The 57671-nt window shown below is 33.5% G+C and carries 53 protein-coding genes (2 of these 53 running past the window's edge); 27 read left to right on the top strand and 26 right to left on the bottom strand.

Going from position 1 to position 57671, the window contains the following annotated elements:
• Positions 1–111, top strand: the end of a protein-coding gene (locus GXM16_RS19080; protein ID WP_163396086.1) for a cell division ATP-binding protein FtsE. The gene continues 573 nt to the left of window position 1, outside the view; only the last 111 of its 684 coding nucleotides appear in the window; its start codon lies off the left edge, out of view; it ends in the stop codon at positions 109–111.
• A gap of 5 nt (positions 112–116) precedes the next feature.
• Here GXM16_RS19080 and GXM16_RS19075 read toward each other — a convergent pair whose 3' ends face one another.
• The gene (locus tag GXM16_RS19075; protein WP_163396085.1) at positions 117–953 is read right to left on the bottom strand and encodes a class I SAM-dependent methyltransferase; all 837 of its coding nucleotides are present in this window, start codon (positions 951–953) and stop codon (positions 117–119) included.
• 99 nt (positions 954–1052) lie between these two features.
• On the opposite strand from GXM16_RS19075, the gene GXM16_RS19070 reads away from it, so the two are divergent.
• Together GXM16_RS19070 and GXM16_RS19065 are read left to right on the top strand one after the other, a co-directional pair.
• Positions 1053–1940: a glycosyltransferase family 2 protein gene (locus tag GXM16_RS19070; RefSeq protein ID WP_163396084.1), complete on the top strand. Its 888-nt coding sequence runs from the start codon at positions 1053–1055 to the stop codon at positions 1938–1940.
• A complete protein-coding gene (locus GXM16_RS19065) occupies positions 1937–2875 on the top strand; it encodes a glycosyltransferase family 2 protein (RefSeq protein WP_163396083.1) in 939 nt (312 codons plus the stop codon). The genes GXM16_RS19070 and GXM16_RS19065 overlap by 4 nt, the downstream gene beginning before the upstream one ends.
• Here GXM16_RS19065 and GXM16_RS19060 read toward each other — a convergent pair.
• The 17 genes from GXM16_RS19060 to GXM16_RS18980 form a co-directional block, all read right to left on the bottom strand.
• Entirely contained in the window at positions 2872–3267 is a 396-nt protein-coding gene (locus GXM16_RS19060; protein WP_163396082.1) for a sugar 3,4-ketoisomerase, read from the bottom strand. The genes GXM16_RS19065 and GXM16_RS19060 overlap by 4 nt on opposite strands.
• The gene (locus GXM16_RS19055; RefSeq protein WP_163396081.1) at positions 3264–4088 is read right to left on the bottom strand and encodes a glycosyltransferase family 2 protein; all 825 of its coding nucleotides are present in this window, start codon (positions 4086–4088) and stop codon (positions 3264–3266) included. Before GXM16_RS19055 ends, GXM16_RS19060 begins: the two co-directional genes overlap by 4 nt.
• 127 nt (positions 4089–4215) lie before the next feature.
• Entirely contained in the window at positions 4216–5304 is a 1089-nt protein-coding gene (locus GXM16_RS19050) for a glycosyltransferase family protein (protein ID WP_163396080.1), read from the bottom strand.
• A 367-nt stretch (positions 5305–5671) separates the two neighbouring features.
• On the bottom strand, positions 5672–6085 hold the full coding sequence (locus GXM16_RS19045) for an integrase core domain-containing protein (protein WP_244307523.1): 414 nt from the start codon (positions 6083–6085) through the stop codon (positions 5672–5674).
• Positions 6085–6474 carry a transposase gene (locus GXM16_RS19040; protein ID WP_163396078.1) on the bottom strand — a complete coding sequence of 130 codons (390 nt, stop codon included), beginning with the start codon at positions 6472–6474 and terminating at the stop codon, positions 6085–6087. The genes GXM16_RS19045 and GXM16_RS19040 overlap by 1 nt, the downstream gene beginning before the upstream one ends.
• Positions 6475–6638: 164 nt before the next feature.
• The gene (locus GXM16_RS19035; protein WP_163396077.1) at positions 6639–7292 is read right to left on the bottom strand and encodes a hypothetical protein; all 654 of its coding nucleotides are present in this window, start codon (positions 7290–7292) and stop codon (positions 6639–6641) included.
• A gap of 9 nt (positions 7293–7301) precedes the next feature.
• Entirely contained in the window at positions 7302–13973 is a 6672-nt protein-coding gene (locus GXM16_RS19030) for an RHS repeat-associated core domain-containing protein (RefSeq protein WP_163396076.1), read from the bottom strand.
• An 8-nt stretch (positions 13974–13981) separates the two neighbouring features.
• Entirely contained in the window at positions 13982–14434 is a 453-nt protein-coding gene (locus GXM16_RS19025) for a T9SS type A sorting domain-containing protein (protein WP_163396075.1), read from the bottom strand.
• 28 nt (positions 14435–14462) lie between these two features.
• Positions 14463–15416 (bottom strand): SlyX family protein, encoded by a 954-nt coding sequence (locus GXM16_RS19020; RefSeq protein WP_163396074.1) that lies wholly within the window; start codon positions 15414–15416, stop codon positions 14463–14465.
• Positions 15417–15458: 42 nt separating this feature from the next.
• On the bottom strand, positions 15459–16493 hold the full coding sequence (locus GXM16_RS19015) for a hypothetical protein (RefSeq protein WP_163396073.1): 1035 nt from the start codon (positions 16491–16493) through the stop codon (positions 15459–15461).
• Positions 16494–16658: 165 nt separating this feature from the next.
• The gene (locus tag GXM16_RS19010; RefSeq protein ID WP_163396072.1) at positions 16659–18107 is read right to left on the bottom strand and encodes a lipopolysaccharide biosynthesis protein; all 1449 of its coding nucleotides are present in this window, start codon (positions 18105–18107) and stop codon (positions 16659–16661) included.
• 95 nt (positions 18108–18202) lie between these two features.
• Positions 18203–19516, bottom strand: coding sequence for a CDP-glycerol glycerophosphotransferase family protein (locus GXM16_RS19005; RefSeq protein WP_163396071.1), 1314 nt, complete (start codon positions 19514–19516; stop codon positions 18203–18205).
• Positions 19517–19537: 21 nt separating this feature from the next.
• Positions 19538–20635 (bottom strand): DegT/DnrJ/EryC1/StrS family aminotransferase, encoded by a 1098-nt coding sequence (locus GXM16_RS19000; RefSeq protein WP_163396070.1) that lies wholly within the window; start codon positions 20633–20635, stop codon positions 19538–19540.
• Complete coding sequence (locus tag GXM16_RS18995; RefSeq protein WP_163396069.1) at positions 20632–21609, bottom strand: GNAT family N-acetyltransferase; 978 nt, start codon at positions 21607–21609, stop codon at positions 20632–20634. Before GXM16_RS18995 ends, GXM16_RS19000 begins: the two co-directional genes overlap by 4 nt.
• A 9-nt stretch (positions 21610–21618) precedes the next feature.
• On the bottom strand, positions 21619–22221 hold the full coding sequence (locus tag GXM16_RS18990; RefSeq protein WP_163396068.1) for a trimeric intracellular cation channel family protein: 603 nt from the start codon (positions 22219–22221) through the stop codon (positions 21619–21621).
• 28 nt (positions 22222–22249) lie between these two features.
• Complete coding sequence (locus GXM16_RS18985) at positions 22250–22675, bottom strand: PH domain-containing protein (protein WP_163396067.1); 426 nt, start codon at positions 22673–22675, stop codon at positions 22250–22252.
• Between the two features lie 23 nt (positions 22676–22698).
• Positions 22699–23445 (bottom strand): RDD family protein, encoded by a 747-nt coding sequence (locus GXM16_RS18980; protein WP_163396066.1) that lies wholly within the window; start codon positions 23443–23445, stop codon positions 22699–22701.
• 20 nt (positions 23446–23465) lie between these two features.
• Here GXM16_RS18980 and GXM16_RS18975 point away from each other — a divergent pair, with 20 nt between their 5' ends.
• The 15 genes from GXM16_RS18975 to GXM16_RS18905 all read left to right on the top strand — a co-directional run bounded on the left by GXM16_RS18975 (position 23466) and on the right by GXM16_RS18905 (position 39041).
• On the top strand, positions 23466–24446 hold the full coding sequence (locus GXM16_RS18975; RefSeq protein WP_163396065.1) for a stage II sporulation protein M: 981 nt from the start codon (positions 23466–23468) through the stop codon (positions 24444–24446).
• Between the two features lie 12 nt (positions 24447–24458).
• A complete protein-coding gene (locus tag GXM16_RS18970) occupies positions 24459–25232 on the top strand; it encodes a DUF4129 domain-containing protein (protein WP_163396064.1) in 774 nt (257 codons plus the stop codon).
• Positions 25233–25236: 4 nt separating this feature from the next.
• A complete protein-coding gene (locus GXM16_RS18965) occupies positions 25237–26433 on the top strand; it encodes a DUF4350 domain-containing protein (protein ID WP_229684391.1) in 1197 nt (398 codons plus the stop codon).
• A 40-nt stretch (positions 26434–26473) separates the two neighbouring features.
• Positions 26474–27487: an AAA family ATPase gene (locus GXM16_RS18960; RefSeq protein ID WP_163396062.1), complete on the top strand. Its 1014-nt coding sequence runs from the start codon at positions 26474–26476 to the stop codon at positions 27485–27487.
• Between the two features lie 202 nt (positions 27488–27689).
• The gene (locus tag GXM16_RS18955; protein WP_163396061.1) at positions 27690–28466 is read left to right on the top strand and encodes an SPFH domain-containing protein; all 777 of its coding nucleotides are present in this window, start codon (positions 27690–27692) and stop codon (positions 28464–28466) included.
• 23 nt (positions 28467–28489) lie between these two features.
• A complete protein-coding gene (locus GXM16_RS18950) occupies positions 28490–29821 on the top strand; it encodes a DUF58 domain-containing protein (RefSeq protein WP_163396060.1) in 1332 nt (443 codons plus the stop codon).
• A 20-nt stretch (positions 29822–29841) separates the two neighbouring features.
• Complete coding sequence (locus GXM16_RS18945; protein WP_163396059.1) at positions 29842–30537, top strand: hypothetical protein; 696 nt, start codon at positions 29842–29844, stop codon at positions 30535–30537.
• 116 nt (positions 30538–30653) lie between these two features.
• Positions 30654–31442, top strand: a complete 789-nt coding sequence (locus tag GXM16_RS18940; RefSeq protein ID WP_163396058.1) for a TrmH family RNA methyltransferase — start codon at positions 30654–30656, stop codon at positions 31440–31442.
• Positions 31443–31707: 265 nt separating this feature from the next.
• The gene (locus tag GXM16_RS18935) at positions 31708–33927 is read left to right on the top strand and encodes a RelA/SpoT family protein (RefSeq protein WP_163396057.1); all 2220 of its coding nucleotides are present in this window, start codon (positions 31708–31710) and stop codon (positions 33925–33927) included.
• An 88-nt stretch (positions 33928–34015) separates the two neighbouring features.
• Positions 34016–34480 (top strand): Fur family transcriptional regulator, encoded by a 465-nt coding sequence (locus GXM16_RS18930; protein WP_091496313.1) that lies wholly within the window; start codon positions 34016–34018, stop codon positions 34478–34480.
• A gap of 89 nt (positions 34481–34569) precedes the next feature.
• Complete coding sequence (locus GXM16_RS18925; protein ID WP_163396056.1) at positions 34570–35841, top strand: adenylosuccinate synthase; 1272 nt, start codon at positions 34570–34572, stop codon at positions 35839–35841.
• A gap of 53 nt (positions 35842–35894) precedes the next feature.
• Entirely contained in the window at positions 35895–36479 is a 585-nt protein-coding gene (gene nudK, locus GXM16_RS18920; protein WP_163396055.1) for a GDP-mannose pyrophosphatase NudK, read from the top strand.
• A 55-nt stretch (positions 36480–36534) separates the two neighbouring features.
• Positions 36535–37482 (top strand): alpha/beta hydrolase, encoded by a 948-nt coding sequence (locus GXM16_RS18915; protein WP_163396054.1) that lies wholly within the window; start codon positions 36535–36537, stop codon positions 37480–37482.
• Positions 37483–37558: 76 nt separating this feature from the next.
• Complete coding sequence (locus GXM16_RS18910; RefSeq protein WP_163396053.1) at positions 37559–38446, top strand: L,D-transpeptidase; 888 nt, start codon at positions 37559–37561, stop codon at positions 38444–38446.
• Between the two features lie 94 nt (positions 38447–38540).
• Positions 38541–39041, top strand: a complete 501-nt coding sequence (locus GXM16_RS18905) for a hypothetical protein (protein WP_163396052.1) — start codon at positions 38541–38543, stop codon at positions 39039–39041.
• Positions 39042–39099: 58 nt separating this feature from the next.
• Here GXM16_RS18905 and guaB read toward each other — a convergent pair whose 3' ends face one another.
• From guaB to GXM16_RS18885, 4 genes are all read right to left on the bottom strand, one after another.
• Positions 39100–40572, bottom strand: a complete 1473-nt coding sequence (gene guaB / locus GXM16_RS18900; protein WP_163396051.1) for an IMP dehydrogenase — start codon at positions 40570–40572, stop codon at positions 39100–39102.
• A gap of 158 nt (positions 40573–40730) precedes the next feature.
• Complete coding sequence (locus tag GXM16_RS18895; protein WP_308422543.1) at positions 40731–42122, bottom strand: DUF5723 family protein; 1392 nt, start codon at positions 42120–42122, stop codon at positions 40731–40733.
• A gap of 7 nt (positions 42123–42129) precedes the next feature.
• Positions 42130–42690, bottom strand: coding sequence for an AccI family restriction endonuclease (locus GXM16_RS18890; RefSeq protein WP_163396049.1), 561 nt, complete (start codon positions 42688–42690; stop codon positions 42130–42132).
• An 83-nt stretch (positions 42691–42773) separates the two neighbouring features.
• Complete coding sequence (locus tag GXM16_RS18885; RefSeq protein WP_163396048.1) at positions 42774–43640, bottom strand: hydroxymethylglutaryl-CoA lyase; 867 nt, start codon at positions 43638–43640, stop codon at positions 42774–42776.
• Positions 43641–43931: 291 nt separating this feature from the next.
• On the opposite strand from GXM16_RS18885, the gene GXM16_RS18880 reads away from it, so the two are divergent.
• Both GXM16_RS18880 and GXM16_RS18875 read left to right on the top strand, forming a co-directional pair.
• A complete protein-coding gene (locus GXM16_RS18880; protein WP_163396047.1) occupies positions 43932–44546 on the top strand; it encodes a SatD family protein in 615 nt (204 codons plus the stop codon).
• A complete protein-coding gene (locus tag GXM16_RS18875) occupies positions 44543–45259 on the top strand; it encodes a DUF3307 domain-containing protein (protein WP_163396046.1) in 717 nt (238 codons plus the stop codon). The genes GXM16_RS18880 and GXM16_RS18875 overlap by 4 nt, the downstream gene beginning before the upstream one ends.
• Here GXM16_RS18875 and GXM16_RS18870 read toward each other — a convergent pair.
• Entirely contained in the window at positions 45245–46279 is a 1035-nt protein-coding gene (locus tag GXM16_RS18870; protein ID WP_163396045.1) for a quinone-dependent dihydroorotate dehydrogenase, read from the bottom strand. The two genes, GXM16_RS18875 and GXM16_RS18870, sit on opposite strands and share 15 nt — an antisense overlap.
• A 314-nt stretch (positions 46280–46593) precedes the next feature.
• Between GXM16_RS18870 and GXM16_RS18865 the strand changes: the two genes are divergently transcribed.
• Together GXM16_RS18865 and pepT are read left to right on the top strand one after the other, a co-directional pair.
• Positions 46594–47733: a formylglycine-generating enzyme family protein gene (locus GXM16_RS18865; protein WP_163396044.1), complete on the top strand. Its 1140-nt coding sequence runs from the start codon at positions 46594–46596 to the stop codon at positions 47731–47733.
• Between the two features lie 116 nt (positions 47734–47849).
• Positions 47850–49127, top strand: coding sequence for a peptidase T (gene pepT, locus GXM16_RS18860; protein ID WP_163396043.1), 1278 nt, complete (start codon positions 47850–47852; stop codon positions 49125–49127).
• A gap of 91 nt (positions 49128–49218) precedes the next feature.
• Here the strand turns inward: pepT and yajC are convergent, their stop codons facing one another.
• The 3 genes from yajC to GXM16_RS18845 all read right to left on the bottom strand — a co-directional run bounded on the left by yajC (position 49219) and on the right by GXM16_RS18845 (position 51814).
• Positions 49219–49497: a preprotein translocase subunit YajC gene (gene yajC, locus GXM16_RS18855; RefSeq protein WP_163396042.1), complete on the bottom strand. Its 279-nt coding sequence runs from the start codon at positions 49495–49497 to the stop codon at positions 49219–49221.
• A gap of 77 nt (positions 49498–49574) precedes the next feature.
• Complete coding sequence (gene nusB / locus GXM16_RS18850; RefSeq protein WP_163396096.1) at positions 49575–50486, bottom strand: transcription antitermination factor NusB; 912 nt, start codon at positions 50484–50486, stop codon at positions 49575–49577.
• A 221-nt stretch (positions 50487–50707) separates the two neighbouring features.
• Positions 50708–51814, bottom strand: a complete 1107-nt coding sequence (locus tag GXM16_RS18845; RefSeq protein ID WP_163396041.1) for a Glu/Leu/Phe/Val family dehydrogenase — start codon at positions 51812–51814, stop codon at positions 50708–50710.
• Positions 51815–52017: 203 nt separating this feature from the next.
• Here GXM16_RS18845 and GXM16_RS18840 point away from each other — a divergent pair, with 203 nt between their 5' ends.
• The 5 genes from GXM16_RS18840 to GXM16_RS18820 form a co-directional block, all read left to right on the top strand.
• A complete protein-coding gene (locus GXM16_RS18840; RefSeq protein ID WP_163396040.1) occupies positions 52018–53796 on the top strand; it encodes an ABC transporter ATP-binding protein in 1779 nt (592 codons plus the stop codon).
• A 67-nt stretch (positions 53797–53863) separates the two neighbouring features.
• On the top strand, positions 53864–54232 hold the full coding sequence (locus tag GXM16_RS18835; RefSeq protein WP_163396095.1) for a PUR family DNA/RNA-binding protein: 369 nt from the start codon (positions 53864–53866) through the stop codon (positions 54230–54232).
• A 214-nt stretch (positions 54233–54446) separates the two neighbouring features.
• Complete coding sequence (locus GXM16_RS18830; protein WP_208797400.1) at positions 54447–56588, top strand: glycoside hydrolase family 3 N-terminal domain-containing protein; 2142 nt, start codon at positions 54447–54449, stop codon at positions 56586–56588.
• 10 nt (positions 56589–56598) lie between these two features.
• On the top strand, positions 56599–57429 hold the full coding sequence (locus GXM16_RS18825; protein ID WP_163396038.1) for an alpha/beta hydrolase: 831 nt from the start codon (positions 56599–56601) through the stop codon (positions 57427–57429).
• Between the two features lie 21 nt (positions 57430–57450).
• Positions 57451–57671 carry the 5' portion of an RBBP9/YdeN family alpha/beta hydrolase gene (locus GXM16_RS18820; RefSeq protein WP_163396037.1) on the top strand. It continues 325 nt past the right edge of the window, so 221 of the gene's 546 nt are visible here — the first part of the coding sequence; the start codon lies at positions 57451–57453; the stop codon falls past the right edge of the window.

Here is a 57671-nt window from a genome sequence, read left to right as displayed (position 1 = left end):
AAAACCATTATCATGGCCACTCATGATTATGCATTGCTGATGAAATTCCCATCTAAAACATTAAAATGCGAAGATGAGAGAATTTTTGAGGTTGTACAAAGAAGTGTGTAACTTCACTAATCTTTTTTAAACACTAAAATATCCTGAAAATCAAACAGTCCTTCACAGGTTCTTTTTGACCAGTTTCCGTATATTTTATTTTCCAGTTTCAGATCCGCAATTTTCATCATTTTGTCAATATACTTTTCATCAAAAGCAATATTAGCAGAAGGCACTTTTTCATTCATTAACCTGAAATTTTCTCTTTCATAAGGAAAATTGATTTTGTTTTGTTTCTTTGAAATCGTTTCTTCATTTTTGCCATCATATAAAAAGAAAGTCCCAAGGCATTTTCCGCCCGGCTTTAAAACCCTTTGAATTTCATTAAAATAATTTTGCACCTCTAAAGGCTGCATATGTGTAAAAACTGAAAATAAGAAAATGGCGTCAAAAGAATGATTCTCATATGGAAACACAAAATCCTCAGCCCTCTTCTCTGTAAAATGGTAGAGGTCATTATTCAGCGGAATGTATTGAAAATTAAAATTAGAAAAGTCTGCAGAAATATGTTTTTTGCACCATAAGATTCCTTTTTCAACTACGTCAAATCCTTCATATTTTCCTTCCTCTGATAAATATTGAGTTAATGCAACAGCAGCACGCCCTATTCCGCAGCCTATATCCAGTACTGAATGATTTTCTTTTAGGTCTGCATATTTTTTTAAAATTTCAAGATGATGGTTTCCCTGAGCTAAAAAATCTCCTGAACCGATAAAGATGTCTCCTTTATTGGGAACATACTTATTTTTCTTTCCCTGAATACTATCCAGAATATCTATCGGATAATAGTATAATTTTCGAACAAGGAATCTTGATTTTGGTGAAAGAGAGTAATAGATATTTCTTAAATTCATTTTTCTTTTTCAGAATTTGAAATCAAATTTGACAATATTTTATGGCTGTTTTAAATAAAAACATTTCCTTTACAAATATATTTAAAAAATCGGTTTTAGATGCTTTCCATCCTTATTCCAACTTATAACTATAATGCTTTTCCACTGGTTTTGGAACTCCAAAAGCAGTGTCTGAATTGCAATATAAAGTTTGAAATCTTATGTCAGGATGATTGCTCCAATGATTTTTTAGCAGAAAATAAAAATATAAATGCTTTAAAATATTGTTCTTTTTTTTCTAATAAAAAAAATTTGGGAAGAGCAGAAAACAGAAATCATCTCGCATCCAAAGCTAAATTTTCCTGGTTGCTGTTTTTAGATTCTGACATGTTCCCTAAAGAATCAAATTTCATTGAGAATTATTTCTTAAATATTCAAAAAAACAACAAACCTATTATTTTTGGAGGAATACTTTACAAAACAAAAAAACCAGAAAAGGATCAGCTTTTACGATGGGTTTATGGCCATAACCGAGAATCAATTTCTTTAGAAAACAGAAAGAGAAAACCCAACATAAGGGCGTTAACGTCTAATTTATTACTAAAAAAAGAATTGCTCTTAAAACATCCTTTTGACTCCACTTTAAAAAAATATGGCTATGAGGACTTATCTTTTCTGATGAAATTAGAAGTCAATAACATTTTAGTAACGCATATCGAAAACCCGGCTTTTCATTTAAATTTAGAGAGTTCTTTATTATTTTTGAACAAAACCAAAATTGCTTTAGAAAATTTAGCTTTTATTAATTCAAAAGAAACAGTTTTTTCAGGAAACAAAATTCTATCAGTCTATTCAGCACTAAACAAACTAAAACTCACTCCGGTTATAGTATTATTTTTCAATACATTTGAAAACAAAATCATAAATAATTTGCTTTCACAAAACCCTTCATTGCTTTTGTTTGATTTATATAAATTGGGCTATTTTTGTAAATTACAATCAAGATGACACCCTATTTTTCTATAATTATACCTCTTTACAACAAAGAAAGTTATATTGAAAATACTTTAAAAAGTGTTTTCAGCCAAACTTTTACTGACTATGAAATTATAATCATTAACGATGAATCTACTGACGAAAGTGAAGCGATAGTACAAACCCTTAATGATGAAAGAATTCAGATTTACAGTCAAAAAAACCAGGGTGCTTCTGCAGCAAGAAACCTTGGTATTAAAAAATCCAAAGGAAATTTTATAGCTTTTCTTGATGCTGATGACTATTGGTTTCCCAATCATCTGGAAACACTGCAAAAATTGATTCAGGATTGCCCTAACGCAGGACTTTATGCTTCCAGATACATCTCTAAGGTTTCAGAAAAAAGGTTTGTTAAAAATTCTTTTTTGAATCTTTCTGAAAAATTTTCCGGAATTATACCTGATTTTTTTTATTCGAGTCTTGTAAGCCGGATTGCGTTAACCTCGGCCGTAGTAGTACCGAAAAGAGTTTTTGATAAAACAGGTTTTTTTAACACTTCTATTTCAAGTGGTCAGGATCTGGACTTATGGATTCGAATCGCTATTCTTTTTCCTGCTGCCATTACCGGAAATGTTACCGTTGAATATAATGCTATGGATAATCGCAGTCTTTCAAAGAAAAATATCAGTAAAAAGAAACTGATTGATTTTTCTGTATTTCAAAAAGAAGAAGCGACACATCCAACATTAAAAGCCTTTTTAGATGTTAATCGGATGGATTACGCGTTAAAATTTAAAATTAGTGGTAATACAAAAGCAGCATATGAATATTACAATGCTATTTCCAAAAAAAACATCACACTAAAAAACTGGATCATTTTCCATTTACCCAGATGGATCCAGGTTCCTCTGTTAAAAATTAAAAAAAGCTTGTACAGAAAAGGGATTGCGTTTAGTGTTTATCGCTAACTAATTTTAAAAGCCTTAAACTCTTCAAAATCCCTGATATAATCTTCTTCAATATAAACTTCTGAGGCTACTACTAAGCATACAGAACCAGAAGAAAAATTCTGAAGTTCTCTCCAGATCCCGGATTTAATCAATAAACCTTCATAAGGTTTGTTTAAGGTAATAATTTGTTCTTCTTTACCATCATTTAAAACTACATCAAAACAGCCGCTTAAAGCTACCAAAAACTGCTGCAGGTTTTTATGTGCATGACCTCCGCGTTCAGCTCCGCTTGGCACATCATATAGATAATAAACCCTTTTAATTTCAAAAGGTACTGTATCGCCTTCTATTACGGAAAGATTTCCGCGGCGTTCTTCGATTTTAGGAATAGCTATAATTTGAATATTCATTTATTTTTTATTCTTTGATAATCCTTGTGTCCGCGATTGGCGCTACTAATAACAGTTTTAATGTTCTTTAATCCAATTTTATTCTGTTTCAAATCAAAAAACAATTTAATGAGTAACCAGAAAATATAATTGTTCTTAAAAATTCTCGTAAATAATGCTCCACTAATATAATAACTTTCAACCCAGTTTTTTTTATTTGAAGAAGTCAATTCAGCATGCAAGACTATTACTGATGGTTCAAAAACAAGCTGCTTGTTTTTTTTTCTTAAGTCAGTCAAAAATGCAGCTTCTTCACCCATCTCAAAAACTCCTCCTAATCCAAAGTTTTCATCAAAACTAACATTTGAGGCTTCTAAAACTTTATTATTAAATGTCATTTCGACTGAAATCGTATTTAATATATTAAAAATACTCAAATTGCTTTTAGCTCTCAGAGGATATTTTTTCATTAGTTTTCCTCCTGCATTAACAGCGCAAAAATTTATTACAGCTGCATCCGGAAATTTATTATGAGCATTACATATTCGCATCAGAAATTCTTCTTGATACACTATATCATCATCAGCAATAACGCAGATTTTTCCAATAGCATTTTTTATTGCTAAATTCCGGCTTTTGGATAAACCTACGCCTTCACTATTGATAATTCTAACCGAAGGAAATTCTGACGCTAAAGTAGTAGTTTCAGATTGATTAATGATGAGAATATTATAGTTCGAAAAGTGCTTTGACGGAAATATTGGAAATAAAAAATCAAGACTTGTCTGATTCATTGTAGAAATCAAAATCTCAATATCATTTTCCGTAAAAATATTTCCCATCTATTAACGTATATGTACAAATATATATTTTTTGAAGATAAAAAAAACAAATACATTCAGATAAAAACAAATGAGTTATATAAAACGGTTGAGTAATCCAGTACTTAAATTATGCAGACTACTATTTTTATTTACTGTTCCAAAAATCAACGTATTGTTGTGCTACATGTATATAATTATGATGTTCTTCTACAAACCTTCTGCCATTAGCCGAAATTTCAGGAATACTTTTTTTGTTATGTACCAGGCTTTCTAATTTATTGTAAATATCTTCTTTCTCCGGAAATACATTAACAATGGGATGATTATTGCTTTCATTTAATAAATCATACATTTCGGGTTCGCCGCCTCCTACTAAAACCAATCCCTGAGACATCCCTATTAAGCCGTTCATTCCCGGGGTGTAAGAATAGAGCTGATCCAATAGGACATCAGATTCAGACATAATTTTAACGTACTTTGACCAGGGTATAGAGGTTACATTATTCACCTGTACCTTATTTGGATATGCCTGCTGAATTTTTAATAATTCTTCCAGCATTACATCTGTTCCTTTTAATTTCGTTTTAGGTTTTTGAATCCCAATAAAAAATTTGATTTTATCCTGTCCAGTTCCCTTTTGTTTATACTCCAGAACATCTGTATTTATTGGCAATGGAATATAGGCCAATTTATCTTTGTAGTAAGCTTCATAAGCTTCATAATATTCGTACAAACAGGATACAATACCATTACAGGTTTCTGCCATTTCAATATTTGCCTCTTTAAAAAAGGGAGTTTTTAACCATTCGCATTTGTATATATCCAAAGGTTTATCTCCTATAAACAAATCGGAATATCTCAGGACTTTGTTTTCTAAACATAATTTCTCCCAAAAATAATCCGTGCCAAATGCTCCTAAAAAAACTTTTGCATTGTTTTTTAACAAAAATCTGTAGAAATTCAGGTTTCTTTTGATTTTTAAATCTAAAAATGTAGGGCTATTAATTTGTACGACATCATAACCCTTAAATTTCCTGAAAGTATGGTGTATTTTGCCTAAGTATTTAACAGAGTTATAAAAATCATACCCAGGACGGGATAAATTAATATCCTTTTCATTTTCCATCCATTTACTCCCGTCAGAAGCTACTGTTACATCATGCCCTAATGCCCTTAGTCCTTGTGCTAATGTAGCATGAAGATTACTATACTCTCCTACTAAAAGAATTTTCATTTTTATTTATTCTTAAAAGATAAATTTAAGATAATACTTCATTCGGCAATACATTATTTGGTTAATAAATCATTTTAATTATTGGGATTTCAAAAATTTAAAAATTCTGACTATATATTCCCTTATTTTAAAACTTCAAAAACTAACTCCAATCATTATAATTTAAGAAAAAATGCAGTCAGGAGTTATTAAAAAAATTAAGTATTAAAAACAATGCCTTTTCATGCACTATCTATGCCTTATCTATGCCTTATCCATAGCTGTTTTAAACAACCGCGTTGCAAATGACCCGTCCTAAAATAACTATACAGATTATTAAATAAATCCTGTTATAGCTATACAAATATAATTTTTAATCCTAAACTTACTATACAGCTGTTTTTTCATGGCTAAATTTTTTATTATAATTCCATCGCTTCTTCAAGTTCCCTGATTGCAAATGAGCTTGATTTGGGATTAGGTAATCACAACTTGAATGTGGTCTGATTTCATTATAAACTTTAATACTTTTCTTTATCTGGTTGTAGGTTTGTTCAAAACCCAACTGGCTACTATGAAGATTGAACTCTGTTTTGATGATTCCGTTTACCCGTTCCGCCAATGCATTCTTATAAGGATCTCCATTTTTAGACATGCTGATTCTAATAGCATTTTGATGCAACAGATTTACATACTGGTGAGAGCAATACTGTGAACCTCTATCCGAATGGTGAATGATTGGTTCATGATACATCCTGTTTTTCAAAGCCATTTCTAATGCCTCAATACATCCTTCTGCCATTAGGTCATTACGGGTTCTGTTACAATACAAAGTTCGACTTTTTCCGCTTTGTATTGCACCAGCCAGTTCCTGATTATTTTTTCATTTTTTACACCATAAGCAGTTTGCGCCTCTTTTATACTCATCCTTCCTTGCTCTATGGCTGTTACAACAGTACGCTTTTGCAGGTTAGTATAGCTTTTTCGTTTAACGTTTTGCTGATAGTTCATAGAGCCATATTTACGCATCCAATTATAAAGGCAACTTTTGCCTAATCCGTAAATACGGTTAGCTTCCTTGCGGGAAAGACCCGCTTCAACTTCCTTTACCACTTTTAAAATCAACCTTGGGTCATAATGACTTTGCTTACCCTCACGGACAGCATAAACTTCCTGTTCTTTGTGTCCCATACACTATTGAATTGTGTATAGCTATTTCAGGACTAGACAGTAAATCTATAATAGGACTAAAACTCAACCGTAAATCTATTTTAGGATTAAGTATAAACATGTAAATTTATTTTAGGACGAGACACCAAATATCTGCGCGATCGGGCAAAAAGACCACCATAAGACTACTCCTTTTCTAATATTAAAGGCACTTTGTTAGAGTTTATTTCTTTGTCATATAGCTCATACCCCATTTGTTTTAAGCTATAAAGAGTTTTTAAATTTAAAAATTTAGTTGCCAGTTCTTTTTCTTTTTTTGGATAATTGATTCCAATATGTAGTCCTTTTTCATTTCTGTAATTCTCTAATTCCCAATTACAATATTTTGAAATTTTTATGTATAAATTCATTCGAACTTTAATTTTTATACTTTCACCTGATTTTAATAAAATCAAATCTTTAGAGGTAATAGCTACCTTCTTTTGTTTCCATAATTCATCAACTTTTTCCATTTCGGTATCAATAACGTGTTCAGCAAAACAATTTTTAGTATACCAATTAAATTCTTTAGTTGTATTATTAGTAAACACTTTATAAATGCAGAAAAAATTCTTTTCCTCAAATGGCAAAATAAACTCTAATTCTTTATTTTCAAATAAATTTATTATTGGTAAATAATAATTTGATGCGGTTTTATTACTTATTTTTAAGTTAATAAAAGAATTGTCTGCTATAGATTTATCTGTTATTATAAATTCAATATTTTTGTTCATTTCTTTTTTTGGAGCGCAAGAATTTAAAAGAAAAAACAAAAAAGAAGCTCGTAAAATAGTTTTCATAATAGTCTTTTATTTTATTAAACTCAAATAATTATTGTACTCCTGTCTATCAAAAGGAGCCCCCATACTTTCCTGCCAACGATAAGCCTTGACTTCTGAATGATAGGGTCCTTTTATTGGACCATATTTATTAAGAAAACCAGCATATGCTCCATTTACATGATCGACCATATGGTTCAATTCGTGACCGACTACACTACCTAATTGTCTTATAGAATTTAGAACATTACTTCTAATCAATATTTTCCCTAAAGATCTAACAGAATATTTTCCATTTGTACTTAATGTAACGTCTTTTAAAGCTCTTCCCGCGATATTTGTATCATTCCCAATCATAGTTTGTTTTTCAAAACTTGGACATCCTGCGGATTCATACAAATCTGGAAAAACTTTCGATGCAAATTCAGCTATTTCTTCATTACTCCAATTTAAATATGGATCATCATCCAATATTTTTCCATAACCACCGTCTCTAATTGCTTTTTCTAGCAATGTTTGCTCTTGAATATTTTGACTAATTTTATGCATTGCATGATTCAGCAAACCTACTGTAAGTCCAATAGCTGCACCTTCCCAAAAGTTCCCTCCTTGCAAATGGCTAGTTACTCCCCCAGCAACTGTACCAAATAATACTTGCCCAACACCGCTGCCTCCAAATGAACCTGTCGCCATGCCAAAGCTTCCTGAAGCTATACTGCTTATTGCTGCTGTTATAAATGACTGTCCAGCATTACCACCACTCACTCCTTGTATAATACCCTGTGCGATACCGTGCATCAAAGCCTGAGGTATAGTCAGCATAAGATCTATTTGTAATTGGGTCAGAGTGGGTGCTGCGGTACAAATTGCTGTACTTGCACTACCGATAATACTGCCTATACCCGCACTCACCATGCCACTTATAGCACCTACCAAAATACTTTTGGTCAAGCCACCCCAGGTTATTGCCGTACCATTGTAAAGCGATATCCCTACATAGCTCACCCCAGCAATTACTGCTCCAATAATAGCTGCTGTAACCAACGTGGCAGCCGTGATCGCTTCATTACCATCATAATCAACATACATTAAAGGGTTGTTTAATGCATATGCATAGCGATTATAGTTTTGTGGGTTGGCAGGGTCTGAGATAAGTGCATCAGCTGATAAGAACGTGTGTAATACAGGGTCATATAAGCGCGCATTCATGTGTATGATCCCTACAGAGAAAAAGTGTTCATGTCCCGTATACCCTCTGTCTGTCAATAATTCAAAATCAACATTATTGAAGGTAGCCGGGCTTACTTCAACCTCATTTTTATATTGCTTTTTGATGAGCCCCCAGGCATCAAATTGTCTTCTTTCTTTGATGACACCTCCATTACCGGAAATAGCCAAAATAGTACCCTGATAGTCTCTATGCAAATATAAATATTCCTGTGTAGCCGGTGCATAATTACCTGCTGTTTTCGTATAAGTCTTTTCAAGTGCTACTGAGGCATCATAGGGTGATCCTGCAATGTAAGTAATAAACTGCAGGCTTTGATTTGGTTTTTCTATAACCTCTACCGCAGATATCCCGGAATAATATTTCGTTTTGGCTACTGCACCTGCCTCCGTAGTTACAACTGATTTACTTCGTGTATTGTCAAGATTGTATTCAAAATCTACATTACCACGGTTAGTTTCGGTAATGTTCATAGGGTTTTTAAACATATCATAACTTACCGTTTGTGGGGAACGGTTGGTATAAAAAGCAATTCCCGTGCTGTTGAGTGTAGCTGATTTTTTTCGGTAACGATTACCCGATTCGTAGTCGTAGGTTCCCACCTGACCATTATTTTTTATACGGCCATCGGTTTCATAAGAGGTGTTTACCGTACCTGTAGGGTCTGTCCAGGATACGAGCCTGTCATAATTATCGTAAGTAAAACTTTCGTTCCAGCTTAAAACTCCTGTAATATTATTTTTTCGTGAATTAAGGATTCCCCGGGTGCTATTAAACTCATATACCAAATTAAGTGCTGTTGTGTTTGCACTTACGTGTTTAGCTGTTTCAAAATAGCCAAAATTATCATACTTGTTTGTTATCTGCATACCATTTCCAAATGAGACCGTGAGAGCCTGCATTTTTTCATTGGCCGTATTGAGTTTCCACAATACAGATTGCGTGCCGGCATCTTTGTATTGCTCTATGATACCATTGTATGCTTTATACCCATATTCAATGGTGTTGTTACCATTGTTTATCGTATTGTCAGCAGTAAGATAAGAGTACGTGTTTTCGGTTAATACTCTTCCGTATCCATCATAAGTAAACGTTTTTTTGTGTGTAAGATTATCAGACGTTGTCTCTGTATTACTAAGAATTTGATAATACGGGCTATAGGTAAAATTATAAGTGAAATTTTTGCTATTAATTGTACCTGTTTCACTAGTTACAAATCCTTTTGAATCATAGCTGTAATTGCTTTCCTGATTGGTATTCTGACCTGCAGTTGTTTTCTTAATTAACTTTCCGGTTGGTGAATATTCAAAAGTTATGGTTCCTGTCGGGGTAGTTTCGGTAAGTATTTCACTAAAATTATTATAAGTTTTGGTATAAGCAATAGTACTTACTGATGGATCACGCATATATATCTGCCTGCCCCAACCATCATATTTCATAGTTATGGTATGGTTGCCATAAATAGTCTCTTTCAGATTTCCGTTGGCAAAATAAGTATACTTCAATGTTTCGCCATTGTCTGTTTGCTCTATTTTGTTCCCGTTGGCATCATTAGTTGTTGTAACTGTTTTTGTACCGTCTGAAGTTGTTGCTGAAAGCCCATCGTAAGAAATACTAATTTGCTTGTTGGTGTACAATAACTGTGTCGTTGGTCTGCTCAAATAATCATAGGTAATGGTATTGACTTTTGAAAAATTGGCTGTTGCCAAAGTTGGGGAACTATCCAAATATGGCTCGGACTCTTTTACCTTTCTGCCCAGAAAATCGTATTCGACTGATTTAGATACAAAAGTATTTGCTGCAAATCCGAGTTTGGTTGTTTTAACTTCACGTCCATATACATCATAAAAGATGCGACTAAAATCTCCTGGTTTATTACTAGTGGTAGTAACACTATAACCACCTGTAAATCGAACATACGTAAATGACTGGATTTGTACTGTTGTTGAAGCCCCTGTAATCGTGTTTTTAATTAGCTTACCCCAGTTGTCAAATTCTGACACGGTTTCTACATTCAAATAGTTTTTGCTTTTTATTTGCTGCCCCAGCTTGTTGTAATCAAAAGTAGTTTCATACCCTTCGTTATCTGTTTTCTTGATTACAAAACGGCCGTTAGAATCATATACATCTGTAATTTTACGGCTCGTAACTCCCGTAGCAGAAATAGTTTTCTGGGTTACATTTCCAAATCCATCATATACATAATCTGTATTGACATAATCTGTATTATGTCCTTTCTTTTGTGACTGCTTTACCAGATTAGGAACTGCAGGATCATAGTTGTATTTTTCTTCAGAAGTAAAAACATCACCATATGCACTTACAGATTCATTTTTTTGAATCAGCTTTCCTATGCAGTAATTACTTCCCGCGACAGACGGATTATTAACATAGGTATTTGTTACTGATATGGCAGCAACACCATTATTTTCAATACTTTTGGTTATATTTTCAAACTCATCATACTCAAATGAAGTATCAGAATACGTTCCTGATATCAAATCTTTAGTTGAAGTTTTTGAAATACGTAATGCAGATACCTTATTTGCTTTATCCACTTTTGTGTAATTGTAATCCTTTCTACTTAAATAGTCCTCACTTGTAGCATTGTCTGTTTGTGGGATACTTTGTGTGAGTATTGTTTTAAAAACACCGTTAGTACCAGTTGCCTTGAAGCCCGGTTTAAGAGTAATCGAATTAACTGCTACAGCAGTCAGGGCATTGTTAAGAGCAGTATTTAAAGTTAGATAACCTGGGTTTGTATAATTTGTGCCCTCAATATTTTTGTTCGAAAGTGCAAAAGATTTTGATGTAAATTCTCTGATTACGGCACCATTAAGTTGTGGAGATGTAACAGCTATTGACCAAATTTTATCCGTATTTTGATCACTATACCAACTACTGCGTGCCACTTTTTTGAACCCAAGTACTCCTAATCCCTGCGAATGTGTAACTAAACCAAAATATTTGAACTGTTGTATTTTGCTTTGATTGTTGGCCGTTTCTGTTAATTTATCAACTACCTGCATAGTAGGCACTGTAATCAATTCTGCAAAAGGATAAAGTTCTGAATTAGAGGAATAATAAGTATCCTCTGCAGTGCCAAGACCTGAGCCAGGTACTAATTTTTGATACGATATGTCTTTAACTATAGCACCACCTGCTTCAGTAACTTTAACAAGAGTCGCTTCCTTTGATAAATCTTTATTAAAATTTCCTTTCCATACTTGTTTTCCCTGCATGAATACAAAATTGCTGTAAGCACTATGATTCCTGTAATTCCCAATTAGTAAATCTATAGGAGTTTCATAACCATAATTTGAGTTAACAGATATTGTAATTGCTGCTTCAAACATAGGTTTAGCGGTTAAACTGCCTACATTTTTTCTAATTGTAAAATGTCCTCTACCGTCTCTGCCACATCCGCTAATACCAGGATCAGTACAGTATGTTTCATATTCCTGAATAATAAAATCACTTTTACCATCTTTATCCAAATCTGCTGCGCGATAGCTTCTGTTTTTTGTTCTGTTTGCTGATGGCTTTCCTTTCCAGTAAGGTTCGTATAATTCAAAGTTAGAGTAATATGAATTTATAAAAGAACTCCCTGTCGATTGTGACAAATTCCAGTCTGACGATCCATTTGCAATCGGCATCATAATATCGGTTTTACCATCACCATTGAAGTCTCCGAAAACAATCTGATTATCCTTATTATAATATGCAAATGTTCCTTGTGCTAAAATTTCTATTTGTGTCCAGGGAGCAACAGCGAGTTGTTTAAATCCAATAACTTTATAAGTTTTATCTTCGTTTGTAATTAAAAGATCTGATTTACCGTCACCATTGAAATCAATAACATTTATTTTACTTTTATAGTGCGCTAAATAATTCCTTAATGGAATTTCCATATCCAAATTCACAAAACCTCTTGTTCCAGGTGCTGTAGATGCTTTTTCATTTAAATCAAATAAAAAATAGTTGGTTGTACCTATACAACTCATACTCTCAGTACAACCATTACCATTAACATTAGGAGTAAAATTAACAGAACAACCTAGTCCTTGGCTAAGGAGCACTTCTGAAACACCATCTCCATTAAAATCGCCTTCAGCAATAAATTTACCCGGAATAGGTGTGTAAGTACCTGGTAAAAAGCAAGGTTCTGTACCAAATCCACCATTTGGAACCTGACCGTTGAAGTATATGGGGGCTCTATAACTATTTTGAAAATCTTTAGTTTGTTTTAAACTAATTTTTTTAGTTAGAGGGTCATAATCATAAATATTAAAAGAAAAAGAAAAAGAACCTCTTCCGGAATAATAAGTTACTATTGACTGATATTGATTCAATTTATTATTGGACACTGTATTTGCTGTGAAATACTTGTTACCAAGACTAAAAGGAATACCAGTCCAGGTACTATTGTTATCAATAGGGTTCAAATATACTTTGCTATCAGTTACAAAATCCTGTTCACCATTGCCGTCAAAATCTCCACTTAATTTTACATTCGCTAAATCATTATCAGTCACTCCTTCATATTTTACTATTGGTGCAAAACCATCTGCTGTAGTCTCATAATTAAAAACTACAGGATTTGCATTTTCATCAGCTCCATTGCTTTCAATAATGTTTTTTACACGTTGGTAATTTCCAGAAATTGTTTCGTGATTTAAAGTGTATTTTCTAAATAATTGACCTCCGGTAGATACACTTACATCACTCAATATTTTGTTTACTTCTACTTTTAGGTCATCAAAATTCAAATAGGAGTATTCTGCTCTTAATCTTTCTTTATAAGTAAAAACTATTTTATTTTCATAACCTGAAGCAACATTTATATTATTACCCCAACTAATTGTTTTGATACGCTGTGTATTGTTTTCAATTTCATAAGTATAATCTATATAATTGCCCTGAGGATCAATCCAACGATTGATCATCCAATTCATTAATCCTCTCGAGTCTGTTGTACCTCCATAGTATGCTTTAGATCCATCAACAAATGTGATTATAAAACTTTGAGGCGATACAAATAATGGGGAAAGCTGACCGCTTGATTCAATTTTCAAATTAGTATAATTTTCGGTTTGATAAGAGGTTCCTTCTGCGCCATAAGTACCTGTCTTTTCTATTAATCTTTGCCCATCTAAAGCATAACGATCTAAATTATCAAAATCAACTGGGTCTATTAATCCGTCAAGGTCTATTCTTGAGGCTACACGGCTTATAGAGGATATCCCTACAATATTCCAACCCATTCCAGCAAGTCCCTGAACACTAGATCCATTATAAGTCAATGCCACTTGTGGGGCTACATCCTTAATTCCTGGAGGTAGCGCTATAGGTACTTTGTATGTTGGTGTTCCCGAATTGGAAATTTGCAATTCGCCTTTAGTGTCGGGTGTAAAAGTTTGAGAAAATGAAAAATGCGTAGCTAAAATAAAAATGAAAAAGTAAAATTGTTTCATATAACAGTTTATTGCTTGATGATTTTAAATGATTTTGGGGCTCCTGATTTGTAGTTGAGCAGAACAACATACACGCCAGAAGGGTATGACTGAAACAAAATATTCTGGGTATTGGTATTTTTAGTTCCCTCAAACGTTCTTAACACTTGTCCTGTAAGTGAAAAAAGCTGGATCGAGGTTACATAATTCTCATTGGTAAGTTCCCATTTCAGGTACAGTTCTTCTTTTACGGGATTCGGATAATACGAAATCATATCTTCTCCCGGAATATTTTCCAGATCATCCTCTACAATAGCTTCTATCTCTTTGGCTTGTTTGCCTGTTTCCGGCGGGCAGTTCACACACAATATCCTGCTTGTCTGATTGCCGGCATTGTCGTAACTGAATTTAATCTTCGTTTGGTTTTGGGCATTGGACAATAGCGAAAAGCCCAATACCAATAGTATGATATAATATTTCATTAAACTGATTCTTTAAAAGTGAGAAAACTTATTTTTTTTGGGCAGCTAATAACAGCTTCATTTGAGATTTTAGCTCTTCTATTTCCCTGTTTTGCTGAATTAAATACAGTGTAAGCTCCTCGATTTTTTCCTGTTGGATTTTTGCCATTTCACCAAGCTCCAGACCTTTATCCGTAATTTCTTTGGCTGAAGGGACATTTGGTAAATGCCCGTTTGTAGTGATATAATTCTCGACTTCTTTTAACGGTTTTAAATCATAGTTTTTTGCAAAAACATAATCAGCCCAGGTATTGTATACTTTTACTTCTTCCGCACGGATTTTTCCTTTTACTGAAAGTCTGTAGGTTTCTACTCCATCTGTGAAGTTTGAAGTTCCGATGCCTAAATTTGTATCGACATATACGGTTCCTTCAAATTTTGAATTACCATTTTTCACCATCAATCTATAAGGTATTGGCCAGGCTTGTGTGCCACCAATTGTCAAATACGAGTCAGGCTTAGGTAAAGTTAAAATTCCTGTCTCATTATTTTCATACACTTCAAAAACAAGCTTTTGTGCCCTATCAGAAAGCTGAAAATAACTATCACCATTGACTCTTGCTTTATGTCTAAACCTATTAGCATCATTCCTATCCTCTATAGATAGCTGAGTTAAAGCAGATGAAATATTGGAAGGTGGAACATCATAAAAAGTTAATAATCTCGCACCACTTGTTGTTCTTATAGTTCCAATATTTAATAACGCACTTTTATCAAAACTATCACCACTATTTAAAAAGGTGTAAGTCGTATTAGTTGTTGGAAATCCTTCTATTTCGAGTTTAGCTTTGGGAGTATTTACCCCAATTCCCAAATTAGTATTAGTCGTAGGATTATTAGCTGATATACTAGAAGCTCCACCTGAACCAGTACTAACCTGTGCATTTAAAGTTGTACTTAAAAAGAGCATTCCAAAAAATAGTATTATAATTTTATTTTTCATTGTCCGGATTTATTATTTTAGAGATAGTTTTTAATTTTAAAATCATTTTTTAGAAGCCAATAAAGCTTTAACCTGAGATTTTAATTCCTCCATTTCTTTATTTTGTTGAATTAAATACTGCTTTTGTTCTGCTATTTCCTTATTCTGCTGAATTAAATAAAGTGTAAGTTCTTCGATTTTTTCCTGCTGGATTTTTGCCATTTCACCAAGTTCAAGCCCTTTCTCTGTAATTTCTTTGGCTGAAGGTACATTTGGTAAGTGGCCGTTTGTAGTGATATAATTCTCGACTTCTTTTAGCGGTTTTAAATCGTAGTTTTTGGCAAAAACATAATCTGCCCAGGTATTGTATACTTTTACTTCCTCTGCCCTTACTTTTCCTTTTACTGAAAGTCTGTAGGTATCTGAACCGTCTGTAAAATTTGAAGTTCCTATACCTAAATTTGCATCTGTTAGAATGTTTCCTTCTATTTTGGCACTGCCACCCTGAACAAATAATTTGTGACCTAAACTATTTGCATAGTCAACTCCTGCACCAATTATTACTCTTGTATTGGGTTTAGGCATATTCAAAGTAAAAACATCATTACCATAATCATACACTTTAAAATAATCTGTTTGATTTTTATCCATAAGCGAAAAATACCCTTCTCCACCAGTATCTGCTTTTGTAATAAATCTTGTATGATTACTTCTATCATCAATAGTCAATGCAAAAGCAGATTTAGTCAAATTAATTACATTAGACTGAGGATGATCATAGAAACATAATAATCTGCCATTTTCTAAAGGGTCTCTCACGGTTCCCAAATTCAAAACCCTATTTGAAATGTTTCTGTGTTTCCAGTCAGAATAGGTTGCACCGTCTGGAAGGGATTTGAAAAATTCTCCTTCATTTGCTTTGACAATACCGGCAACTTCAAGTTTGGCTGTAGGCTCAGTAGTTCCAATACCTACATTTGTATTTGACACTGAACTATTAGGCAAAATACTTCCCCCAGAACCAGAACTGATTTGTGCATTTGTTATTATGCTAAAAAAAAGAGAGCTAAAAAGCAGTAAAGTAAAGTTGTTTTTCATTGACAGATATTTAGATTTATCCGTACAATATTACAATTTAAGTTAGAATTATTCTTAATAAAATTAAATTAGGATATAGAAATAAAAATTTACAAAAATAAAGTCCGAAAAATATTAAAAATATAATTTTTATAAGAAATTAATGATTTTTTTACTAAAAACATATCAGTTATTATGAAAATTACTTTTAAACAATTCTCTAATTTCTTTTAATTCATTTGATTTTAACGACCAGCAAATAAAAATATAACATAGCCCCCCTAATACTATTCCTAAAATCAACTGTAAAATTAAATTATCTATTAAATAAGTTATAGTAATTACCAAAAATGACATTCCGATTGAAGCAATAAAAAAAGGCAGCATATCTTTTAATTGCTGAATAGGGCCATAACCATAAAACTTCCCTGGTAAATAGGCATTTATTACAAATGCAATAGCAGATCCAACAACATGTCCAATTATCATAGCTTTTACCCCAAGAGGAATTGTAATTATCATAGTCAGCAATGTTAAGGGCAGTTTAGACAAATCTACTTTTAAATATAAATCAGAACGGCCAATTGCATTTAATAAGTTCATATTGAGGACACTCATTGGAAAAAAAATACGCGCAAAAACCATCCATTGCAAAAGAGGAATCAAAGAAACCCATTTTTCAGTAAGCAACAGTATCACAATTGGCTTTCCTAACAAAGAGATGAGCGTCATTATCGGGATTATAAAAAAAGCTGACATACGAATCATTTTACTGAAAATAGAAATTAATCTCTCTTTGTCATGCTGTACTGATGTAAGAATTGGAAACGTACTTTGCTGTAAAACACTAACAATTGTTCCTGCAGATATATCTGCAAAACTCTTAGCTTTGGTATAATAGCCTAATGTAGCTGTTGGATACAATTTTCCTAAGCAAATATTATGTACATTATTAAGTATCTGAGCATACAAACTTGCTACCAGCAATTTTGAACCATAACCAAATAGCGATTTAAATGCCTTTTTTGAAAAAGCAACTGACGGACTCCATTTACTTAAAAACCATAATGAAGCTGAGGAACAAAATGATCCTGTAAGCATTTGAATAACCAATGACCAGACTCCATACCCGTTTATAGCAGCAATTATTCCACATAATCCTCCAGTTATCATTCCGATTACATTACTTTTTGCTATTGTTTTAAAATTGATTGTAATGGATAATTTGGTTCGCTGGACTATTGCGAAAGCATTTATAAATAAATTTATTCCTAAAATCCTTATCAAATCAGTTAATTGAGGGTTTCCGAAAAAAGAAGAAATATAAGGTGCTGAAAAAAACAATAAAAAATAAAAAAAACTGCTTACGCCTAAATTAAATACAAATAAGGTTGAAAAATCAATCTCTGATCTATTTTGACGCTGGATTAAACCCGTACCTAATCCACTTTCAACAAAAGTTTGCGACAAGGCCATAAAAATAACCAGAATTCCCATTAAACCAAAATCCTCCGGCATCAAAATTCGCGCAAGTATTACACCTACAGCAAATTGTCCTAACTGAACAGCAAATTTATCAACAGCTGACCAGAAAATTCCCTTTGTTGCAATTGATTTTAGAGAAACATTGCCCATTTGTAAATAAATTAGATTTAATCGTATTAAATTTCTTCAATCAAAAATATCATGCTGTTTAGATGATAAATTCCAAACAAAAAAAAACAACAAAATCACTGAAAGATTTGGCTCTCTAAATAATTCAATATGTTTTGAGATGCGTTTAAGTTATTCTTTGGTAACAGCGTATTTTTCACAAAAGCATTACGTTCTTCTCTCAATGGATCATTTTCCTTCACCACTACATTTTCAATAAAATCTATTACTTGTTTTTGATTTCGGGATTGATAATGAACTGCTAATGTTTGTTCTCCAAAAACAGTCCAATAATCCATCACCGATTCGTTTCGAATCATATAGAGTGACGGCTTTCCTGTTATAAGATATTCTGCCATAAAAGAACCACTATCATGAATGAGCGCATCAGACGTCAAAAAAAGATCAATATAATATCCATCCCCATACTGACCATTTTCAAGGTTTATCCATTTATTAAAGTAATCATCGGTTTTCTGTTTTCCCCAATTCGGGTCATTTTCTAATTTAACTCTTAAAAGCGGGTGTGGATTGAATGCAATTTGTAATTTGTCTTTATAATTAATAGCCAATTCTAAAAAGAAATCATAATATTCTAAAAAATTAGACAGTTTGCTCAACTCATTCATCAAATGGTGTGGCGTCCATATAATTCTTTTTAAGGCTGGATTTTTATTTTTCCAAACTTCTTTTGGCGTTGTATTAATCAAAAGAGGATCAAATCCCGGATAACCTGTCACAACGCTGTTTTTTCCTTTACTTCTTTTATTGTGCGACGCTATTTCTTTATGAAAGGGAGTTTCTGAAAAAATTTTCCATACAAGACTGTGTAAATCTAAATTATAGGAAAACTTATAATTAGTTGTTGTAATACTATAAGGCACATAACAGGTTAAAGTGTTTGGAAAATTCTTTATAAAAAATTTATAATCTTGTAATCCTTCGTGTGGATTGGTAAAGAATAATATATCCGGGGCAAAAGTTTTTTTTACATCTACATATTTCCCTGTCACTTTATCATATGTTTTAATAACGTCATAGCCTTTACTTTTAAAACCTTCAAAGGCTTTGTCCATTTCAAAAAGCATATTTTCCATGCCAAAATTTACAACCGGGCAAACAAAAATTTTAGGTTCAAATCGAGGATGCTGCAACATTAAATCATAAAGTACCTCATATTTCCACACCGATTCATGATTCAAAAAAAAAGCGACTTTTAAAACTTCTTTTTTTCTGGCAATTTCAAGTGCTTTTTGATGTCTTTTTGGCGCCTTTTTGACTAAATAAAGAATACCCAATTCTCTTAATCCTATAAAGTTATATAGCTTAATAAGTGATATCCAGATTTTTTCAGGGACAAATCTTTTAATAAATAACTTTAACTCTCTCATTTATTTTTATAAAAATTTAATTTAATATCGGTTTAAAACTTCAATAATAAAATTCACCTGATCATTTGTCAAAACAGGACTCATCGGTAAACTTAAAACTTCATTGTGTATTTTTTCTGTAACTGGAAAAGACAAAATGTTCCAGTCTGAAAATGCTTGTTGCTTGTGTGGCGGAATCGGATAATGAATCATCGTTTGAATTCCGTTGTCAGATAAATATTGCTGCAAATGATCTCTGTTTTCGGTACGAATAACAAATAAATGAAAAACATGATTTTCAGTTAAATCCCAAAATGGAAGTGTTATTTTATCATTCTTAATTTCCGTCAGATAGCTTTTTGCCACCTCGCGGCGTTTTTGATTGTCCTTATCTAAATTCGGTAATTTTAAATTTAAAAAAGCAGCCTGTAATTCATCTAATCGTGAATTTACACCAACAAATTCATTATGATATTTTTTTTCAGAACCATAATTCCGAAGCGAAAAAATTATTTTTGCCAGTTCGCTATCATTTGTAACCACTGCTCCCCCGTCTCCCAAAGCACCTAAGTTTTTGCCCGGATAAAAACTAAAAGCAGCTGCATCAGAAAGATTCCCGGATTTTCCAAAACCAGAAATTGCGCCGTGAGCCTGAGCCGCATCTTCGATTACTAAAAGGTTATTTTGATTTGCAATGGTATTAATCATATCCATTTCGGCTAATTGCCCATACAGGTGAACTGCTAAAATGGCTTTGGTTTTTGATGTCAACTTTTCTGAAACGGAATCAGGATCAATATTATAAGTCTCAAGCTTTGGCTCGACCAATACCGGCACTAAATCTGATTGTAAAATGGCCAGGATACTGGCTATATAAGTATTTGCCGTAACAATAACTTCATCTCCTTTTTTAAGCTTCCCTAATTGAATATAACCTTTGAAAATTAAAATCAATGCATCCAGGCCGTTGCCAACTCCTATGCAATGCTTTACTCCGCAATAGTTAGCAAAATTGTTTTCGAACGCTGTCACTTCCTTTCCTAAAATATACCAGCCGTCTTCCAAAACCGATTTCAGTTTTTCCTGAAAAGCAGTTTCGTAAGGTTCGTTTATTTTTTTTAGGTCTAAAAAGGAAATCATATCAAAATGTTATTTAGCAAACTATAATTTGAGGTTTCAACTTCGTAGAAATCATGTATTACGCTACTCGCTCCAAAACTTTCTTTCCAATAGGATAATCCTTCATTGAGCTTTCTGCCCTGGCTTTCATTTGAGATTCCAAAATCGAAAAATCGTTTGTTTTTGAAAACTTCTGAAATTAATTGATAAAATAAAAGATCTATTCCTCCCAGTTCATTCTTTCCTTCTTTTCCAGAAATATACTGGCTGTGTGCTACATTTGAGCTTTCAAAAATAGTAGTTCCTGCAACAATAACCTCGTTTTGATAGACATTAAACTGACGGATATTTTCAGGAAACAAAGCTTTTAATTTTGTTATTTCTTCTAAACTGTGTACCGGTTTTGCCTGATGTTTATCTGCTAAATTCGGAATTAATATTTCATTCCAAAAATCATTGAAATGATCAACCTCTTTAATAATCAAACGATTATTTATTCCGCTTTTAACACCCCTTTTTCTAATTTTTGATAAGATATATGAATTGGATAAGTCAATAACGGCCAAGCTGTCTCTTCGAATTAATTGTGCTTCTGACAAGAAAAGAGCATAACTTAATTCATCAGACGGTTTTTGATGGTAAACAGAAGGAATCAATTTAATTTGTATTTTTTGAATAGTATTAGAGTTCAAAAAATACAAAATACCTTTAAAAACTTCAATAACTGATGACAGTTTTAACGTGTCTTTATAAACCAGACTTCCATAAGTTAATCCCTGGTGCGAGTAAACATTTTCTTCATCCTTATTTGCCGGTAAAACTGCAACTAACCTTTTATCCTCAAAAACCAATAAAGAATAATCTTCAAAACGATCTTTATGATATTCCATAAAATCCCGATGAAACAGAAACGTAGCGTTTTTGGCCTGAGCAATAAAGTCATTCCATGTTTTATAATCGTTTTCAGTATATTTTTTTACGGTATATTTATTCAATTTCTTTTTCTATTTATGATCAAATGCAGGTAAATACCATTTGAATTTTGCAGCCAGCAACCGTACGGAAATTATAACAATTGAAGTCGTTAAATATAAAATATCTTTATCCAAATCCAGACTTCGCAATGCAAAAAATACGATTCCTCCAAAAATACAAATCGTGGCATAAATTTCTCTTCTGAATATCGTTGGAATCTCAGTGCATAAAATATCTCGGATTACTCCGCCAAAACAGGCCGTCATTGTTCCCAATGCAATACAAATTACGGGATGCAGACCAATTGATATGCCTTTTTCAAGTCCGATTAAGGTGAAAACCCCTAATCCAATGGTATCAAACAAAAATAAGGAAGTACGAAGCTTGTCAAATTTTTTTCTAAACAGGATTGCGAGTCCAAATCCTAAAATAATCACATAAACATATTTCAAATCGAGCATCCAGCCAACCGGAGTTCGCCCGATAAGGACATCACGAAGGGTTCCGCCACCAACAGCCGTAACAAATGCAATGATAAAAACACCAAACGGATCCAGTTTTTTATGCATGGCCGTTAAAGCTCCTGACATTGCAAACGCCATTGTACCGATAATGTCTAAAAGATGGAACATTTTTTAAGATTCTAAGTTGCGGAGGATACTAAGTTACTAAGGTTTCATTTTTTAATTTTATTTCCACCTCAGGATTTATTTTTTGAATTGCTTCAATAAATTTAATTTTCTCTTTTGGAGAAATCACTACAGTATCAAATTTATTGTATAAAATTTCAAGTCTGTCAAAAGAAACTGCCGGTGCACTCATAAGGGTATTGGTTTCAGAAATCTTTTTTATTAGCTGAATATCAATAGAAAAATTGATTAGAAAACCACTTTTTATCTGCAATTTTTCATTTTCTATAATATAGAAAGTAGTCCAGAACATATGAACAATAAAAAGAATTTGACAAAAAATCAATCCGGATACTGACCAAATCCCATCATAAAGCAATTTTAACAACATTCCTCCTAAAACAACAACCAAAAAAAACACAAGTCCAATACTAATTTTAGATCTAAATTTTTCCATTATACATGATTTACATAATTTGGTTACATATTTTGAGTATAAAAATTGTAATCTTTTAAAACTGTGCGGATAAAACCAGCCGGATCTCCTATTGACTGATTTTTGATTCCGGTGACATTTTCAATTTTATGAACTAGTTTATAAATAATTTCGTAATCATTTTTTGCCTCAGCTCTTAAAAATGTTTCTTTTATAATTCGCATATCATTGTCTGACAGCTTTATAACCAAAGGATAAGTTGGAACATATGTTTCTTCTATTTCTTCTAAAATTGTATGGCTGATATTAATTTTATTTTTTAGGGTAATTACAGATGTCCCTGCTACCATATCGCCAAGTCTTTGTCCTTTTTTGCTTGAAACTACAGTAATGAGTGCTATAACCCCGTAAAGAATTGAAATGTCTATTAACCTGAAAAACCACCGCATTAGATAATCTCCAAAACCAGCCTGATAACCGTCAATTTTTACGACTTTAATTTTGATCAGCTTTTTTCCTATCGTTTGTCCTTCAAAAATGCTTTCAAGAGTCAGCGAATAAATCATAACCGGAAAATAAAACCCTAAAAGAATGGTTCCAACAGACCACTGATCTAATTTTTGTAATAGAAAATCCAGATTAAGCCAATTAAAAAAAATCACGTAAATCATTATCCCATAAGCAATTTTAATGGATAAATCTATAAAATAGGAGCCTATTCGCTCGCCTGCAGAAGCGGCTATAAAATTTATTTTAACATTTTGGGTTGTGTTAATAGATAATTCTGACATATTTTATATTTTAGCCCTCAATGAGAGAAGTTGCATTCATAAAACAAAATAAAGAAAAATGGCTGGAATTTGAACTGGCTATTTTTGGTAAAGCTAAAAAAAATCCTGATGAGTTAGCGAATTTGTACATTCAAATGATGAATGATCTGTCGTATGCGCAAACGTATTATCCAAAAAGTAAAACAGTGATTTACTTAAATCATCTCGCATCACAGATTTATCAAAAGATTTACAAAACCAAACGAGCTGAAAAGAACAGATTTTTAGAATTTTTTAAAACAGAAGTCCCACTTCTGATTTATGACTACAGAAGGTATTTGCTGTATGCATTTGTTTTATTTTTTGTCACCGTTGCGATTGGTGTAGTTTCGGCCCGTTTTGATCAGGATTTTGTTCGGTTAATTTTGGGTGACGGATATGTAAACATGACTTTGGAGAACATCAAAAAAGGGAATCCAATGGCTGTTTATGGTTCCGGAAGCAATTGGGGAAGTTTTATAGGTATTACGATGAATAACCTTTATGTTGGCGCTAGATGCTACATTTGGGGGCTTTTTGGAGGTTTAGGAACCTTTTACATTTCCTCTCAAAACGGAATCATGCTGGGATCGTTTCAATATTTTTTTTACGAACAAAATGTCTTCTGGAAAAGTGTCCGCAGCATCTGGATTCATGGTGCAATGGAAATTTTCGCTATCGTTATAGAAACTGCTGCAGGATTTATTTTAGGGGCATCCATTTTATTTCCAAAAACTTTTTCGAGGGCAAATTCTTTTAAAATGGGTTTCAAAAACAGTTTTAAAATATTTCTGAGTACTTTTCCTTTCACAATCAGTGCAGGATTTCTTGAAGGTTTTATAACACGGTATTCTATTGATATGCCTAATTGGCTTAGTAGTTTTGTCATCCTTTTTACGCTGGGAGTTATCTCTTTTTATTATTTGGTTTATCCATTTATTGTCTACAAAAAAACACAACAGGTATCAGCCAAACTGAATTAACGAAAACCAATAATGAATAGATTTTTACTTCTTTTATCTTTTCTCCTTTGCTTCAATAACCTGAGTGCACAGGATACTCTGGTTAAAACCGAACCTCCTAAAGCAGCTTCAGTTATATATACTGAGGCAGATATTAATGTCGATTCAGACACTATTGAGGCTAAAACATTTCAGAAAAATTTCAAAAAAAAATATACAGATGATGATTTTGTGTACGAACAAAAAATTCCTGAAAAAAACTGGTGGGATTATTTTAAAGAATGGCTGGCAGATATTTTCAATGGTATATTCACATTTGAGAATCCTGAGGCTTCACTTAATTTTGTCGCGCTTTTATTAAAAGTACTGGCTATACTAATTGTCGTTTTTGTAATTTATTTGATTGTTAAGGCTCTTATTGGAAAGGAAGGAAAATGGATTTTCAGTAAAGAAGCAAAACAAAAAGTGATTCATTACTCAGATATTGAAAAAAACATCCATCTTCTCGATTTCGAAAAACTTATTAAGCAATCTATCGAATCAGGAGAAAAAAGAATTACCATTCGATACTATTATCTGTGGTTATTGAAAGTAATGGCCAAAAATCATTATATCGAATGGGATATCGAAAAAACCAATTCTGATTATTTACACGAACTTAAAAACCCAGTCCATAAAGAAGAATTCACCTATTTATCATACGTCTATAACTACATCTGGTATGGCGAATTTGAAATTGACGAGAGAATGTTCGAAAAAGCAGTAAGCCGTTTTAAAAATGCAATAAAAACCTTTAACAATGGGTAAATCGATGAAAATTTATATCGCTATACTGGTTTTGGTTTTTGCCTTAATTTTACTAGCCGGGAGTAATTCCCCAAAAAGAATTGACTGGACACCAACCTATTCGGTAAACGATAAAATCCCGTTTGGATTATACATATTCAATAAAGAAATTGACGGACTTTTAAAAAAGCAAAAACTTGAAAGAGTTTCAGCCCTGACTCCTTACGAGTTTTTAGATTCTAAATATATCCCTGATACAGTAGTGGGTACTTACAAAATAAAAGGAACTTTCCTTAACATTACTGAATTTGCTTCAATTGACGATCAGTCTATGAAGGAGCTTTTTTATTTTGTTTCGCATGGAAATAGCGCCTTTTTGAGTATGAAAACTTTTCCTCAACCGATTCTAGACAGCTTAAAAATCGATTTCAGAACTGATTTTCAATATTCCGACAGTACCTCCATCTGGCTCGCTAATAAAAATGTAAGCTCTAAAAAGTTTCATCTGACCGAAGGTATGGGTAGTTATTATTTTTCTAAAATTGATACCTTAAATACTACCGTTTTAGGCTATCAGGCAAATAAAGAAAATAAAAAACGGATCAATTTCATAAAAGTTCCATACGTAAATGGCTATTTTTATTTGCACATGCAACCTGCTGCTTTTTCGAACTTTCATATGCTGAAGGATGATCATTATCAATACGCTCAAAGTGTCCTTTCTTATATTCCAAAAGGAGATGTTTATTGGTATACAAAAGGGCAAAACAGCGAATCTATTTCTGATTCTCCATTGCGCTACATTTTAAGTCAGCCGGCTTTAAAATCCGCATTATACCTGGCTTTAATTGCAATTTTGATCTTTATACTTTTTAACGCCAAGCGAAAACAAAGAATCGTTCCGATACTAAAACCGCTACCTAATTTAACTGTTGATTTTACCAAAACAATCGGAAACTTATATTATCAGGAAGGGGATCATGATAACATTATTGATAAAAAAATCATTTATTTTCTGGAAAGAATCCGAAATGAATATCTTATGGATACTTCAAAACTGGATGATGATTTTATCAAAAAACTGCATCACAAATCCGGTAAAGATGAAAACGCCATCAGAGAGCTTGTATTCTTGATCAACGAATATCGAAAAAGTTATCACGGAAGTCTTGAAGAAGATTTAATCAGAATCAATAATGCAATAGAAAAAGTTTTACATTAATATTTTTACTAAAATTTATCAAAAGAAAAACATACCAAACATGGACGATATCAATACAACAGAAACAGAAATCACGAATGAAAATGTGAATTTTGAAACAAGGCTTAATTTAGCCCCTCTTTTAGATCATGTCAATATTATAAAAAAAGAAATTGAAACCGTAATTGTTGGACAACACAAAATGATCGATCAATTACTTGTTGCGATTTTATCGAACGGACATGTTTTACTGGAAGGTGTTCCCGGAGTTGCCAAAACCATTACGGCTAAGTTATTATCAAAAACCTTAAATATTGGCTTTAGCCGAATTCAGTTTACACCGGATTTAATGCCATCTGATATTTTAGGAACTTCGATTTTTAATTTGAAAAGTTCAGAATTTGAATTTAAACAAGGTCCTATTTTTTCTAATCTGATTTTAATTGACGAGATCAATCGCGCGCCTGCCAAGACCCAGGCTGCTCTTTTTGAGGTTATGGAAGAACGCCAGATTACTATTGACGGTTCAGCCTATCAGCTTGACGCTCCTTTTTTGGTTATTGCTACACAAAATCCAATTGAACAGGAAGGTACATATCGTTTACCGGAAGCACAATTAGACCGTTTTTTATTCAAAATCTCTATTGATTACCCAAAATTAGACGAAGAAATCCTCATTATCCAGAGAGAACATCTTTTGCAGGATCACGGGAAATTAGAGGCGATTAATACTATTCTTTCTGCCGAAGAAATAAAAGAATACCAGGCTTTGATTAAACAGATCAGAGTAGAGCAAAATTTACTGGAATATATTGCCCGAATCGTAGTCAATACAAGAGAAAATGCCTTTTTATATTTAGGTGCATCACCTCGTGCCTCCATTGCTATTCTGAACGCAGCCAAAGGTTTTGCGGCCATTCGCGGACGGGATTTTGTAACTCCTGAAGATATTAAGGAGGCTGCTGTTCCGGTTTTACAACACCGTGTCATTGTTTCTCCAGAGCGTGAAATGGAAGGAATTACAAGTGCAGAAATCATCAAACAGATTATTGAAGCTGTAGAGATTCCGAGGTAACATTTAAAATTCATAATCATGAAAAAACCTGCTTTGAAAATTTTAGTATTCGCTATTATAATATCCTTAATGGTTATTATAAACATGATTGTTTTTAGAAGCAGAGCTCCATTGCTTTGGATTATTACTCTTATCGTTAGCATTTTAATTCTAATCTTATTTCCGTACAAGTCCTTTTTTAAAGATAAAAACCAAAAGTAAAATGAAAAAAATCATACTATCCATAATTTTAATTTCTTCCTTAATTTCCTGCAATCGCCCGGAACCAAATTACGAGGGAGTCTTAATGACTGATTACGGAAGAAACGGAATTGAATCTTTTACAGTTGTTACAGGTGCTCAGGGTCCTTTAGGTCCGGGAAGTGAATTGTATCAGGTACCCATGTTTGAACAAAAATCAGATGTTGATGCTGTACAGGTTTCTGCCAGGGATGCCGGAATGTTTACTGTTGACCCAACTTATACGTATCAGGTGACCAGAACAAAAGGACCAAGTATTATTTTAAATTACAAACATTTAGGAACAGGAGAAGGATTTCTTGATAATGTTGAAGCAAATGTACTTGACAAACTGGCTATCGACGCTTATCGGGAAGAGGCCAGAAATTATACTACAGACTCATTAATGAATAATCTGGGTTCTTTTGAAAGAAATGTAGAAGAAAAACTGAAACTCAAATTCGCTGCAAAATTTTTTACTTTAAACACCCTGACTTCAGGGCTTACGCCTCCGAAATCTATGGCTGATGCAATTGAAAAACGAAATAATGCAATACAAAAAGCAAATGAGGTCAGAAATGAACTGGAAACTTCAAAAATGTTATTGGAAAAAGCCCGAATTGACGCTGAAACTAATCGTGTACAATCTTCAGGACTTACCAAAGAAGTTTTACAACAGCAATGGATTGAAGCGATTAGAAACACCCGCAACAAAGTTATCATTACAGATGGTAAAACGCCAATAATTATTGGACAGTAAAAATCAATTTTATTTAGAGCCACATGAAATTCATAAAAAGCCTATACCTTAACAACTTCTTTTTCTATGTCCTTTTAGGTATCCTAGGATTATTCGTGTGTGCTTTTATTTTTCCGGTCATATACAACGGAGTCTGGTTTCTTGTTTTGGTTTTAATCACTTTTCTGGTGCTTGATGTTTTGCTTTTGTATGTAGCCCGAACCGGAATTGAAGCTTCAAGAGAAATGCATGAAAAGCTTTCAAATGGCGATTTAAATCCGGTAAATATTTCAGTCCAAAACCATTACACTTTCCCAATTTCAATTAAAATCATTGATGAAATCCCGTTCCAGTTTCAGGTACGTGACTTCAAAATAGAGAGAACTGTTAAAGCATCTGCTCAGGATAAAGTATCATATGATTTACGACCAACAGAAAGAGGTGAATATTATTTTGGGAATTTAAACATTTACGTCTCTTCACCTTTAAAACTAATCTCCAGAAGATTTACTTTCGATAAAGACAAAATGGTACCCACTTATCCGTCGTATATTCAATTAAGAAAGTATGATTTACTGGCTTTTTCTAATAATCTTTTCCAATACGGAATCAAGAAAATCCGCCGAATTGGTCATACAATGGAGTTTGAGCAAATTAAAGAATATGTTCAGGGTGACGATCTTCGGACTTTAAACTGGAAAGCTACGGCCAAGAAAAATGCCTTGATGGTCAACCAGTTTCAGGACGAAAAATCACAGTCGGTTTATTTAGCAATTGATAAAGGCCGTGTAATGCAAATGCCATTTAACGGCCTCAGTTTACTGGATTATGCTATTAATTCAGCTTTGGTTTTGGCTAATGTTGTTCTAAAAAAGCAGGATAAAGCCGGAATTTTTGCTTTCTCTAAAAAAGTAGAAAACAGGGTTTTTGCCGAAAAAAGAGGTTCGCAGATGCAAAAAATACTGGAAACCTTATACAACATCAAAACCGATTTTTTTGAAAGCGATTACAGCCGTTTGTATGTTGATGTCAAGAAAAACATCAACCAGCGCAGTCTGATTATTTTATATACCAATTTTGAAACCATGGATGGTTTGAACCGTCAATTACCTTATTTAAAAGGAATTGCAAAAAATCATTTATTGGTTGTTGTTTTCTTCCAGAATACCGAATTGAACGAAATCATCAATAAAAAAACAGATACAATTCAGGAAGTTTATGATAAGGTAATCGCCGAAAAATTCATGTTTGAAAAACGCTTAATTGCTAATGAGCTGAAGAAATACGGAATACATTCTGTTCTTACACAACCTGAAAATTTGACTTTGGATGCCATCAATAAATATTTGGAGATTAAATCGAGAGGGATTTTGTAATTCTTTTCAATATATTTATTATGAAAAAAATATTATTGTTAACTGGAATTATATTGTTTCTCTTTTCCTGTAAATCGGATAAGAAACAATTATCTTCTCCGAAAAGTAAGATTGAAAGTTTAGAACCTAATAAAATCGTTACCCAAAACAAAAAATCAATTATTGAAGATAAAAAGTCAAAAGTTGCTGTAGATGATAATAACGAAATTAGTCTCAAAGGAGGGTATTCAATTTCATATAGCACTGACAATGAAGATCAATACCTACTCTATAAAAAAGGAATAAGTATTATCGATACTTTAAATAGCTGTTCAATTGGATTGCCAATAAAAAATTTAGGATACATTATTTGTGATTTCAATGATACATTTATTATTGGCCAATCTTATGGGAGTGGAAATCCTGATATTATACAATTGTATGAAAAGAAAACAAGAAAAAAATTGATTAAAGATTATAGTGCAATTATTGACATCGATACAACAAATCAAATTTTATTATATTCAGAAAATGATGTTCCTAATTCTGAAGATAAAATGATTCTTTTAGATATTAAAAAAAGAAATAAAAAGAGTTATGAATTTCCAAAAGAAGTTTTTGGTGAGCCAGAAATATTAAATAGAATTCATTTTATAAATAGTAACGACCAAAGTTTTATAATAGAATATGAATTTAATGATTATAATAATAAAAATCAAAAAAAGTATATTCGCTAACTTCCTTAAATCATTCAAAAAGCATTTACAATTTCAAACCATCTAATTGTAAGGCTTGCTTGCTTTAAAAAAAACATCACTACCTTAGCGCCTCAGAAACTCAGTCGCTCAAAATAATGAAACAAATCACATCAGTCCAAAATCCGTTTATAAAATCGCTTGTTTTATTGCAGGAAAAAGCAAAAGCCCGCAAGCAAACCGGCACATTTTTGATTGAAGGATTACGTGAAATTTCATTAGCTATAAAAGGCGGTTATGGAATAGAAACGGTTTTATTTTTACCGGAACTGGTTACTGAAAATGATATTTCTAAATTGGTAAAAACAACTGTTCAGTTAATCGAAATAAATAAAGAAGTTTATCAAAAACTGGCGTATCGCGATACTACAGAAGGAATTTTGGCTGTAGCCAAAACAAAATCATTGCAATTATCAGATTTAAAATTATCCAAAAATCCTCTGATTTTAGTAGCCGAAGCTCCCGAAAAGCCAGGGAATATTGGTGCCCTTTTGCGTACTGCCGATGCTGCCAATCTGGATGCTGTATTAATTGCCAATCCAAAAAGTGATTTATACAATCCAAATATTGTTCGTTCCAGCGTTGGCTGTTTGTTTACGAATCAGATTGCAACAGGAACTACTGCTGAAATTATTACTTTTCTAAAAGAAAAAAAGATTGATTTTTACTGTGCAACATTACAAAATTCAACTTCTTATCACACACAAAACTTCACTACTCCAACCGCTTTGGTTGTAGGTACGGAAGCCACAGGACTAACTCAGGAATGGCGCGATGCTGCAACTCAAAACATAATTATCCCGATGCAGGGCGAAATTGACAGCATGAATGTTTCAGTCGCTGCTGCTATTTTAATTTTTGAAGCTAAAAGACAAAGAGGTTTTTAATTGTTAGTTGTTAGTTGTTAGTTGTTAGTTGTTAGTTGTTAGTTGTTAGTTGTTAGTTGTTAGTTGAAAATTAAAAGTCTGCGACTTTATTTTCTGTTTTTTTTACAATTTTTATTAGATTTTTATAAACTTTCAGAACAAAACTAAGCGAGATTGACATCTAGATTTACCTCAAAAGCTTAAAGTTTAAAATCCAAAATCAGCAATCTATTCCCTTGCGTATATTTAAACAAATTCATATTTTTAAGGATTGAACCATGCCGTTATGACAGAAATAGATATTGAAAAAGAAAACAAAGCAATTGCACAAGAGTACAAAGAATTACTTCGAATCAGTTACCAAACTTTAACACCTACAGACAAAAAACTAATTCGGAAAGCTTTTGATGTTGCCGTTGATGCCCATAAAGAGCAAAGACGTAAATCCGGTGAAGCGTATATCTTTCATCCTATTGCAGTTGCAAAAATTGTAGCCTCGGAAATTGGTCTGGGCGCTACCTCTATTGCTGCGGCCTTATTGCACGATGTTGTCGAAGATACTCCAATTACGGTTGAAGATATTGAGCGTTTATTTAACCCAAAAGTAGCACAATTAGTCGAAGGACTAACGAAGATTTCGATGGTTCAAAAGGATCTGAATGCCTCCATGCAGGCAGAGAATTTCAGAAAAATGATCCTGACTTTAAATGACGATGTACGTGTTATCCTGATTAAACTGGCGGATCGTTTGCACAACATGCAGACTATGGATTCGATGGTGGAGTACAAACAGACTAAAATAGCTTCTGAAACTTTATACATTTATGCTCCTCTCGCCCATCGTTTGGGACTTTATAATATCAAAACCAAACTTGAAGATTTAGGTTTAAAATATACCGAACCTGCTGTTTATGAAGATATCGTAAGCAAAATAAGGGAAACGAAAGAAGAACAGGACGCATACATCAAAGACATTTCGGATGTTTTGAAAAAATCGCTTGATGCCGAGAATATTGACTATATCATAAAAGGGCGACCAAAATCTATTTATTCGATTCGCCGTAAAATGCGTGCCCAAAATGTAAGTTTTGACGAAGTTTACGACAAATTTGCACTGCGAATTGTCTATAAATGTGATTCTCATGAAGAAAAGTTTATTGCATGGAAAATCTATTCCATCGTAACAGATCATTACAGACCCAGCCCGAGTCGTTTACGAGACTGGATTTCATCTCCTAAATCAACGGGATACGAAGCATTGCACATAACCGTTATGGGACCAAAAGGGCGTTGGGTTGAAGTACAGGTACGAAGTGAAAGAATGGATGAAATTGCCGAAAAAGGATATGCCGCACATTATAAGTACAAAAACGGCGCATCTGAAGAAAGCGGCCTTGACACCTGGCTGAACCTGCTTCGTGAAGCCTTGGAAAACCCGGAAACTAATGCGGTTGATTTTGTGGAAGATTTTAAAATGAATCTCTACTCGCAGGAAATCTTCGTTTTCACACCAAAAGGAGAAATCAAATCATTACCAAAAGGTGCAACATCACTAGATTTTGCTTTTAGTATCCATTCTGAAATCGGAATCAAAACCAGAGGAACACGTGTAAATGGCCGCTTGGTTCCTTTAAATCACGAATTAAAAAGTGGTGATCAGGTTGAAGTTATTACTTCGGCAAATCAAAAACCAACGGTAAACTGGCTTGATTATGTAACGACTTCGAGAGCGAAAAACAAAATCAAAAATGTCCTTAATGAGAACACCAAAAAAATTGCCGAAGAGGGAAAAGAATTACTTACCAGAAAACTAAGACATTTAAAAGTTACACTTAACGAACAGGTTACAAACGAGTTAGTCAACTTTTTTAAATTGAAAACAAGTTTAGATTTGTTTTATCGAGTTGGAATTGGCGCTATCGAAAACCAACAGTTAAAAGATTATGCAGCGCAAAAGAGCAATACTTTTATCAATTTCTTCAAAAATAAAATCAAAAGAACTAAAGATACAGCTGCAGATGATATTCATAAACCGGTCATCAGCAGCAATTACGACATGCTGGTTTTTGGAACCGAGCATGACAAGCTGGATTACAAACTATCACAATGCTGTAACCCAATTCCTGGGGATGATGTTTTTGGATTTGTTACGATAAACGAAGGAATCAAAGTTCATAAAAAAGATTGTCCAAACGCCATTGGAATGCAGTCCAACTATGCATACCGCATCATGAGCGCCAAATGGATTGACTCTTCTCAGGAAGAATTTAAAGCGATTATCAACATTACGGGAATGGATGTTTTAGGTCTTACCAATCAGCTTACAAAAGTAATTTCGAACAATATGAGCGTAAACATTCAGAGTATTTCGCTTAGTACCGACGCCGGAATTTTCCATGGACAGGTAGCTGTAATTGTAAAAAACAATACCATTTTAAAGAAAATGATTAGTGCCATTAAAAAAATTGATGGTGTCGATAAAGTAACAAGAGAATACAGAACCTAACTTTTTAACGAGTCTATAGGGGTTTTATAACGAAACTTTAAACCCGAAACTTTTATTGATTAAAAATAAAAATTTATCTTTGCCGGATATGACACTCATTTCAACTGACAACACTAGAAATCAAGAAATTGTAAAAAATGTTTTTACAATGTACCTTGAGCAAAAAGGGCATCGTAAAACTCCTGAGCGTTATGCTATACTTCAGGAAATTTACGACAGCGAGGAACATTTTGACATAGAAAACCTATATATCAAAATGAAAAACAAAAACTATCGTGTGAGCAGAGCTACATTATACAACACGATCGAGTTATTGTTAGACTGCGCATTGGTGAGAAAACATCAATTTGGGCAAAATCAGGCTTACTACGAAAAATCATATTTTGATAAACAGCACGATCATATTATCATGACTGATTCGGGAGAAGTAATTGAATTTTGTGATCCAAGAATCCAGACCATCAAAAAAACAATCGAAGAAATTTTTGATATCGAAATTACAAATCACTCGCTTTATTTCTACGGAAACAAAAAGCAGAACTCAAATTCATAGTCTGTTAAGACTTTTAAAAAATTAAAAAGAAAAATTAACTACATAATCAGTAGGACAGCTTAGATTGTCCCAACGCAAATTAAAACAGAATGACCGTAGATTTATTACTAGGATTACAATGGGGAGACGAAGGTAAAGGAAAAATTGTTGACGTTCTTACCTCAAATTATGATATTATTGCACGTTTTCAGGGAGGACCAAACGCTGGACATACATTAGAATTTGACGGAATTAAACACGTACTAAGAACCATTCCTTCCGGGATTTTCCATAAAGATTCAGTAAATATCATCGGGAATGGTGTTGTAATTGACCCGGTAGTTTTTCAAAAAGAAATCGAAGGTCTAGAGAAATTCAATCTTGACATCAAAAAGAAATTAATCATTTCAAGAAAAGCACACTTAATTTTACCAACACACCGTTTGCTTGACGCAGCTTCTGAAGCTTCAAAAGGAAAAGCCAAAATTGGTTCTACCCTTAAAGGAATTGGACCAACTTATATGGACAAAACAGGTAGAAACGGTTTACGTGTTGGAGATATTGAATTAGAAGATTTCAAAGATCGCTACAGAGCTTTGGCTGACAAGCACGAGGCAATGATTGCTTTTTATGATGTTGCTATTCAATACAACTTAACTGAATTAGAAAAAGAATTCTTTGAAGCAATTGAAGAATTAAAGAAATTAGATTTCATTGACAGTGAAGAATACATGCACCAGGCCCAAAAAGCAGGAAAGTCTATTCTTTGTGAAGGTGCGCAGGGATCTTTATTAGATGTTGATTTCGGAACTTATCCTTTCGTAACTTCTTCAAACACTACTGCTGCCGGAGCTTGTACCGGTTTAGGAATTGCTCCTAACAAAATCAAAGAGGTTTACGGAATTTTCAAAGCTTACGTTACACGTGTAGGCAGCGGGCCTTTCCCAACTGAACTTTTTGACGAAGTGGGTGCAACAATGGCAAGAGTGGGTAACGAATTTGGTTCTGTAACAGGAAGACAAAGACGTTGCGGATGGTTAGACTTAGTAGCTTTAAAATATGCTGTTCAGGTTAACGGAGTTACACAGTTAATGATGATGAAAGGTGATGTTCTTTCCGGATTTGAAACTTTAAAAGTTTGTACTGAATATAATTATAAAGGACAAAATATTTCTCACTTCCCTTATAACATCGAGCCGGAAAATGTGACTCCCGTTTATAAAGAATTTAAAGGATGGAAAGCAGATTTAACAGGATTGACAACTTACGATCAATTGCCTGTTGAGCTAAAAGAATATATCGAGTTTATTGAGAAAGAAATCGAAGTACCAATCAAAATTGTATCGGTTGGACCAGACAGAAAGCAAACAATAACAAAATAATATTCAAAACGCTCTGATAATCAGAGCGTTTTTTTTATACAAAAATATTTATCATGAGAAAAAAACCTGAAATTGAAATAAAAGAAACTAAATTATTATCCGATAACTGGTATATTCTAAACCGGGTAACTTTTGACTATAAGAAAGAAAACGGAGTATCTGAAATTCACAAACGAGAGGTTTATGATCGTGGTAATGGTGCCGGAATTTTACTATATAATTCAACTAAGAAAACGGTTATTTTAACACGTCAGTTTCGCTTACCGACATTTCTTAATGGAAATAAAGACGGAATGATGATTGAAGTCTGTGCCGGGCTTTTAGATCAGGATAATCCCGAAAATGCAATTATTCGCGAAACAGAAGAAGAAACTGGTTATCGCATTTCTAAAGTTCAAAAAATTTTTGAAACTTACATGTCTCCCGGTGCAGTAACAGAGATTTTACACCTATTTATCGGAGAATATGATGAAAGCATGAAAGTTAGCGAAGGGGGCGGACTGGATGCAGAACAGGAAAATATTGAAGTTTTAGAGCTTACTTTTAACGAAGCATATGCTATGATTGAATCTGGTGAGATTACTGATGCAAAGACAATCATGTTGTTACAGTATGCTAAAATAAAAGGTTTGATTTAAGATAGTTTTATTTTAGATTTGAATAGCTGAAACTAAATCTGGACTTAAAAACTAAATGAAATTATTTAAAGACAGGAAAAACTACATAAAAGCAATTTTATTCATTTTTATAATAATGAATATGATTGCTTTTTTTCATGCTCATAAGTTTACTCATTTTACAGAAAAGCAATCTGAAAAAACTAAAAGTCCTGAGAAATTATCTTCGCTTGGAAAAATAAAAACCTTATGCTTTGGAGTAAACAATCCTAAGCCACACAACACTAAACTTCCGTCTCAGGAATACAAAACTTTGAAATTAAAAAGCAACAAAGAAATAGAATGCTGGATAATTAAAACACCTAATTCCAAGGGCACAGTGATATTATTTCATGGCTATAATTCAGAAAAATCTTCAATGATTCAAAAATCAGATGAGTTTATAAAATTAGGTTACAGCACCATGCTTATTGATTTTATGGGCTGTGGAAACTCAGAAGGAAATCAGACAACAATTGGCTATAAAGAAGCGGAAGAAGTAAAAACTACATTTGATTACTTATCCAGAAAAGGAGAAAGAAACATATATCTTTTTGGAACTTCTATGGGAGCCGTTGCAATAATGAAATGCATAAATGATTATAAAATACAGCCTAAAGGAATTATAATCGAATGTCCTTTTGGTTCCATGTATCAAACCCTTTGTGCCAGATTTAAAAAAATGAATGCTCCAACATTTCCTATGGCAGGAATTTTATTGTTTTGGGGTGGGGTTCAAAATGGATTTTGGGGATTCAGCCATAATCCTTCACAATATGCTAAAAATATAAATTGTCCTGTTTTATTGCTTTATGGAGAAAAGGATAAAAGTGTCAGCAGAGAAGAAACATATGAAATATACTCAAATTTAAAAGGAATAAAAATTTTAAAGATTTTCAAAAACACCGGACATGAAAATTATTTAATTAAGAACAAGACTGAATGGGCAAAAAATGTTTCTGTCTTTATAATGAAAATCCAATAAACAATGCTAAAAATTCTGTAAAGGACAATTGACTCAAAAAATAGAACTTTATCATAATCAAAAAAAACGCCAAATTATGAAAAAGTTATATTACATCGCAAACGCACTACTTATATTAATTTTAATTTTAATGGTTTCATGCAAAAAAAGTGATACTATTACGATAAGTGAAAATAATAAACCTAAGAAAACAGTTGAGTATAAAAAACCTGAATCTACTGTTTCATATCAGTTTACCAAATCGAAAGACTGGTTAAAAGCCAACGAAGCTGATAGTAGTAAAATGAATATCATTTATGCTCTAAACAGAGCTGATAAAGCAAGTCTTAAGAAACTGGATTCGATTGTAATTCCTTCAGATTTTAGTGGTGATTTGGTTTATTACCTTCCTTTTCCATTGCATGTTAATGCTCTGGAAGAAGTTTCAAAAATCATTATATTCTCTTATCCTACGCAAACTTTCGCCGCTTATGAAAATGGTGAATTAGTTCGTACAGGCCCGACTAATATGGGAAGAAAGGCAGACCCTACTCCAACAGGATTGTTTTTCACCAATTGGAAAGCAGAAAAAACAACCAGTACTTTTAATGATGAATGGGAGCTTAAATGGAATTTCAACATCGAAAATAAACTGGGAGTTGGTTTCCATCAATATGAATTACCTGGTTATCCTGCTTCACATTCCTGCTTGAGATTATTGGAAAAAGATGCCATATATCTCTATAAATTTGCTGATGAATGGATTTTAAAAGACAAGGAAAATGTAAAAGTAAAAGGAACACCGGTAGTTGTTTTTGGAAGTTATGATTTTGAAGGTCCTAAACCGTGGCTTCAATTAGCAACCGCTCCTAAAGCTTTAAATATTTCTGAAGCTGAAATTGAAAAGCAGACAAAACCTTTTATTCAGGAAATTTTAGAAAATCAAACTTTAAGGGAAATGGAGAAAAATACGGCTTCGCTATAGATTTTTTTTAGAATATTTCTTTATTAATTTCTTAATTTCGTTTAATAATCTCTGCTAAAACAGAGTTTTAAATGAAATTAAAAATAAATATATAATGTCGAAAAAATTAATTTTACTATTCTTCATGTCCTGCCTTTTTACAATGGGACAGAGTAAAAAAAACTCAAAATTAGATTCTTACATCAGTCGAAAAGAAATTTATGAAATAAAATACAATCCTGAAAAATGGATTCGAACAGAGTCATCAGATTGGGATGTACAGTTTCATGACAAATACAATTTGGTAAATGTCTATTTTATCGAATATGATTATTTCATTACAGATAAAAAGTTAAAAGGTACTATTGAGGATGAATATAAAGAGTTTGGTAAAATCAAAAATCTTAAAATCTCCAAAAAGAAGATAAATAACTTAACGGTAAATTACTTTGAATGTGAATTAGATTATAATGATATACTATATAAATACCAAGGTTTCATTTATAACGGAAAAGGCGGTTCTATACAAATGCAGTTTGGAGCTCAGGCTGAAGCGATAGAACAAAACCAGGATATTATTGACGAACTTAATAATGGAATTTCAATTATTAACTAAATAGAAAAAGGCGTAAGAATTTGAAATTTTACGCCTTTTTTATATCATAAAAACTAAATTATCTGGAATAATTTGGAGCTTCTTTTGTAATAGTTACGTTGTGTGGATGACTTTCATTAATCCCGCTTGAAGTGATTCTGACAAAACGTCCAGTTTCCTGTAAAGTTGGAATATCTTTTGATCCGCAATATCCCATTCCAGCACGAAGACCTCCGATAAACTGAAGCATACTTTCGTTTAATTCTCCTTTGTAAGGAACACGCCCAACAATTCCTTCCGGAACTAATTTTTTAACATCGTCTTCAACATCCTGGAAATAACGATCTTTAGAACCTGTCTGCATCGCTTCAACTGATCCCATTCCACGGTATGATTTGAATTTTCTTCCTTCGAAAATAATCGTTTCTCCCGGCGATTCTTTAGTTCCCGCCAATAATGAACCTAACATTACACAGTCAGCACCGGCTGCGATAGCTTTAGGAATATCTCCAGTATAACGGATTCCTCCATCTGCAATTACCGGAACCCCTGTTCCTTTGATAGCGGCAGCCACTTCCAGAACTGCGGAAAACTGAGGAAAACCAACACCTGCAACGATACGGGTTGTACAGATAGAACCAGGTCCAATCCCTACCTTTACGCCATCTGCACCGTTTTCTACTAAATATTTAGCAGCTTCCGGAGTTGCGATGTTCCCAACAATAACATCTATTTGCGGGAATTTTGATTTTACTTCTTTTAATGTATTTACTACACCTTCAGTATGTCCGTGAGCAGTATCAATAATGATGGCATCTACACCGGCAGCAACTAATGCACCTGCCCTTTCTACAGCATCACCTGTAACTCCAATTGCAGCGGCCACTCTCAAACGTCCAAAAGTATCTTTATTAGCAATTGGTTTTTGAGTGAGTTTCGTTATATCTCTAAAGGTAATTAAGCCAACTAATTCATTTTTCGCGTTTACTACAGGTAATTTTTCGATTTTATGTCCTTGTAAAACAACTTCCGCCTGCTCTAATGAAGTCCCTTCAGCAACAGTCACGAGATTAGTGCTTGTCATAACCTCAGCAATTGGTCTTGAGCTGTTTTTTTCGAAACGTAAGTCGCGGTTGGTAACAATTCCTTTTAGTATTCTGTTTTCATCAACGATTGGAATACCGCCGATTCCGAATTCTTTCATCGCAGCTTTTGCATCTGCAATTGTTGAATTCATTGGTAATGTTACCGGATCTAAAATCATTCCGGCCTCAGCACGCTTCACTTTTCTAACCTTCGCCGCCTGCTGTTCGATGGTCATATTTTTATGTAAAACTCCAATTCCGCCTTCCTGCGCAATAGCGATTGCCATTGCACTTTCGGTCACTGTATCCATAGCAGCAGATACGATTGGAACGTTTAATGTTATGTTTCTTGAGAATTTTGATTTGATACTCACTTCGCGTGGAAGCACATTAGAGTAGTTTGGTACTAATAATACATCATCGTAAGTTAAACCTTCGCCGATGATCTTGGAGTTGTGTGCTATCATGTTGCAATTTGTAGTTGAATTGCGTGCAAATATAGTGAATAAATTGGAAACTTGTTCATTAACTTATTCAGATTTTTTTTTGACTCTATCACTATCAAAATTCAATATCAATGTCAATGTCAAAAATCAATCAATATTTAATTCTAAAATTCCAAAAACTAATCTTGATCCTGAAAAACAAAGTTGATTCCTAACTGAAATGCTGCACTATTGGTTTTGGTGATATCCTTATACTCTAAGACATTGTCTACAAGGAAATACATATTTAATTTTCCCCATGTTCCTGCTATTCCCAAACCAATATTTTTATAAGAAAACGAATCGACTGTATAAGTGGTTTTGAGTTCTAATTTTCGCAAAAGTCTTCGTTTATAAAAAGCCGTAAAAGCAACAAAAGGATCTTTTGGCATCGTCATAGTAAATAATTGTGCTCCTACCGCATTTACATATTGACGTTCTCCTGGCGGCTTACAACTGCAATCTTGGTCAAATCTGGATTTCCCAAATGAATATTCAACAGAAGTATTGAATTTTGCAGGCCTCCAGGTGGTATATTTATTATAAAGTGTGTCTCTCGGAATCGCTTTTTGAAAATCATCCAACACATTTTCGGGTTCATTAGTAAAATCAAAACCTGGATTCACACCATCATATTCATAACTTCCTTTATAGGTCAGCGTTTCAATATCTTTTGTATGCCTGATAAAACCAACATCTATAATACTTGCCGTAAACTGAAGATTTTTTCTAAAATAATACGTTAATCCTGCATCAAAACCCAGCCCCAGACTTCCATTAAAAAATGTATTATAAATAAGATCATTGGTTATATTCCCATCATATTCATCTTTGGTAAAGGCTGCTATTCCGGATGTCTGCAATTCCAAATTAGAAGAAATGTATTGATAATAAATATTTTGATCCGTTGTTCCATTTGTAGTGTAAATGAAACCGGAGTTTCTAGTAGAATTTGCATTGGCTCCGCTGGAATATAATTTGACGCGACCACCCAAAACCAGCTTATCATTCATTTTTTTATGAAATCCAACATGAAAAACTGAAAGTACCTCAGCACGTAAATTTATATCTCCCAAATTGAACGATTTCCCTATGTAATCCCGATTTCCGTCTAAAGCCAGAATCGCCATATCTTTTGGAACATACATTAAAAAATCAAGCTCCTGATAACCTCCAAAAGAAATATACGATCTGCTCTCCTCTCCGCCTATTCTAAAACCACCAGAGAACAATTCGAGCTGCTGGTTAGTGTATATCTTATCTTTGTTTGATGATTTATTAACTACATTCCTTACTTTGTCATTAAAATCGACTCCGTTATCAGCAAACAAATCATATACTGAAAAACTGCTTGAACCAAAATTTGCCGAAACACCGGATAATCCCGGAATTCCGAAAAAATATTTATAAGACACGTCAGCACCCGGATTCACCAGTAACGACTGTGGAATCGATGTAAAATTATACAGAATTTGCTTATTTTGAGAAAAACAAATCATTTGTACAAAAACTAATATGATTAGATATACCATCCTCATATCAATCCTCTGCCTCTATATCAAAATTTAGCGTCCCGGCTGAACGAAGTTTTAAACTCCCGGGACTGTTTTCAGTTAACGGCGGACCTGCAGCCATATTTATTACAAAACCTATTTTTTGCAGCCTTTTAAGTTTAACCAAACGCTGGTTTTCAAAAACTTCTGTGAAATTTAGTACATTATTAGTACCTGCATAGGCTGGCACATTAAAACTTAGTGTTTCAATTGTATTATTCTGGGAATCTATAAGAACTAAATCAATTTTGTAAGCTCTGTTGACGGTGTTTCTAATCTCAAAATTAAATTCGGCTTTTATCAGTTCTTCCCGCATGAGTGAGTTTCTGAACGGATTAAAATCCTGAGCATCAAAAGCTATACTTTGCTCGTTTCCGTTATCCACAAAATCTTTCGCCGGAATATTAAAGTAGGTAAGATTTGCTACCACAACCGGCTCTAATTTCAAATCATCAATCTGATCAAAATCTAAATCGCCTGAGCAGGAGAAGCTCAGGAATACAAATACTAAAAGTGTTGTAAACTTACTCATGCCTGCTGGTTTCATAACTAAAAAAATTAAGTTATCAAAAAAACAACGCTACTTAACCAACACTTATTGTGGTAGTTATAGTAAATATACAGAAAATATTAGTGAAATTTACCGAATAATTTTGAAGCCTCATTATAAGCACTTTCAAAACTGAGTGAATTTAAGCCAGTCGCCTTTTTATTGGCAGTAAAGTAAGAAATAAGTTTTTCTGTAGGCATATTTCCAGTAAGTTTATCAGTTGCCATAGGACAACCTCCAAATCCCTGAATTGCACCGTCAAAACGTGTACAGCCTGCTTTGTGTGCGGCATCTATTTTTTCGAACCAGCTGTTTGGTGTGGTATGCAGGTGTGCACCAAACTCGATTTGAGGATATTTCGGAATTAAATGCGAAAAAAGATAAGTTATTACTTCCGGTGTTGAACTTCCTACGGTATCAGAAAGCGACAGTATTTTTACGCCCATTTCAGACAATTTTTCTGTCCATTCACTCACAATTTCAACATTCCACGGATCTCCGTATGGATTTCCGAAACCCATAGAAAGATAGGTTACCACTTGTTTATTTTTTTTATCTGCAATTTCAAGAATTTCCAGAAGCGTAATTAAGGACTGTGAAATAGTTTTATGTGTATTTCGCATCTGAAAATTCTCTGAAATAGAAAAAGGAAATCCTAAATATTGAATTGCTTCATGTTCTGAAGCTGTTTCTGCACCTTGTGTATTTGCTATAATTGACAAAAGTTTGCTCGTTGTCTGAGACAAATCAAGCTGGTCTAAAACCTCTGCGGTATCCTGCATTTGCGGAATAGCTTTAGGAGATACAAAACTTCCAAAATCTATCGTATCGAACCCCACTCTTAATAAAGCTTGTATATAGGAAACCTTATTTTTTGTTGGAATAAAGGTTTTGATACCTTGCATGGCATCACGTGGACATTCAATGATTTTGATTTCTTTATTCAAAGCTTATTCTTTTGTAAAGGCTAAGTTAGTTTGTTTTTTAAAGAAATAAAAATTAAGTCTTCCCTGTTTTTTTTTAATCAATACTAAGAATATTTTTGAGATTACGCAATATCGTAATAATTGCTATTATTACCAAATATGGTAATATTCAAATATACAATCTAAATCCGTAATAATCCAAAATATTACCAAAATATGTAATAAGTTTAAACATTACCAAAAAACGTAATAATAGGCAGTATTAGTTATATTTGTAATAAAGAGTTTATAATTTTTAATTATATTTGATTTATGACTAGTATAATAACAGGCGATATAATTGGTTCCAGACAACAAGAATCAGAACATTGGGTGGAAGATTTAAAAAAAATCCTGGCTCCTCTTGGCAAAACACCAAGCCAATGGGAGATTTACAGAGGAGATGAATTTCAGATCGAAGTCAAAAACCCGGAAGAGGCTTTATTAACAGCTATTTTGGTGAAAGCACATTTAAGAGCAATAAAATCTGATGCCCGTATGAGCATTGGTTTTGGTGATAAATCCCATAATGCCGAAAAAATATCCGAAAGTAATGGGACAGCTTTTATTAACTCGGGAGAACTTTTCGAAACTTTAAAAAAACAAAAAGTCACTTTAGCCATACGAACAGGTAATGATGAGACAGATGAAAAACTGAACCTTATGATACAGCTGGCACTTACTTTTATGGACAGCTGGCTGGCACAATCGGCTGAATTTGTGGCTATAGCTATAGAAAATCCAACTCTGTCACAGGAAGAACTAGGGCAAAAACTGGGCATTAATCAGGCTGCTGTGAGCAGAAGACAAAAACGTGCTCAGTTTGATCTGGTTATGAATTTAGACCGCTATTTTAGAAAACAAATAACACAACTTACAGCATTATGATTATATTTATAAAACTGCTTTTGGCACATTTGTTAGGCGATTTTATCTGGCAGCCGACTTCATGGGTAACACATAAAGAAGCGAATAAGCATAAAAGTATTTATTTATATCTTCATATCCTGCTTCACGGATTTTTAGCCGTAATACTAGTCGGAGAAATCAGTTTTATACCGTATGCTGTCTTTATTGCCGTTACACACGGGATAATAGATCTGATTAAATTGAATTTTCAAAAAAACAAAACCAAACGAACCTGGTTTGTTGTCGATCAAATTTCACATTTATTGATTCTGGTTGGTGCTGTACTGCTATATCAAAACGACAACTTAAGTTTCTATGTTTTTGATAATCGCTTCTGGATTTTGATAACGGGGATTATATTAGTAACCAGGCCTACTTCGATTTTCATAAAAACTATTATTTCGATCTGGAGTCCGGAAAGTCAAAACAGTCATCAGGACAATTCGCTTGCCAATGCAGGAAATTACATTGGCATTCTGGAACGTCTGTTTATAATTTGCTTTGTTTTAACAGGACACTTTGAAGCCATCGGATTTTTACTGGCTGCCAAATCCATTTTCAGGTTCGGTGATTTAAAAGAAGCCAAAGACCGTAAACTGACCGAATATGTAATGATTGGAACTTTAATCAGTTTTGGAATTGCAATACTAATTGGTTTAATTATGCAATACCTTCTTTTACAGCTGCTGTAAAACTTTTTTGTTGATTGCTTTTATCAATGCAGGCCCTTCATAAATAAATCCGGTATACAATTGCACTAAACTAGCACCTGCATTCAGCTTTTCTATAGCATCATCTGCAGAATGAATTCCTCCTACTCCAATAATCGGGAACGCTTTATTGCTCTTTTCAGACAGAAAACGAATCACTTCTGTGGAACGTTTTGTTAGTGGTTTTCCAGACAAACCTCCCATTTCTGTCTGATTGACAGATTGCAAACCTTCTCGTGAAATAGTAGTATTTGTAGCAATTACACCGGCAATCTGAGTTGTTTTTACAATATCAATAATATCTAATAATTGCTCATCTGTTAGGTCCGGAGCAATTTTTAAAAGAATTGGTTTTAGTTTTTGAGTACTTGTTTTTTGCTTTTCGACATTTCTGTTTTGCAATGTCTGAAGTAAAGCCGTTAAAGGTCCTTTATCCTGTAAAGCCCTTAAATTTGGGGTATTTGGCGAACTTACATTCACTACGAAATAATCTACGTGATTAAAAAGTGCATCAAAACAAATGATATAATCCTTAACAGCATCTTCATTATCGGTCACTTTATTTTTTCCGATGTTGCCTCCAATCAAAACTCCAGAATTCTTTTTCAGACGCTCAACAGCTTCCAGAACCCCGCCATTATTGAATCCCATTCGGTTAATAATTGCCTGATCTTCTTTTAATCGGAATAATCGTTTCTTCGGATTTCCTTCCTGGCCAACAGGGGTTACGGTTCCAATTTCGATAAAACCAAAACCAAAATCCCCGAGTTCTTTATACAATTTCGCATCCTTATCGAATCCTGCTGCAAGTCCAACCGGATTTTTGAATTTGATTCCGAAAACTTCTCTTTCTAAGCGCACATCCTTTACTTCGTAAATCGATTTTATAATTGATGAAACTCCCGGGATTTTTGAAATGAATTTTACAAATGAAAAAGTAAAGTAGTGCACTTCTTCAGGATCAAAACAAAAAAGTATCGGGCGAATTATCAATTTATACATAAAAAATGTGTTGTTATTTTTTTGGATGCAAATTTAAATATTAAACTTGAAATCGCCCTTTAATACCAAACAAATTCTTTTGATTTTGTTTATTTTGGCGAATATAAGTTTATTGAGGTTTTATGAAAGTAGGTTAAATCTACAATGAAACTCATTTTTTAATAATTTTATACCACAGTAAAACAATATCACTTTATATACCACAATTCTAAGATTTAAATTTTATTAATTCTATAAAATAAATAGAATTATAAAAGTTATTTTTTTATTTTTGCCTCATATTGACAACCACGATACGCTTAAAAATTACTACAATGAAAAATAAAACATTTTGGATTTTTGGTTTACTTACCCTATCCATTATCTCAATCACATACGGTTACACAAAATTTCTTCATGTATCAAAAAAAGAAGCAGCTGTTCAGGAATGTCATGAAACACCAAACCTTTCAGATTCCTCTGAGTTTAAACCAACAATCGAAAACAAAAATAAACCTACAGGAAAAACACCAAAAGGCATGGTATGGATTCCAGGTGGAGAATTCTCAATGGGGTCAAATGTTGAAGACGAAAGTTTATGCAGCATAAAAGGCGTTACAAAAGATGCTGCCCCTATTCATCGCGTGTATGTTGATGGTTATTATATGGATGAAACTGAAGTAACCAATGAAGAATTCGAAAAATTTGTAAAAGCTACAGGTTATGTAACAGTAGCAGAACAAAAACCAACTAAAAAGGAATTTCCAACTGCGAACGAAGAAGATTTAATTACAGGCTCTGTCGTCTTTACCCCTACATCATCAGCTGTAAATCTCAATAATTTTCTTCAGTGGTGGCGTTACGAACCAGGCGCTGACTGGAGACATCCGGAAGGGCCGCAAAGTTCGATCAAAGGAAAAGACAAATATCCGGTAGTTCATGTAGTTTACGAAGATGCTGAAGCTTACGCAAAATGGGCAGGAAAAAGACTTCCAACAGAAGCAGAATGGGAATTTGCGGCCCGTGGCGGTAAATCAGGAAATCTGTATGCATGGGGAAATGATTTAAAACCTAAAGGAAAATTTCAGGCTAACATCTACCAAGGGCATTTCCCAATTAAAGATGGCGACACAGGAGAAGACGGATTTAAAGGAATTGCGCCAACCAAACAATACGCTCCAAACGCTTATGGTCTATACGATATAGCCGGAAATGTCTGGGAATGGGTTCACGACTGGTACAGTGTAGACTATTACAAATCATTAGCGGAAAGCGATAAAATAACAAGAAATCCGCAGGGACCTGATGCTTATTATGATCCGAATGATACTGCAGAAATAAAAAGAGTACACAGAGGTGGTTCTTTTTTATGTACAGATCAATATTGCACCAGATACATGGTAGGCACAAGAGGAAAAGGCGAAATCCGGTCTGCGGCCAATCATGTTGGTTTTAGATGTGTAAAAAATAAATAAGAACATACAAGAGTTTTAAGAAATCCTATATATAATCTGTTTTTTGTTAATGCAGATATTGAAAGCTTAAATTATTACGCAGAAAAAATGGTTATATTTGCTAAAAATAAAAAGAAATGCAGCATATCATAGATCGTTTTATCAGTTACGTAACAATTGATACTGAATCAGACCCAAATTCACAAACAACACCAAGCACAGAAAAACAATGGGATCTTGCCAATAAGTTAGTTGAAGAACTAAAAACAATTGGCCTTGAAGATGTGACGATTGACGACAAAGCCTATATTATGGCAACGCTTCCCAGTAATGTTGACCATGAAGTACCAACAATTGGTTTTGTTTCTCACTTTGACACTTCTCCGGATTTTAGCGGAGCCAATGTAAAACCACAGATTGTTGAAAATTACGATGGAAAAGATATTATTCTGAATGCTGAAAAAAACATTGTTTTATCTCCAGATTACTTCAAGGATTTATTGCAATACAAAGGACAAACAATCATTACTACTGACGGAACGACTCTTTTAGGGGCTGATGATAAAGCCGGAATTACTGAAATTGTTTCCGCAATGGAATATTTAATTCAGCATCCTGAAATTAAACACGGAAAAATCAGAATTGGATTTACCCCTGACGAAGAAATAGGTCGCGGAGCACATCATTTTGATGTAGAAAAATTCGGCGCACAATGGGCTTACACGATGGACGGAAGCCAGATTGGCGAATTGGAATACGAAAATTTCAACGCTGCTGGAGCTAAAATTACCTTTAAAGGAAAAAGTGTTCATCCGGGTTATGCGAAAGGAAAAATGATCAATTCGATGCTGATTGCAAATGATTTTATCAATGAACTTCCAAAAGGAGAAACACCACAGGAGACCAAAGGCTACGAAGGTTTCTTCCACGTTCATCATATAAAAGGAAATATTGAAGAAACTATTTTAGAGTTAATTATTCGTGATCACAACAAGAAAAAATTCGAAAAACGAAAAGAGTTAATCGAAAAGATTGCCAAAAAAATCAACAAAAAATTCGCTAAACAATTTGGGGAAGATATTGTGATTGCTGAAGTAAAAGATCAGTATTACAATATGAAAGAAAAAGTACTTCCGGTAAAACATATTGTGGATATTGCAGAGAAAGCAATGCGTGAACTAAATATAAAACCAATCATCAAACCCATTCGCGGAGGTACAGACGGATCTCAATTATCATTTATGGGACTACCTTGCCCGAATATTTTTGCCGGCGGTCATAATTTTCATGGGAAATACGAATATGTTCCGGTTGAAAGCATCCTAAAAGCAACCGATGTAATTGTAAAAATTGCCGAATTAACTGCTACACCCGGTATTTTTGATGCTCCTGAAAAGAGTAAAAGAAGACGATAAAATTGCTTACAATTATAAAAAAGAAAATCCCAAACTCCAGTTTTAAAATTGGAATTTGGGATTTCTTATTTTATTGGAATTTCTAAAAAAATTAAGCTTTCTTAGCATTCAAAGCAACGCTCATTTCCATAGAAATTGCAGAACGCTCTAATTTTAATTTTCCAGACATAGTTTCGATTACAACAGTAGTTTCTGCAAGCTCAGCAATTTTACCGTGAAAACCACTTTTTGTTACTATTTTGTCACCTACTTTCAGGCTGTTTTCAAATTCTTTTTCGTTTTTTGCTCTTTTTTGTTGTGGTCTGATCATAAAGAAATAGATTACCACAAACATTAATAGAAATGGCGCAAATTGAGTTAATTGTCCCATAATTTAAATTCTGTTTTTGATTTATATTTAAAATATTCTTTTTGGAATTGTTATTGATTTTTTGGAATTTGTTAAAATTACATCAACCCTCTCCCAACCTTAATCATCTTTTTATTAGCGGTAAGTTCTTTTACAAGGTTATCTAAAATTCCGTTGATAAAAATACTGCTTTTTGGTGTGGAATATTCTTTTGCAATTTCTAAATATTCGTTCAGCGTTACTTTTACCGGAATTGAAGGAAATTTCAAGAACTCGCAAATTGCCATTTTAAGGATAATTGTGTCGATTTCTGCAATTCTTTCGCTGTCCCAGTTTGGCGTTTTATCATCGTACTCTTTTGCTAAAACTTTTTCATTTAAAACTGTACGTCTGAACAAATCTTTTGCAAAATCCCTATCTTCAACATCTTTATACAATTTCGGAACTCTGAAATCGTCCGGATCTTCTGTTTTTATTGCTTTTAACTGCTTTACGATATGTGTATTTACAACCGGAATATCATCAACCCAAGTCAATTTATCGTCTTCCAGATATTCATAGAGCTTTTCATTCGGAACAATAACATTTTCAAACAAATCAATTACAAACTGCCTGTCTTCCTCAAATGTATTCACATTATTGTTCATGTATTTTGCATACAAATCACTGGCTTTAATATCATTCAAAAGCAAAATGATATAATCGTCGTTTAAAGACCAGTTATTGATTTTACGATTTTCTAAGGCAATACTGAGTGAATTGCTTTCGGCAAGAAGCTGAAAAATTTTGTTTTTGATAAATTTTTCGTTCGGATTACGTTCTGCAGCAGTTGCAAGATGTTTTTTGCTTGAAAGATGTAAAAAAACAGCTTCTTTTTTGCAAATTTCAATCAATGAAGAAAGCATTATAAGATATAAATCCTGAATATTATCGATACTGTAAAAAAGAAATTTTTCTTCTTTTTCCAGATTATCAGAACCGCTTTGATGCATTGCATAAATGGATTGCATGACTTTAACGCGTAAGTGTCTTCTATTTACCACCTTGTAAGAACTTTTAAAAATTAGTCTGCAAAAATAAGAATTAAAGAGATTATATTAAAATTTAATCCGATAAAAAGTCACGTAAAATCAATTCCGTTTCAATATAAAAAAATCTCAGTTTTTAGTTACAGCTGCAAAAAAACTGAAACTAAAACTGAGACAGAGGATTAAAAACTATTGTTTTTAAATTATTTTTTACTGTTTTCGATTTTTCTCTGATCGATACGATTCTGAGCAATTGTAAGTGCTGCTTTATGTGTAGTTAAGCCATTTTTGACTGCAAAATCGATAATTTCTAAAGTTGTATTATAGATATTTTCGGTCTTGCTCATGATCTCAGCTTTTCCATAATGTGCTAATTCTGCATAAACGTTGATGATTCCACCAGCATTGATTAAGAAATCCGGAGCATATAAAATCCCTCTTTCCTGCAATCTTGCCCCGTGAATGTTTTCATCTGCTAATTGATTGTTAGCGGCACCCGCAATCACTTTTGCCTTAATTTTTTCTATCGTAGCATCATTGATTGTTGCTCCCATTGCACATGGCGCATAAATGTCAACATCTGCAGTATACAAATCTTCTCCTGTATAAATAGATGCGTTATATTTTTGAGCAACCTGATATAATTTCTCTTCGTTGATATCAGTAATCGTAACCAATGCGCCTTCTTTCGTTAAATATTCAACCAAAGTTTCTCCCACGTGTCCGATTCCCTGAACTAAAACCTTTTTACCGTCTAAAACATCAGAGCCAAACTGACTTTTAGCTGCCGCTTTCATTCCCAAATAAACCCCGTAAGCTGTAACAGGCGAAGGATTTCCGGATCCGCCTCTTTCTTCAGAGATTCCGGTAACATAAGGCGTAACATCTCTGACAGTGTCCATGTCTTTTGTTTCCATTCCAACATCTTCAGCTGTAATATATCTTCCGCTTAGCGAATGAACGAATTCCCCAAACTTACGCATCAGTTCAGGCGTCTTTTGCGTTTTAGCATCACCAATAATTACTGCTTTTCCACCACCAATATTAAGTCCGGTAATGGCAGATTTATAAGTCATACCTCTTGAAAGACGCAAAACATCGTTTAAAGCTTCCCATTCAGTAGCATAATTCCACATTCTTGTACCTCCTAAAGCTGGTCCCATAACAGAATTATGAATACCAATAATTGCTTTTAAACCTGTATCTTTGTCATTGCAAAATACAATTTGTTCGTGATCGTTAAAAGATAACTGACCAAAAACAGGATCCATTTTTTGAAGTTCCTTTCCAGTTGCGAAAGTTGCATCCATAGCGCTAATGTTATTTAGTTAAAATTATGAATTCGTCAAAAAGACAACTCAAACATACATAAAAAATACACATGTGCTAATTTTTAAACTTTAAATTAATAATATTACAATATAATTGTTTTGATTAAAGTGTAAATTATTGTGCTTTTAATTTATAATAATTCAAAATTTTAAATCAATTCAACATTACATTTCTTAAAAAAATGAAAGAATTAAGCTATTTAAACAAATATTTCATTAAGTACAAATACAGTTTTTCTTTTGGAATTTTAATCACCATAATCGCACAAATATTTTTCTTATTTACTCCGAAACTGGTAAGCCAGTCTTTTGATACTATTGAAAAATTTTTAAAATTATCTGATGCAGATCAAAAGTCTTCGATAATTGTTGGATATTACAAACAGGACTTAGTTCATAACGTACTGTTAATCATAGGCAGTGCAATTATTGCCGGATTTTTAACCTTTTTAATGCGGCAGACTTTGATTGTAATGTCGCGTCATATTGAATTTGATTTAAAAAATGAGGTTTTTAGTCAATATCAGAATCTTTCCCAGAATTTCTACAAACAAAACCGAACAGGAGATTTAATGAACCGTATTAGTGAAGATGTTTCAAAGGTACGTATGTATGTTGGCCCTGCAGTAATGTACACGATCAATACATTTATACGTTTTGCAATCGTTATCATATATATGTATAATGTTTCTCCGCTATTAACCTTGTATACACTGTTACCCTTGCCTGTTTTGTCGTATTGTATTTTTAAGCTGAGTTCTGAAATCAATAAACGCAGTACTACCTTCCAACAATACCTATCGAAAGTTTCCAGTTTTACCCAGGAAATATTTTCAGGAATCAGAGTTATCAAGGCTTATTCGTTGGAAAATCAGCACCAGAACAACATGATTGCCTTGTCTGACGAAAGCAAAAGCAAAAGTTTAAGCCTGGCGAGAGTTCAATCGCTGTTTGGCCCTTTGATGATTGCCCTTATCGGAATCAGTAATCTGGTTGTAATCTATTTTGGAGGCGTTATGTATATCAACGGAAGCATCCCAAATATCGGAACCATTGCCGAATTTATTTTATACGTCAATATGCTTACCTGGCCTGTTGCTTCCTTAGGCTGGGTTTCATCAATGGTTCAGGAGGCCGAAGCTTCTCAAAAACGTTTAAATGAATTTTTAAAAATTGAACCTGAGATCAAAAATACCAACCTCAATTCATCCGATATTCAGGGTTCAATTGCTTTTGAAAATGTAAGTTTTACTTATGAGGACACCAATATTGAAGCTTTAAAAAATGTCACTTTCACTGTCAAAAAAGGTGAAACGCTGGCTATTTTAGGAAAAACAGGATCAGGAAAATCAACTATATTATCTTTAATTTCACGTTTATACGATGTTACCGAAGGAAAAATTACAATTGATGAAAATGAAATCAGCACTTTAAACTTAAATGACCTTAGAAACAACATCGGAATTGTACCTCAGGATGCTTTTTTGTTTTCCGACACCATTAAAAACAATATCAAATTCGGTAATCAGAATGCAACAGATGACGAAGTGATTGCAGCTGCCAAAAGTGCTGTAGTCCATGATAATATCATCGCATTCAATAAACAATATGATACTATTTTAGGTGAAAGAGGAATCACACTTTCAGGTGGACAAAAACAGCGTGTATCTATTGCAAGAGCGATTATTAAAAATCCTGCTATTTTACTTTTTGATGATTGTCTGTCGGCTGTTGACACGGAAACCGAAGAAACAATTTTGAATAATTTATTTGAAATTTGTCTAGACAAAACAACTATAATTGTCAGCCATCGCGTTTCATCAGCCAAAAATGCTGATAAAATTATCATTCTTGAAGATGGCAAAATTATACAACAAGGCTCTCATAATCAATTAATAAATCAGGAAGGGTACTATTCAGCATTATATTTAAAACAACTTTCGGAAAAAGAATTACTTTAAATGTTGCGTAATAGATATTTTTTTATGATTTTTGGTTACTATTAATTCCAAAATGATAGAACGTATTATGAGAGAAAACGACATGTTAGAAAAAGAAGAGATTTTTTCTAAAGTATTACGAGCAGGAAGAAGAACTTATTTCTTTGATGTGAGAGCTACAAAAGCTGACGATTATTATATCACGATTACTGAAAGCAAAAAATTTACTGAAGAGGATGGTTCTTTTCATTTTAAAAAACACAAAATCTATTTGTACAAGGAAGATTTTAGCTCTTTTGCTGAAATTTTAGACGAAATGACTTCTTATGTTCTGAACCACAAAGGCGAAGAAGTAATATCTGAAAGACATCAAAAGGATTTTAAAAAAGAATATAGTTCTGATAAAGCTGAAGAACAAAGATCAAGTTTTACAGATATTGATTTTGACGATATTTAGTCCATAATATAACTTTTCAAAAAAGTACGAGTCCAATATGTTCAGCATTTTGGACTTTTTTTATATATTTAAGTTTTTAAAACTACTAACCTTGAAAACATTAACCACAAGATTATTTTATCGTTTATTATTTTTTCTATTGATAAGTTCAATATCATACAGCCAAAAATCAGATTTAAATATTGAAAAAAAGATAGACAAGGTTATAAAAAGCATGACTTTAGAACAAAAAATCGGCCAGGCATGCTTAAAAGGAACTTCCAGTCGCAGCAAAGGATTGTCTGACGAACTTAAAAAAGAAGTACGAATGGGATTAGTTGGCGCCATTTTAAATCTGACTGATCCTGATCTTGTTCTTCAAATACAAAAAATTGCAGTAGAAGAAAGCCCAACTCACATTCCGCTATTGTTTGGCCGGGATGTTATTCACGGTTACAAAACTATTTTCCCAATTCCGTTAGGATTAGCTGCATCTTGGGACATGGAATTAGTTGAAAAAACATCAAAAATTGCAGCTAATGAATCCTATTCAAGATGCATCAACTGGACATATGCACCAATGGTTGATATTACCAGGGATGCACGCTGGGGAAGAATAGCAGAATCTCCGGGTGAAGATCCCCTGCTGGCATCAAGATTAGGAACAGCATATATTAATGGATTTCAGGGCAATGACCCTTCTGTTCCCGGGCAGATCTTAGCCTGTGCGAAACATTTTGCTGCTTACGGCGCTGCAGAAGGAGGAAGAGATTATAATACTGTGAGTATGTCAGAATCATTACTCCGCAACATCTATTTAAAACCTTTTGAAGCTGCAGCAAAATCCGGAGCAGCAACTTTTATGAGTTCTTTTAATGACCTCAACGGAATTCCGGCTTCAGGAAACAGTTTTTTGCTTAAAAAAATTTTACGTGAAGAATGGAAATATGACGGTTTTGTTGTGAGTGACTGGAATTCAGTAACCGAAATGATTGCTCACGGTTTTGCTTCTGATGAAAAAGATGCTGCATTTAAATCTGCATCAGCCGGACTTGATATGGAAATGACCAGTTTATCTTATGCCAATCATTTAAAAACACTGATTGCTGAAAAGAAAATTTCTGAAAAGCAATTAGACGAAATGGTACGTAACATTTTGAGAATAAAATTCAGAGCCGGAGTTTTTGAAAACCCATATTTTAAAGACCGTGAAAAATTTTCATTACTAAACGCTGATGCTTTACAAACTGCCAGAAATGCAGCTAGTAAAAGCTGTGTTTTATTAAAAAATGAAAATCAGATTTTGCCTTTGAAATCCAATCAAAAAATAGCGGTGATTGGCCCATTGGCTGATGCTCCAAGAGAACAATTGGGAACATGGATTTTTGACGGCAACAAACAAGATTCTCAAACTCCGCTGAAAGCATTACAAAATAGTTTTGGAAACGATAATGTATTTTATGCTTCAGCGCTTTCCCACAGCCGATCGTTATCAGAAGAAGGATTTGCATCGGCAATAGAAGCAGCTAAAAAATCAGATATTATTTTATTTTTTGGAGGTGAAGAAGCGATTCTTTCTGGCGAAGCACATTCCCGAGCCAACATTAACTTACCTGGTTTACAGGAAAAATTAATAGCTGAATTACAAAAAACAGGAAAACCAATTGTATTAATCGTAATGGCGGGAAGGCCAATTACTTTGGGAGCTGTTTTATCAAAAACACATGCTGTTATTATGGCCTGGCATCCGGGGACAATGGCTGGTCCTGCAATTTCAGATATTTTATTGGGAATTGTAAATCCATCGGGAAAACTACCTGTAACATGGCCAAAAGAAGTAGGTCAGATCCCTATCTACTATAATCATCCAAATACAGGAAGACCTGCAGACCCACAAACTTTTGTAGCAATTCAGGATATCCCTGTTGAAGCCTGGCAAAGTTCTTTAGGTAATAATTCACACTATCTGGATGTCGGTTATGAACCTCAGTTTCCTTTTGGATTTGGATTGAGTTATACCACTTTCTCCTATGAAAATTTAAAAATCGAAAAAACAGTTCTAAAAAATAATAACAGCGAAAAATTAAACGTTTCTGCTGTTATTACCAATACAGGGAACCATACAGGAACAGAAACGGTTCAATTATACGTTCGTGATATTACAGGAAGCATTGTGAGACCTGTCAGGGAACTCAAAGATTTTGTACAAATCGAATTAAAGCCTAAAGAATCTAAAACGGTAAACTTTTCAATTCTTGTTTCAGACCTTGCTTTTTATAATGATAAAATGGAACTAAAAACAGAACCGGGTAATTTTAAAGTCTGGATTGCTTCGCATGCAGAAAATGGTTTAGAAGGTGATTTTAAAATTGAATAAAAATTATATTATGAAGAAAATAGTGCTTTTAATTGGTTTGTTTATTATTGGATTTTCATCTTTCGCTCAAAAGTCAGAATATGAGGTAAAAGAAAATATTCAATATTACAACGCAGCAACCAATAAATCTGATTCTTATATTAATGAAAGATGTGTTTTAGACATCTATTATCCAAAAAACACCAAGGGCTTCGCTACGATAGTCTGGTTTCACGGAGGCGGATTAACCGGTGGCAGCAAAGAAATCCCTGAAGCATTAAAAAACAAAGGCTTTGCTATTATTGGGGTTAATTACAGATTATCCCCAAAAGTAAAAGCCGCTAAATGTATTGAAGATGCAGCAGCGGCTATTGCCTGGGCTTTTAATAACATTGCAGGTTACGGAGGCGATATTTCCTCAATTTTTGTTTCAGGACACTCTGCAGGCGCTTATCTGACATTAATGACTGGACTGGATAAAAAATGGCTTCAGAAAGAAAAAATTGATGCGAATAAAATTGCGGGATTAGTTCCGTTTAGCAGTCAATGCATTACACATTTTGAAATTAGACGAGAAAACGGAATTCCGGAAAAACAGCCTACAATTGATGCTTTTGCTCCTTTATTTCATGTTCGTGCCGATGCTCCGCCTGTTTTGTTTATAACAGGAGACCGAGAGCTCGAAATGTTAGGCCGATATGAAGAAAACGCTTATATGAAACGTATGATGAAACTTGCAGGACATAAAGAAATTAAACTTTTTGAATTGGACGGCTACGGTCATGGTATGACTGAACCCGGGTTTCCATTACTTGTAAATGAAGTAAATCGCATTATAAAAGAAAAACAACCTAAAAAATAATTATTTAAAAAATCCACGGCAATGGAAACACAACTATTAATTTTACCCGGACTTGGAAATTCAGGCGACAAACACTGGCAAACCTTTTGGCATGAAAAATTCAAAAATTCAATTCGCTTAATACAGGACAACTGGGATGAGCCAGTTCGGGAAGATTGGATTGCACGTTTAAACGAAGAAGTTTCAAAACTTGAAAATCCAACGATTTTAGTTGCTCATAGTCTCGCTGTTTCTTTGGTTTT

This window comes from Flavobacterium limi, from assembly GCF_010645075.1.
GTDB classification, from domain to species: Bacteria; Bacteroidota; Bacteroidia; order Flavobacteriales; family Flavobacteriaceae; genus Flavobacterium; species Flavobacterium limi.
Note: the sequence above shows the minus strand (reverse complement) of the source record. Positions and strands in the feature narration are given on the sequence as shown.

Excerpts from the sequence above, each read along its gene's own strand:
- GXM16_RS19065 (WP_163396083.1), top strand. The coding sequence starts at position 1,937 with ATGACACCCTATTTTTCTATAATTATACCTCTTTACAACAAAGAAAGT.
- GXM16_RS18940 (WP_163396058.1), top strand. The coding sequence starts at position 30,654 with ATGAAACAAATCACATCAGTCCAAAATCCGTTTATAAAATCGCTTGTT.
- nusB (WP_163396096.1), bottom strand. The coding sequence starts at position 50,486 with ATGCAATCCATTTATGCAATGCATCAAAGCGGTTCTGATAATCTGGAA.
- GXM16_RS18835 (WP_163396095.1), top strand. The coding sequence starts at position 53,864 with ATGAGAGAAAACGACATGTTAGAAAAAGAAGAGATTTTTTCTAAAGTA.
- GXM16_RS18935 (WP_163396057.1), top strand. The coding sequence starts at position 31,708 with ATGACAGAAATAGATATTGAAAAAGAAAACAAAGCAATTGCACAAGAG.
- GXM16_RS19010 (WP_163396072.1), bottom strand. The coding sequence starts at position 18,107 with ATGGGCAATGTTTCTCTAAAATCAATTGCAACAAAGGGAATTTTCTGG.
- GXM16_RS19050 (WP_163396080.1), bottom strand. The coding sequence starts at position 5,304 with ATGAAAATTCTTTTAGTAGGAGAGTATAGTAATCTTCATGCTACATTA.
- GXM16_RS19075 (WP_163396085.1), bottom strand. The coding sequence starts at position 953 with ATGAATTTAAGAAATATCTATTACTCTCTTTCACCAAAATCAAGATTC.
- GXM16_RS19005 (WP_163396071.1), bottom strand. The coding sequence starts at position 19,516 with ATGAGAGAGTTAAAGTTATTTATTAAAAGATTTGTCCCTGAAAAAATC.
- GXM16_RS19025 (WP_163396075.1), bottom strand. The coding sequence starts at position 14,434 with ATGAAATATTATATCATACTATTGGTATTGGGCTTTTCGCTATTGTCC.
- GXM16_RS18990 (WP_163396068.1), bottom strand. The coding sequence starts at position 22,221 with ATGTTCCATCTTTTAGACATTATCGGTACAATGGCGTTTGCAATGTCA.
- GXM16_RS18985 (WP_163396067.1), bottom strand. The coding sequence starts at position 22,675 with ATGGAAAAATTTAGATCTAAAATTAGTATTGGACTTGTGTTTTTTTTG.
- GXM16_RS18825 (WP_163396038.1), top strand. The coding sequence starts at position 56,599 with ATGAAGAAAATAGTGCTTTTAATTGGTTTGTTTATTATTGGATTTTCA.
- GXM16_RS18930 (WP_091496313.1), top strand. The coding sequence starts at position 34,016 with ATGACACTCATTTCAACTGACAACACTAGAAATCAAGAAATTGTAAAA.
- nudK (WP_163396055.1), top strand. The coding sequence starts at position 35,895 with ATGAGAAAAAAACCTGAAATTGAAATAAAAGAAACTAAATTATTATCC.
- GXM16_RS18830 (WP_208797400.1), top strand. The coding sequence starts at position 54,447 with ATGACTTTAGAACAAAAAATCGGCCAGGCATGCTTAAAAGGAACTTCC.
- yajC (WP_163396042.1), bottom strand. The coding sequence starts at position 49,497 with ATGGGACAATTAACTCAATTTGCGCCATTTCTATTAATGTTTGTGGTA.
- GXM16_RS18895 (WP_308422543.1), bottom strand. The coding sequence starts at position 42,122 with ATGGTATATCTAATCATATTAGTTTTTGTACAAATGATTTGTTTTTCT.
- GXM16_RS18880 (WP_163396047.1), top strand. The coding sequence starts at position 43,932 with ATGACTAGTATAATAACAGGCGATATAATTGGTTCCAGACAACAAGAA.
- GXM16_RS18845 (WP_163396041.1), bottom strand. The coding sequence starts at position 51,814 with ATGGATGCAACTTTCGCAACTGGAAAGGAACTTCAAAAAATGGATCCT.
- GXM16_RS18950 (WP_163396060.1), top strand. The coding sequence starts at position 28,490 with ATGAAATTCATAAAAAGCCTATACCTTAACAACTTCTTTTTCTATGTC.
- GXM16_RS18890 (WP_163396049.1), bottom strand. The coding sequence starts at position 42,690 with ATGAAACCAGCAGGCATGAGTAAGTTTACAACACTTTTAGTATTTGTA.
- GXM16_RS18975 (WP_163396065.1), top strand. The coding sequence starts at position 23,466 with ATGAGAGAAGTTGCATTCATAAAACAAAATAAAGAAAAATGGCTGGAA.
- GXM16_RS18870 (WP_163396045.1), bottom strand. The coding sequence starts at position 46,279 with ATGTATAAATTGATAATTCGCCCGATACTTTTTTGTTTTGATCCTGAA.
- GXM16_RS18905 (WP_163396052.1), top strand. The coding sequence starts at position 38,541 with ATGTCGAAAAAATTAATTTTACTATTCTTCATGTCCTGCCTTTTTACA.
- GXM16_RS19060 (WP_163396082.1), bottom strand. The coding sequence starts at position 3,267 with ATGAATATTCAAATTATAGCTATTCCTAAAATCGAAGAACGCCGCGGA.
- GXM16_RS18865 (WP_163396044.1), top strand. The coding sequence starts at position 46,594 with ATGAAAAATAAAACATTTTGGATTTTTGGTTTACTTACCCTATCCATT.
- GXM16_RS19020 (WP_163396074.1), bottom strand. The coding sequence starts at position 15,416 with ATGAAAAATAAAATTATAATACTATTTTTTGGAATGCTCTTTTTAAGT.
- GXM16_RS18970 (WP_163396064.1), top strand. The coding sequence starts at position 24,459 with ATGAATAGATTTTTACTTCTTTTATCTTTTCTCCTTTGCTTCAATAAC.
- GXM16_RS18925 (WP_163396056.1), top strand. The coding sequence starts at position 34,570 with ATGACCGTAGATTTATTACTAGGATTACAATGGGGAGACGAAGGTAAA.
- guaB (WP_163396051.1), bottom strand. The coding sequence starts at position 40,572 with ATGATAGCACACAACTCCAAGATCATCGGCGAAGGTTTAACTTACGAT.
- GXM16_RS19035 (WP_163396077.1), bottom strand. The coding sequence starts at position 7,292 with ATGAAAACTATTTTACGAGCTTCTTTTTTGTTTTTTCTTTTAAATTCT.
- GXM16_RS18910 (WP_163396053.1), top strand. The coding sequence starts at position 37,559 with ATGAAAAAGTTATATTACATCGCAAACGCACTACTTATATTAATTTTA.
- GXM16_RS19015 (WP_163396073.1), bottom strand. The coding sequence starts at position 16,493 with ATGAAAAACAACTTTACTTTACTGCTTTTTAGCTCTCTTTTTTTTAGC.
- GXM16_RS18980 (WP_163396066.1), bottom strand. The coding sequence starts at position 23,445 with ATGTCAGAATTATCTATTAACACAACCCAAAATGTTAAAATAAATTTT.
- GXM16_RS18875 (WP_163396046.1), top strand. The coding sequence starts at position 44,543 with ATGATTATATTTATAAAACTGCTTTTGGCACATTTGTTAGGCGATTTT.
- GXM16_RS19030 (WP_163396076.1), bottom strand. The coding sequence starts at position 13,973 with ATGAAACAATTTTACTTTTTCATTTTTATTTTAGCTACGCATTTTTCA.
- GXM16_RS19045 (WP_244307523.1), bottom strand. The coding sequence starts at position 6,085 with ATGGCAGAAGGATGTATTGAGGCATTAGAAATGGCTTTGAAAAACAGG.
- GXM16_RS18915 (WP_163396054.1), top strand. The coding sequence starts at position 36,535 with ATGAAATTATTTAAAGACAGGAAAAACTACATAAAAGCAATTTTATTC.
- GXM16_RS18945 (WP_163396059.1), top strand. The coding sequence starts at position 29,842 with ATGAAAAAAATATTATTGTTAACTGGAATTATATTGTTTCTCTTTTCC.
- pepT (WP_163396043.1), top strand. The coding sequence starts at position 47,850 with ATGCAGCATATCATAGATCGTTTTATCAGTTACGTAACAATTGATACT.
- GXM16_RS18965 (WP_229684391.1), top strand. The coding sequence starts at position 25,237 with ATGAAAATTTATATCGCTATACTGGTTTTGGTTTTTGCCTTAATTTTA.
- GXM16_RS19000 (WP_163396070.1), bottom strand. The coding sequence starts at position 20,635 with ATGATTTCCTTTTTAGACCTAAAAAAAATAAACGAACCTTACGAAACT.
- GXM16_RS19040 (WP_163396078.1), bottom strand. The coding sequence starts at position 6,474 with ATGGGACACAAAGAACAGGAAGTTTATGCTGTCCGTGAGGGTAAGCAA.
- GXM16_RS18840 (WP_163396040.1), top strand. The coding sequence starts at position 52,018 with ATGAAAGAATTAAGCTATTTAAACAAATATTTCATTAAGTACAAATAC.
- GXM16_RS19055 (WP_163396081.1), bottom strand. The coding sequence starts at position 4,088 with ATGGGAAATATTTTTACGGAAAATGATATTGAGATTTTGATTTCTACA.
- GXM16_RS18960 (WP_163396062.1), top strand. The coding sequence starts at position 26,474 with ATGGACGATATCAATACAACAGAAACAGAAATCACGAATGAAAATGTG.
- GXM16_RS19070 (WP_163396084.1), top strand. The coding sequence starts at position 1,053 with ATGCTTTCCATCCTTATTCCAACTTATAACTATAATGCTTTTCCACTG.
- GXM16_RS18955 (WP_163396061.1), top strand. The coding sequence starts at position 27,690 with ATGAAAAAAATCATACTATCCATAATTTTAATTTCTTCCTTAATTTCC.